Consider the following 55085-nt stretch of genomic DNA (forward strand, 5'->3'; position numbering starts at 1 on the left):
TAATCGAGTCGGTATCGGTGCGTGCCAATGTCGTCGTTACCATGCTTGAACACTCCCGACCTTCGCTGAACGGTGCGAGCTCCGCTCGCCGGCGGAGCGGTGACGAAAGAAGGGCGACAAGCCAGGCGAAAGGGCCGCGGCGCTCTTCCGCGGTCTGCAGAGGGGAGAAGCTCGCCCGAACGTAATCGCCGGCTCGATCGCGTCGTCTCTCCGAGGCTAGAGACAGTGTGGAGAGGCAAGTGCCCCAGAACGAAGCGCCCCGCGGAAATCGGCCTCCGTCCGTGAGACGCCCCGCTGCCAAGGCGCGACCGCCCGCTTGCGGGCATCCGGTCGCTCCGATATAATGAGCGCGGGTCGAGTCAGGATCGGCTCCAAGGCTTCGGGGAATGAATCGCCAACGAGGGGAACTTCCAAACTCCGGAGTGCTTGCCTAACCAACGCGCAATTGTAGGAGGACGCGGCCGTCCTTGTCAAGGCGGCCTCCTCGCGAATGCGGGTGTAACTCAGCTGGCAGAGTGCTTGCTTCCCAAGCAAGATGTCGTGGGTTCGAATCCCATCACCCGCTCCCCCCGCCCGGTCGCTCTGGCCGGGCGGCTCCGTTTCGTGATCCCCTTGGTTCGTCGCCCGCACAGCGGGCGACGCCCTGCCAGCGCGCAGACACAAGCGCGTGAGAGCTGCTGACATGGCTCCAGATGGTCCGGCACTGCCCGGGGCGGCTTCGCGCTTCACTCCTTGCCCTGCGCGCGTTCCCCGGTCGACGTGAGCGGCTGGCGGCGCAAGCGTCCGATGGCGAGCGCGCCGAGCGTGCCAAGCGCAAGCACAACCGTCGCGCCGCTGATCGCGAGGCCGACTTTCACGGTCAACGGGTCGAACACCAGCTCGAGGGAGTGCGTTCCGGCGGGGAGCGCCACGCCGCGCAGCGTATGGTGGGCGCGCAGGATCTCGACCGGTTGGCCGTTCACGGTTGCCCGCCAGCCGGGGTAGTACACCTCTGACAAGATGAGCACGCCCGGCTCGCTCAGCGTTGTCTCGACATGCAGCCGATCGGGGGCAAGGTCGCGCACTGTCGCCGGAGAGCGCGCCTTGCGTCCGCTCGGCGCAATCGCCGGCGGCCGGTCCAGCACCGCGGTCGTGCCCGGGTCGAACTGGGGTGAAAGCACAGTGCGCAGCGCGCGCGCGTCGTCGGGGATCACCATCGCGTCGTGCACCACATAGGCGCGCGGCAGCGGGTCAGGCAGGACATAGAGGTTCACCTCGCGGTCGCCGGTCCGCTCAACGCTCACCTTCTCGCCGTTGGGGAACCCGCCTTGCCAAGTGACGAAGTGCTTGACGTTCAGCAATTGCCAGACGCGCTCGCGCGGCTCGGCGTTCAGCAGTTGACGGTAGCGCTCGACAACGAGGGGGCTAGCGCCGTTGATATCGCGGATCCGGAAGACATCTCCATAGTTGAGGGGATACTGCCAATCGTTGTGCGTTCGCCCGTTGGCGTCGTTGCGCTGAAGATAGCGCTGAATCTCAGTCGGCCGGTAGTACTCATCGGGCTGCGTCTTCGCAAAGTTGGTGTTGAAGCTGACGCTGATCAAATCGAAGGCGACGATCGCGAGGGAGAGCGCGATGAATACGCCCGCCGGCAGCCCGCGCACGCGAAAGAGAAGGAGCAGGCCGACGAGCAGAGTGACTACGACGGTGAAGGCGGCAGCGTTCTGCGTTTTGATCGCGTCGTCAGCGTTCTGGCCGGCGACGTAGAGGAGGAGAAAGAGCGCAATCGCCGCAAGAACTGCGCGAAGCCACAGTGCGCCCAGCCGGGCAACCTGCGCGCGGTCGGCGGTGAACAGCGTCCGTGCCCCCATCGCGCCGAGCACCGCCATCGCCACGGCGAAAAGGACAATGCCCCGCTCCTGGTGGCGGAACATCCCTGCGCCGGGGACAGCGTTGTACAGCACGCTGTGGATGATGGTATTGCCGCCGAAGGAGATGAGCAGGCCGACGGCGGCCAGCCCGACCCAAAACCACAGCTCGCGCGCGCGCGTCCAGACCACTGCCCCGATGGCAAGCGCGAGCGGCAGAATGCCGACGTACATCGGGGAGTAGTAGCTGACCGCGCCGGGCAGGATCAGCTGGATAATGTCGCGGAGAGGGAAGGCCCACGCCGACATCTCAAACGGCATGCGCGCCCGCGAGGAGATCCCCATGAACTCGACCGTCGGCACCAACTGCGCTGCCGCTGTTCCAAGACCGACGGCCACCAGCAGCGCGCCCAGCCCGAGACGAGGCACGGCGGCGCGCCAAGCAGACAGCCCGGTTTCAGCGAAGACCCGAAAGGTGAAATAGGCGATCGCAGCGTAGAGGGTGTAGAGGCTCGCCTGCGGATGGCCGCCGAGGAGCGCGACCCCGAGCGTCAGCCCGCCGAGCAGGGTGAAGGAAAGGGCGCGCCGGAGGGAAAACGGGCCGCGGGTAGCGAGCGCGATCCAGAGCAGGAGGAGCGGCAGCCAGGTGTGGACTTCCAGCACCGAGAGCTGCTGGCTCGGATAGCCAGAGAGGTAGCCGCCGAAACCATAGACCATTCCGCCGAGGAGGCCGGCAGGCCGGCTGCCGGTGAGGCGGCTCGCCAGTAAATACATCCACAGCCCGGCGAGGAAGATGTGGAAGACAGCCTCATACTCCAGCGCTTGGAGGGGGTAGCCCCGGGGGCCGGCGAGCAGCGTCGTCGGCCAGTGGAGCGGGTAGAACACGGCCGATTGGATGTCGGCGAGAAACGGGTGGCCGGCGTAGACATACGGGTTCCACGTCGGGAGCCGGCCGGCGAGAAGCTCTTGGGTCCGGAAGAAGGCGAAGGAGTAGAACTGCTCGACGAAATCGCCTTTGGGGAAAGCGCCGCGGTTGAGCGGGTCCGGCGTCACGATCCGCCAATAGAAAAGGAGCGTTAGGAGAAAAAGGAGCGCCGCCGACCCGAGATCTGCGAGGACGGGGAGAGGGGAGCGGCGCGCTCGCGGCAGCGCGCTTGCGGTCGTCGTCACGCCCTAGCGAGTAGCGGGGCGCGCCCCTGTCGGCAGGTCGACGCTCGGTCGCCCCGGCGGCGCCTCGTCCATGCCGAACAGCCACCGCGCCCGCGGACCAAGCGGGCCGTTGAACCAGAGCGCTTGCACCGCCTGCAGGAATGTCCGCGACACCGTGATCGCCGAGAACATCGAAATGATCACGCCGATGAACAGGGTCAGGGCGAAGCCGGTGACAAGACTGGCTCCGAAATTCGAGCCGAACCAGTAGAGAATGACGCACGTGATCATGGTCGAGATATTGCTGTCTCGGATCGACAGCCAGGCGCGGCTGAACCCGGCATCGATCGCGCCGGCAAGCGTTCTCCCAATCCGGAGCTCTTCCCGCATACGCTCGAAGATCAGGATATTCGCGTCGACGGCCATCCCGACCGAGAGGATAAAGCCGGCGATCCCGGCGAGGGTGAGGGTCACCGGAATAAGCCGAAAGACGGCCAAGGTCAAGATGGCATAGATCGCGAGCGCCAGCACGGCGATCGCGCCCGGCAGTCGGTAGTAGACGAGCATGAAGGCCGCGACGGCAAGGATGCCGATCTGGCCGGCGACGATGCTTTTCTGGATCGAATCGGCGCCGAGGGTCGCGTCGACATCCTGCTGGAGGATGACCGAGACCGGCACCGGCAGCGCCCCGGCGTTCAGCTGGATCGCGAGCGTCCGGGCGGAGTCCATGGTGAAGTTGCCCCGGATGAAGCCGCGGCCGCCGAGGATCGGCTCGTCGACTTGGGGAGCGGTCAGCAGCTCATTGTCGAGGTAGATCGCGATCTGGCCGCGGATGGGGGCGAGGCGGGTTGTGGCTTCCCCGAAAATCTCAGCGCCGCGGTCGTTGAACTCGAAGTGGACAACCGGCTGGTTCAGCGTCGGCTCAAGCGCTGCGTAGGCCCGCCGAAGGTCGGCCCCCGTCAGGCCGAGCTCCTTATCTTGGGGCAGCCCGTCCGGCCCGATCGTCCGTTCTTTAAAGTTCAGCTGCGCTGTCTGGCCGATCAGCCGCTTCGCCTCTTCGACGTCGCGCACGCCCGCCAGCTGCACCGCAACGCGGTCCTCGCCCTGCTGCATGATCACCGGCTCTGCGACGCCGTAGGCGTTGACCCGCCGCTCGATGTTCCGCACGAGCGAGGTCATCGCTTCCTGCCGCTGATCGGCAGGCACCTTGGACAGGTCGGCTTGGAGGACGATATTCGTGCCGCCCTGCAGGTCGAGCCCGAGTCGCTGGCCGACCCGCTCGAAGGTGGTGTTGCCGATCTGAATGCGCACCCCCTTGCTCTCCGGCCAAGGAATAAACCCGGGCAGGTAGTTCGACGGCTTCTGCGGCCAGATGAACCAGAGCGAAACGCCAGTCAGCAGCACAATGAAGACTAGAAGCGGCCAATTTACTCGTCGCACAGCGTCAACCCGTTTCCGTCTATTCCGGTTCCATCTGTTGTGTGCGCGTCCGGCGGGCCTTCGGGGATGACGGTGCCCGCTTCAGCGCATCGACGCCCATCGTTCTAGACGACCGGCGTAGCTTCCGGCTCCTCCGCCTCCTCTGGCGCGTCGTCGCGCAGCGGCACCTTGTGCAGCGTGTCGGTGCTGACGAGTCGGCCGGGGTCGGTGAAGAGGATCCCATTCAAGTGGTCGACTTCATGCTCCACCGCTTGGGCAAGCAGGTCTGTCGCGCTCATCTTGTACTCTCGGCCGTGCCGGTCGCGGGCGCGAAAGACGATGCTCTCCGATCGCACTACGTCGCCAAACCAGCCGGGGAGGCTGAGACAGCCCTCGGTGACGATCCGCTTGCCACGCCGCTTCACGATCTCGGGGTTGATCAGCACATAGGGCTCGCGGCCATCGCGCAGCTCGATGACCGTCAGCCGGATCGGCACGCCGACTTGCGGCGCTGCGAGGCCGACGCCCCGATTGACGCGCATCGTTTCGATCATGTCGTCGATCAGCCGCTGGATCGGCTCGTCAATCACCGTGATCTTTTTGCAGACCTGCCGGAGAATCGGGTCCCCGAACCGGCGAATCTCAAGGACAGCCATGGTGCGGCTCCGAGGGCGCGGATCGTCTCGCTCGCTCAGAAGTATAGGAGAGCCTTGCGTGTTCCATCATCCATTCCGCGCGCCTGCTACGATAAGGCAGAAGCGTCTGACCAGCCGTCGGACGCTCACGGAGGAGGATGTTCCCCCGCTTCCCTTCGCGCCTCGGCCTGATGCTGAGCGGCCGCCAGCCGATCGACGAACTGATTGCGTCGGCGCGCGCCGCTGAAGCGGCAGGCTTCCACAGCGTGTGGTCCGGCGACGGCGGCGGCGACGTCTTCTCCCTGCTGACCGCCTACGCCCTCGCCACTCAGCGCATTCGTCTTGGCGCAGGCGTTGCCGTCTGGCATCGCCCTCCGATCGTCGCGGCGCAAGCTGCTGGTCAGCTCAGCCGCATTTCCGGCGGTCGCTTCATTCTCGGCCTCGGCGCCGGCCCGCGCGACTGGAACGAAGACTGGTGGGGCATCTCCTTCGACCGGCCGATCACTCGGATGAAGGAGTATGTCGAGATCGTCCGGGGCGCGCTCTCGCTTCAGCACGGCGTCCTGAACTATGCGGGGAAGGTCTTTCAGGTCCGCAACTACCGCCGTCGCGTCGCCGCCCCGGTCGTCCCGCCGATCTATCTTGGCACGGTCGGGCCGCAGATGAACCGCCTCGCGGGCCAAGTGGCCGACGGCGTTCTTTTCGACGTCTGCCTGCCGCCCAGCTACCTGACCGCGGTCGCCATTCCCGCAGTCGATGCTGGGCTCGCTCGGGCAGGGAGGACGCGGGAGCAGGTCTGCCTCGCGGCGATGGTGCCGGCAGCGGTCAGCGCCGACCGGCGCGCGGCGCGGCGCTTCGTCAAGCGCGCGATCGCCGGGCATCTCGAAAACGACTACTTCTACCCGGTCTGGCGAGCCGCCGGGTTCGAGGCGGAGGCGCTCGCCGCTCGCGAGAAGCTGCGCGCGCGCGACATCGAGGGCGCGCTCGACGCGATTAGCGACGACTTCGCGGCGACGGTCGGGATCTGCGGCACGCCCGACGAAGCGCGCCAGCAGGCCGCGCGCTGGCTCGCCCTGCTCGATATCGTCGTCCTGCTCGCTCCTCCCTTCGGCGCAGCCGACGACGAGGTCGCCGGCAACCGACGGGCGCTCATCGACACCTTCGGCGCCTAGGAGGCCAAGATGCTGCATTCCCGCGTCGGGCTGATGATGGCGGGGCGCCCCCTCCGCGACCTCGTCGAGACGGCGCGGCGCGCTGACCGCGCCGGGCTGCACAGTCTCTGGTGCGGCGACGGCGGCGATGCGTTCAGCCCGCTCACCGCCTATGCGCTCGCGACGACCAAGATCCGCCTCGGCACTGCGGTCGCGGTGTGGCACCGCCCGCCAGTGATCACTGCTAACGCCGCGCTCCAGCTGGCCGCAGTGTGTGACGGCCGCTTCACCCTTGGCTTGGGGGCAGGCCCAAAGCAGTGGAATGAAGACTGGTGGGGCATCCCCTTCGACCGCCCGGTCGGCCGGATGCGCGAATATATCGCCGTGATCCGGGGGGTCTTTGAGTCGGGACCTGAGCGGCCGTTCACCTTCGAGGGGCAGCATTTCCGGGTGCGCCGCTATCACCGGAGCAGCCGCCATCCTGCCCCGCCGATCGTCCTCGGCACGGTCGGCCTCCAGATGAACCGCCTCGCCGGCGAGGTTGCCGATGGCGTGATCTTCGATGTCCTGCTCTCGCAGCGCTACCTGCGCGACTGCGCTCTCCCGGCAGTGATGGAAGGCGCGCGACGCGCCGGGCGCGAACGGTCGGCCCTCAGCCTCGGCGCGATGGTCTGCTGCGTTGCCGACCCCGACGAGCGGACGGCGCTCCAGGGGGTCAAGTGGGGCTTGCTCGGCCACCTTGTCGCCGAGTACTTCTACCCGGTCTGGCGCGACGACGGCTTCGAGGCGGAGACGCGCCGCGCGCAGGCGCGGCTGCGTGCCGGCGACCCCGCCGGGGCAGTGGCCGAGCTGTCTGACGAGTTTGCCCGCACCGTCGCCATTGTCGGCCGGCCAGACGACTGCCGCCGTCAGCTTGCTGCCTGGCTCGAGCTCGTCGATTTCGTTGCGCTCTGGGCCCCTCACCGCCCAGAAGCGCCTCACGCCGCTACCCTCGATTTCCTGATCGATCTCGTCGCAGCCTGACCGGCGTCACGCAGGCAGCGGGCCCAGACCCTCGGTCGCAGCGACGAAGGCGGTCACATGGTCCGGATTGCCGGCGAGGATCGAACGCGAGCGGAGCGTGAGCGGCGCGCCGCCCTGCTCGCGCACCACGCCGCCGGCCTCTTCGATCAGCAGCCAGGCCGCCGCGAAATCCCACGGCGCGAGAAAATGATGAAAGTAGAGGTCGAACCGACCAGCCGCTGTATAGGCGAGGCCGAGCGCCGCCGACCCGAGGCAGCGGAACAGTTGGACCTGGCCCCAAAGATGCTGCTCGATCGCGATCGCGCGGCGCGCCCGCTCGTCGTGATAGCCGAGGTCATACCCGATCACGGCGTCGCGGAAGCTGCGTCCGCTCGCGCTGCGGATCGGCTGTCCGTTCAGCGTGGCGCCGCGGCCGGCGGCGGCAGCGAACACCTCCTCATGGCACGGGTCGTAGACCACCCCCACCAACGGCCGGCCGTCAAGCACGAGCGCTACCGAGACGCTGAAGAGCGGGATTCCCAAGGCATAGTTGAAGGTGCCGTCGAGGGGGTCGATCACCCAGCGCAGCCGCCCGGAGCTGCCGAAGGCACCGGCTTCCTCGGAGAGCACGTCATGATCCGGGAATGCTGCCCGGAGCCGATCGAGGATTGCTGCTTCGGCGGCGAGGTCAGCGTCCGTGGTGACGTTTGCGCGGCCGTGCTGGTGCACCGCGACGGCGCGCGGGCGCCGCTCGAGGATGACGCGGCCCGCTGCCCGCGCCGCTCCCACCGCCACCTCCAGGGCGTCTTCCCCGGTTCGGCCGATCGGCAGCGCGGTCACACGACGTACCGCTGGCCGTCTTCGGGCGCCTCGATCGTTGCGCCAAGCTCGGCAGCGAGCGCGGCCAGTTCCCGCACAATCTCGTCGTCGTAATCGGCGTTCCGGTGGATGGCGACCACGCGCGGAAGCGTGCCGTGGATGGCGCGGAACGCTTCGAGCTCCGCGCCGAGCCGACGCGGGGTCAGATGCTTCGCGTTCACGGCAGCGGCATCGAGGCGGTTCGGGAAGGTCACCTCGACGAGCAGCAGGTCCGGCCGGACCCGCTCCCACAAGCCGGGGACGCTCCCGTGAGTATCGCTCGTGTAGAAGAGCGAACGGCCGTCGCGTTCGATCAGCACGCCGACCGTCGGCGCCGAGTGATTTGCCGGGGCTGGCGTCAGGCGATACCCCGCGACCTCGACCGGCTGGTAGGGCGCAAGCTCCCAAAAGCGGACGGCGGGCGCCTCGCTGCTGGGAAGCTCATCCAGCTGCGGCCAGATCACGCCGTTGAAGAATGCCGAGCGCAGCACGGCGCGCACCTCAGGCAGGCAATAGACCGGCAGCGGAGGGTATCCCCAGCGGCTGAACGCGACGGAGGGAAAATCGCGGATATGGTCGTAGTGGTAGTGCGTCAGCACAACCGCCTCAAGGGCGCGCTGCTGCTCGCGGCTCAGCGCCGCCGCGAGACAGCCTGCATCGATCGCGACCCGACCATCGACAAGAAAGGTGGTCGCGCGCCGACCGGCGCTCTCGGTTTGATAGGCGCCGACAATCTGTACGTCCACCCAACCCTCCGCGGGACAGGGTGTCCCCTGAGATGGAGACGGCGGCCAAAGTCTACCAGATGGCCGGGTGCTGACATTCTTGCGGCCGCCGGAAGCGCGCCGCTATGATCCGCCCCATCGCCGAGCGGGAGAGCATGCAGCAATTTGTCGGTCAAGTGGTAGCGGTCGAGCCGTTGGGCTCGGCGGGAACGATCCTCTGGCTGACGGCTCCTGCGCTGGCTACGATGACAAGCGGCCAATTCGTGCTGGCGCGCTGCGGCGACAGCTTCGACCCCTTGCTGCGGCGCGGTCTCTCGCTCCATCACACCGCGCGCTCCGATGGCGCGGTCGGTTTTCTCGTCGGCAGCGGGAAACGCTGGACAGACTGGCTTGCTGCGCGCCGGCCGGGCGATGGCATCGATCTCATCGGTCCGCTCGGAAAAGGGTTCTCTCGGGAGAAAACCGCCCGCCGCCTCTTGATCGTCGCTGAGGGGCTGGGAATCGCGCCGATGGTTGCCCTTGGAGAAGAGGCAGTTGCTGCCGGGTGCGAGGTGCGGGTCGTTGTCGAAGCACCCTCGGCAGCTGCGCTCTATCCCGTCGAGCGGCTCCCCGCCGCGGCCGAGGTCGTGGTGTTTACTCATGATGGAACAGCGGGACGGCGCGGCCGCGCCAGCGAAGGCGTCGCCGATCTGATCGGCTGGGCCGATCAAGCGTTCCTTGCCGGCTCGCGCCGCCTGCTTGCCGATGCGCGCGCAGCCCTAGCGCGCCGGCAGTTGCGGACGCCGGTCCAAGTGATCGTCGAAGAGCGAATGGCCTGCGGCGTCGGCGCTTGTCTCGGCTGTGTCGTCTTCACGACCGAGGGACCTGTTCCCTCCTGTGTTGCTGGACCAGTGTTCGACCTGTGGGCGCTCACATGGTGAACCTTGCGGTCGACCTCACCCCGCGGCTGCGGCTGGCCAACCCGGTCATCGCCGCTTCGGGCACCTTCGGCTACGGCACAGAGTACGAGGACCTGATCGACCGGGAGCGGCTCGGCGCGATCGTGAGCAAGGCGGTTGGGCCGGCGCCGCGCCACGGCAATCCGCTCCCCCGCCTCTTCGAGACCCCAGCGGGGCTGCTCAACTCGATCGGCCTGCAGGGGATCGGGGTTGAGCGCGTTGCCGCCGAGAAAGCACCGCTGTGGGCGCGCTGGCGGGTGCCGGTGATTGTCAACGTCGTCGGCGAGCGGGTGGGCGATTTCTGCGCCGTTGTCGAGCGGCTGGACGGACTGCCAGGCGTTGCGGGCTTCGAGCTGAATATCAGCTGCCCCAATGTCGAGGGCGGGATGCTCTTTGGGCACGACGCGCGGATGGCCGCCGAACTGACCGCAGCCGTGCGCCGACGGACACAGCTTCCCCTGCTTGTCAAGCTGTCGCCGAACGCTCCCGACCCGCTCGCGGTCGCGCAGGCGACCGTGGCGGCAGGAGCGGATTGTCTTGTCGTTGCCAACACTTGGCTCGGCATGGCAATCGACCCGAAGCGGCGCCGCCCGGTCTTTTCGAACGTCTTTGCCGGCCTCTCCGGCCCGGCGATCCGGCCGCTCGCCGTCCGCCTGACCTACCAAGTCGCCCAAGTCGTCAACGTGCCGATCGTCGGCTGCGGCGGCATCGCCAGCGCGGCCGATGCGCTCGAATTTATCATGGCAGGCGCGACGGCGGTGCAGGTTGGAACGATGACCTTCACCGAGCCTGGCACGATGGTCGCCGTGATCGAGGGGCTGCGCGACTTCTGCGAGCGCGAAGGGGTGACAACCCTGACCGAGCTTGTGGGAGCCGCGAACGACCGTTGCACTCCCGAAGGAGCCGCATGACCGTCTCTCTCCGACTTGGTCTCGCACTCGCCCTCCTGATCGCTGGCTCCGGCTGCCAGTATCTCGCGCGGCTGACGCCCGGGCGGACAGGCGCGCCCGGCACGCCGCTCCCCCAGATCGTTGTTGATACGCGGGGAACGGAGATCAAGGTGCCGGGGAAGATCGCCTTCGCACGCGAGGGCAACCTCTGGATCCTCGCCGACGGCGTAACGACGCAGCTGACAAAAGGCGGCAAGGATATGCAGCCGGCGTGGTCGCCGGATGGCACCGTGATCGCCTACGTCAAGAAGGAGCAGGATTATTCGGACATCCTGCTCTATGTCGTCGGGACCGGCGATTTCAAGCCGCTCACCAACAACCGCTTGAACCGCTCGACGTGGGTCTTTCGCCCGACGTGGTCGCCGGACGGGAAGCAGATCGCCTATGTCAGCGACCAGTACAGTTGGGATATGGGCCTGTTCTTGATGAACGCGACCGGCACCGGTGCGCGACGGCTGACCCAAAGCGAAGGCGCCGGCGGGGTGGACAACCCGACGTGGTCTCCCGACGGCAAGACGATCGCGCTGGCCGCCTTTCGCGGCGGTGTTCAGCAGATCTGGCTCTACACTTTGGCCACCGGCCGCTGGACACAGGTGACCGCGCATCCAGAAGGCGCCTACGATCCGCGCTGGTCGCCCGTTGACGACAAGATCGCCTATACCGCGCGCGAGGACAAGAAGCACGATATCTGGGTGACCGACCTCGAAGGCAAGAACAAGAAGCGCCTTACTACTCTCGGCGCGGCCCGCGCCCCTGCTTGGTCGCCCGACGGCAAGTTTCTCGCCTGGATTGCCGAGCAGCACGGCTCGTTTGATATCTGGGCTGCGACCGTCGACCGCGTCGACGGCGAGATCGTCCTCGGCACGCCCAGCAAGCTGACCAACGGCCTCCAAGTCGATCCCGTCAGCGGTCTCAGTTGGCTCTATTGAGCGCCGCGCCTTTCTAGGAGCGTCGCCGTTCCAGCTCACGCTCCTCTTCGATGGTGAAGCGCGCCCAGGGAATAGCGCGCAGCCGCTCGACCGGGATCGGTTTGCCGCTCTGCTCCGAAAAGCCGTAGGTGCCCTGCTCGATCTTCCAGAGAGCGTGGTTCACCTCATGAAGACGCTGCTCGAAGTCGTGCTCGAGCGAAAGCGCCTGCTCGCGGTCGTACAGGTCGGTGGCGATATCAGCGTAGTGCGCGGCGACCCCTCCGCCCTGGTTGTACACTTCGCTGGTGTCTTCGACGATGTCGCGCCGCGCGCCGGCGATCAGCATTTCGAGCCGCTTTCGCTCTGCGAGCAGCAATTGGCGGAATTCTTCAAGTTGACTCTGGTCCATCGTTGACCCCCGTACTGCGCTCTTCTCCAAGCGTACACGCTCTGTCGGCGAGAGGCGAGCACACTGGCGGGCGAGGAGCGACCTAGCGTAGAGTTACTGGGCGGGAACCCGGGGAACGATTGCCTCAACAGCGAGGTGCGATGAGCAACGAGGGCGACCTAGTTCTCCGACTGCACGGCGCAGAGATGCAGGAGCTGCCCGGCCGGGTCGTTGCCGTCACCCTCCATACCTCCCGCGGCGACATTCAGGCGCTCCTCCATCCTGGCGAGAATGGGCGCGCCGCCGTCATCTGGGCCGGCGGCGCAAATGGCGACATGAACGGGCCGGCTGGGGGGCTGTTCGCTGACCTCGCGGGCGACCTTGCTCCTCTTGGCGTCTCTTCGCTCCGGCTGCGGTATCGCAAGCCGCACTACTTCTACGAGTGCGTGCTCGATGTGCTGGCAGGGGTCTCCTTCCTCCGCGGCTTGGGTTCCGACGGCGTCGTGCTCGTCGGCCACGCGCAGGGCGGCGCAGCAGCGATCATGGCGGGGGTCCTCAGCGACCAGGTGAAGGCAGTGGCGGCGCTCGCCCCCCACGGCTTCGGAACCCATCTCGTTCATCAGTTGGCGCCGCGGCCGCTCCTCCTCATTCACGGCGAGAACGACGAGGTCTGCCGCCCTGAGATCTCGCTTGCGATCTTTCGCGACGCAGTTGAGCCAAAGCAGCTGATCCGCCTGCCCGGCGCGAGCCACTCGTTCATTGAACGCCGACAGGATCTCACGCTCATCCTCTCCGATTGGATCATCCATCAGCTCGGTACGCGCCCGCTCGACCGAACTAACGGCGCGCCGACCATCATCCATCCCTTCGTCGTCGATGAGGACGGCCGACCGCGCATCAAAGAGCTCGTTCTCTACCAAGGGGATATCACCTCGCTCGAATGCGACGCGATCGTCTGTCCGAACAATGACCAGCTCTGGGTCACCGACGGCGTTGCCGGTGCCGTGCTGCGCCGCGCGGGCGAAAGCGTCTTGCGCGAAGCGGTAGCGGCCGGCCCGGCCCGCGTTGGGTCATGCGTCGTGACCAGCGCGGGCAAGCTCCCCGCCAAGCATGTCTTCCATGCCATCACGAGCGGCATAGCGAACGGCCTCATTCCTCCCTCGGTCGCGACGATCCAAGCAGCCACCCGCAGCTGCTTCGCCCGCGCCAATGAGCTCGGCCTGCGGAGCATCGCCTTTCCCGCCCTCGGCACTGGCGGCGCCGGGCTCCCGTTCGAGGCGGCGGCGGCGGCACTGCTGCCAGTCATTGAGGAGGAGCTGCGCAAACCGGGCACGGTCGAGAAGGTCGTGATTGCGCTGTTTGGCCCCGGCGCATTCCAAGCGTTTGCCAGCCGGCTGAACAGCAGGCGCTAGCCGCCGCGTCTCTCCCGCTCGATCGCGCAACTTCCGATATGATTGCTTCGCGGCAACCGGAATGGGCCTCGTGCGGGCGCTTCTCTCGAGGCGAGGAGGGGACGGTGACCGAGCGCTATGCCGTCGACTATCTGGCGGTTGTCCTCGCGATCGGCGTGCCGGTCGTCTTGCTCGGCGCGGCGCTCGCTGCTGCTTCCCTTCTCGCGCCGCGCGTCCGCACTGCCCGGATGGGAACCGCCTATGAGTGCGGCATGCCTCCCGCCCCCGGCTTCTCCCGCCAGATCAATGCCCGCTATTTCCTCTTCGCCATCCTGTTCATGATCTTCGACGTGGAGGCGATCTTTCTCTTCCCGTGGGCAGTCATCTTCCCCGGCGCTGGACTGCTGATCTTTCTCGAGATGCTGCTCTTTGTCGCCATCCTGCTGTTCGGCTTGCTCTACACCATTCGCAAAGGGGTGCTGCGATGGAGCTGATGCGCGACGGTCCGCCCCGGCCGATTGACCAGATTGCGGGCCCCCTGCTTGGGCGGCTGCCGCCCGGCATCATCACGACCACCCTCGACGCGATCGTCGCGTGGGCGCGGAAGTCGTCACTCTGGCCGATGCAGTTCGGCCTCGCCTGCTGCGCCATCGAGATGATCTCGACCTACATGGCGCACCACGACTTCGACCGCTTCGGCGTCGTCACTTGGCCGTCGCCCCGCCAGTCGGATGTCATGATCGTCTCGGGAACGGTCGTCGCCAAGATGGCGCCGGCGATCGAAACCCTCTATGAGCAGATGCCGTACCCGAAGTGGGTGATCGCGATGGGCGCCTGCGCCGTTGATGGCGGGCCGTACGTCCGCTCCTACTCCGTCGTGATGGGGGTGGACAAGATCATCCCCGTCGATGTCTACGTCTCCGGCTGTCCGCCCCGGCCGGAAGCACTGCTCCACGGCGTGCTCAAGCTCCAAGAGAAGATCGCCCGCGAGGCGCGCTTCGCGAGGCAGCGCGCGTGAGCGTGCGGCTCGTCACTGTCGCGCCGTCGCCGCTTCGGCCGGCTGCCGAGGTGGCGCTGCTGCTGCGCGAGCGGCTTGGCGTCGAGGCGGCGGTCATCCTCGACGAGGCCGTCTTCTTCGTGCCGCCCGACGAGGTCGCCGCAACGGCCCGCCGCCTGCGCGACGACCCGGCGCTCGCCTTTGACTACCTGCGCTGCCTGTCGGCGGTGGACTACATCGACTATCTTGAGGTCGTCTACCACCTGCTGTCGCTCCGCGAGCGCCAGAAGGCGGTAATGAAGGCGCGGCTGGTCGAGCCAGACCTGACAGTCGACTCGGTGGTCGGCATCTGGCGCGGGGCCGACTGGCACGAGCGCGAGGCGGCCGACCTGTTCGGCATCACCTTCCGCGGCCATCCGAACCTGCGCCGGCTGCTTCTGCCCGACGAGTTCGAAGGCTTTCCGCTCCGCAAGAGCTACCCTCTCGCGCCGCTGCCGAGCGAAGAGGTCGAGGAGGGCGAGGAGTGATCGAGCCCGGCCTGCAGATCGTCGCCCACGACACTGCCGACGGCGTCGACGTCGCCGTCAACATGGGGCCGCAGCACCCGAGCACCCACGGCGTCTTCCGGATGCTGCTGCGCGTCGACGGCGAGCGGATCACGGGCGTCGAGCCGTTCATCGGCTATCTCCACCGCGGCAGCGAAAAGCTGTGCGAGGTCGAGACCTACCGCCAGATTATTCCTCTCTTCGACCGGCTGGACTACCTCTCAGCGTTTAACAACGAACTGGCCTTCGTGATGGCGGTCGAAAAGCTGCTCGGCACGACGGTCCCGGAGCGCGCCGAGTACGTCCGCATCATCCTCTGCGAACTGAACCGGATCGCCTCGCACTTTATGTTCTTCGGGGCGTTCGGCATCGACGCCGGCGCGATGACCCCCTTCATGTTCGGCTTCCGCGAGCGCGAGCGCATCCAGCAGCTGTTTGAGAGCGTCTCCGGCGCCCGGATGATGCACAACTATTTCCGTCCGGGCGGGCTGAACATGGATGTGCCGGACGATTTCGTCGACAATGTGCGCGCGCTGCTCCCCGTGCTCAAGCGCGGCCTCGACGACGCCAACCGCCTGCTCACCGGCAACGAGATCTTTATCGCCCGCACCAAGGGCATCGGCATCATCAGCGCCGAGGACGCGATCGCCTGGAGCCTCTCCGGTCCGATGCTGCGCGCTTCGGGCGTGGCGGTCGATGTCCGGCGCGACGAGCCCTACTCGCTCTACGACCGGTTTGACTTCGCCATCCCTGTTGGCGATGTCGGCGACTGCTACGACCGCTACCTCGTTCGAATGGCCGAAATCGAGCAGTCAATCCGTATCGTTGAGCAGGCAATCGCTGACTTTCCGGGCGGTCCCTATCTGGGCAGCGTCCCGAAGCTGATCCGGCCGCCGGCTGGCGAGTGCTATGTCCGCACCGAAAACCCGCGCGGCGAACTCGGCGTCTATCTTGTCTCAACCGGCGAGCGCCGTCCCTACCGCGTCAAGGTGCGCGGTCCTTCCTTCGTCAACTTGAGCGCGATCCAGCAGCTGCTGGTCGGCAGCTACCTTGCCGATGCCGTGCTCATCCTCGGCTCGATCGACATCGTTCTCGGCGAGGTCGACCGGTGATTGGAGAGGTGGTCCGAGCGGCGATCGGCGTCTTCGTCGTCTTCAATGTCGTAGCGATCTCGGTGCTCGTGCTGGTCCTCCTCGAGCGCAAGTTCCTCGGCCGGCTGCAGCAGCGCTTCGGCCCGACGCGCGTTGGTCCGCACGGCATTCTCCAGACCGTCGCCGATGCGCTGAAGCTGCTCTTGAAAGAAGACTTCACTCCGGCGCGCGCCGACCGCCTCCTGTTTCAAGCGGCGCCGTTCCTTGTCATCGTCCCGATCTTTCTCCCGTTCGTCGCGATCCCCTTCGCGCCCGGCCTTGTCGTTCGCAGTCTCGAGTTCGGCCTGCTCTATGTCGTCGCGATGCCGGTTGTGAGCGCGCTCGGCTTCTTCCTGGCCGGCTGGGCCTCCGACAACAAGTACGCGCTCATCGGCGCGGTGCGCTACGCGGCGGTGCTCGTCTCCTACGAGCTGCCGATGCTGATTGGTGTCATCGGCGTCGTGATGGTGACGGGCACGCTCAACCTCGTCGAGATTGTCGAACAGCAGGCGGCGTGGCCGCTCCTCTTCGCGCAGCTGCCCGCCTTTCTCCTCTTCCTGATCGGCGGCATGACCGAGGGGAACCGGACCCCGTTCGACATCGCGATCGCGGAGTCGGAGGTGGTTGGCGGGCCGTTCGTCGAGTACAGCGGGATGCGCTGGTCGATCTTCTACCTCGCCGAGTACGCCAGCATCTTCGCGACTGCCGCCCTGACGACGCTCCTCTTTCTCGGCGGCTGGCACGGGCCGCTGCTGCCGCCGCTCGCCTGGTTCCTCATCAAGACCTCTGCCGTCGTCATCATCATCTTCTGGATGCGGGGCACGATGCCGCGCCTGCGCATTGATCAGCTGATGAGCCTCGCTTGGAAAGGCTTGATCCCGGTCGCGTTCCTGAACCTCGTGGTGACCGGGGTCGCCGTGCTTGTCGGCGGTCCCGGCCCCGGTTCGCCGCTCGTCATCCTCGGCGGTCTCGCGACCACTGCGGTCGCGCTCGCCGCGTTCACCGCCGCGCTCCGCCCACAAAGGAGGTCCGATGTTCGGCTCGGGACTGCTGCTTGGCCTCGCGACGACCTTGCGAACCGCCCTCCGGCGGCCCGTCACTATTCAATACCCTGAGGAACGGCGGGAACTGTCGCCGCGCACGCACGGCGCGCCCGGCCTGATCTGGGACAACGAGGCGGATGAGCCGAAATGCACCGGCTGCGGCCTCTGCATGCGCGAATGCCCGGTCGGCGTCATCCATCTCACCTCGGTCAACAACCCGAAGTTCAAGCGGGGCAGCACGCGCAAGCGCATCGTCGAAGATTTCACGATCGACCTCTACCGCTGCATCTACTGCGCCATCTGCGTCGATGTCTGCCCGTTCGAGGCGATCGAGATGACCCCGGTCTTCGAACTGGCGCGCTACAACAAAGGCCAAGTGGTCGCCTCGTTCGACGACCTAGTCGAATTCACCGGCACGCGCCGTCCGGATAGCACGTGGTCGCCCCATGCCGCGCCGGCCCCCGTCGGAGCGAAGGAGTGAGCGCGCCCGTTCCTGCGCTGCGGCCGCGGGCATGGACGGGATGAGGGACGATGAGGGGGTGACGGCGTGACCACCGACGGGGTGCTTGTCGCCTTCGGCATTGTGGCGGCGGTGGCGATCGTCGCCAGTCTCGGCGTTGTCCTTGCCCGCAATGTCGTCCACGCCGCCGTCAGTCTGATCGTCTCGCTGATGGCGGTGGCGGGCGTCTACGTGCTGCTGCTGGCGGACTTTCTCGCGCTGGCGCAGGTGCTGATCTACGGCGGGGCGGTGACGATCCTGCTGCTGTTCGCGCTGATGCTCTACCGCACGGGCCGCGACCCCGGGCTGGACAACCGCCAGCGGCCACTGGCGGCCGTCGCCGCGCTGGCGGTGGCGGCGTTCCTCGGCTGGGCGATCGTCGCGACGGGCTGGCCCGCTATCCCCGACGCAGGGCTGCAGCGCATCGACCTGCCCGTTCTCGGGACGGCCTTGTTCACCACCTGGGCGCTGCCGTTCGAGGTCGTCTCGCTTGTCCTGCTGGTGGCGCTCATCGGCGCGGCGATCCTTTCGCGGTCAGGAGACGCCCCGTGATCCCGGTCGAGGCGGTCGCGGGCCTGAGCGCCGTCCTTTTCGCGATCGGCCTGTACGGCGTCCTCGCCCGCCGGAATGCGGTGCTCATCCTCCTTGCCGTCGAGGTGATGCTCAACGCCGTCGCGCTCAACTTTGTCGCCTTCGGCGCCTTCCGCGGCGACCTGACCGGCCAAGTGGTGGCGATCTTCATCATCTGCGTCGCCGCCGCCGAGATCGGGCTGGCGCTCGGCATCCTCCTTCGGCTCCACCGCAACCGCCAGACAGTCGATGTCGACCAGTTGGACGAACTGAAATGGTGACCACCGCGTGGGCCTGGCTGCTGCCGGCGCTGCCGCTGCTCGCCTTCGCCCTGATTGCGGCGGCGGGCCGGCGGCTGCCCGGCCAAGGCGCGGGGGGCGCCATCCTGCTCACCGGGGGGGGGGCAGCGCTCTGGCTCCCGCTGCTCGGCGCGCTCTTTGCCGACGGTCCCCGCCTCTATCGCCCGGTCTGGTTTTCCATCGGCGACGATGCCTTTCACGTCCCCTATATCGTCGACCCGCTCGCGGCGCTCGTTCTCGGCGTCGTCCTGCTCTGCTCGACGCTGATCCAAGTCTACTCGCTCGGCTACATGGCGGGCGAGGCGCGCTTCGGCTGGTTCTTCGCTGTCGTCGCCCTCTTCACCGCCGCCATGCTCGGCCTCGTGCTCTCGGCGAGCCTGCTGACGCTCTACGTCTGCTGGGAACTGGTCGGGCTCTGCTCCTACCTCTTGATCGGCTTCTGGTTCGACCGCCCAGCGGCAGTTGAGGCGGCGAAAAAGGCGTTCATCACGACCCGCGTCGGCGATGTCGGCCTCTTGATCGGCATCCTCCTCCTCTTCCGGGCGACCGGCACCTTCGACATCCCGGAGATCATCGCGGCGGCGCAGCGGGGAGCGATCGACGACGGCCTCCTGACTGCGGCAGTGCTGCTGATGCTGCTCGGCGCGTTCGGCAAGTCCGGCCAGTTTCCACTCCACGTTTGGCTGCCGGACGCGATGGAAGGTCCGACGCCGGTCTCGGCACTTATCCACGCCGCGACGATGGTGACCGCCGGCGTCTATCTCGTCGCCCGCCTCTTCCCGCTGTTCGAGGCCGCGCCAGCGGCACTCGCCGTCGTCGCCACGGTCGGTCTTCTCAGCGCCGCCGGCGCCGCCCTGCTCGCGCTCGTCCAGACCGATATCAAGCGCATCCTCGCCTACTCGACGATCTCACAGCTCGGGCTGATGTTCCTCGCGCTGGGGGTCGGCGCGCTTCCTGCCGCGATCTTCCACCTAACGACCCACGCCGCCTTCAAGGCGCTGCTGTTTCTCGCCGCCGGGTCAGTTATCCACGGCACGGGGCGCCAGAGCCTCGACCAAGTGGGCGGGCTGCGGCGCCTCCTGCCGGTAACGGCGCTGACAATGCTCGTCGGCGCGGCGGCGCTCGCCGGCATCCCCCTCACCAGCGGCTACTTTTCGAAGGACGAGATCCTGCTCGGCCTCCTCGACCGCAGCGCGCTTCTCTTCCTCGCCGCTCTCGCCGTCTCGCTGCTCACCGCCTTCTACACCTTCCGTCTCTGGTTCCGTGTCTTTCTTGGCCCCGACCGAAGCCATGGCCACGCCCACGAGTCGCCTGCCGTGATGCTCGTGCCGCTCGCCGCCTTCGCCGTGCCGGCGCTGCTGCTCGGCGGGCTGCTCTACGTTCCCTTCGGTCCCGCGGCGAACGTGATTGCCTTCCTCAGCGGCGAGACCGGCCATCCGCCGGCGCAGTACGCCGCTGTCGGCAGCTACTATCACGCCCACCATAAAGAGGCGCCGAATGTGCTGGTGCTCGGCGCGTCGGCGGCGGCTGCCCTTGCCGGGCTTGGCGCGGCCTGGGCGCTCTACCGGCGCGGCGCCCCGCTCGGCCGCCGGCTGCCGGGCGCGGCGCTGCTCGAGCGCGGTTTCTACGTCGACGCGTTCTACGGCTGGCTGACGTCGCAGGTCGTGCTGCCGCTTTCGGCTTTCCTTGCCTGGTTCGACCGGCGCTGGGTGAACGACGCCGGAGTGAACGGCACGGGCCGCCTGCCGGCGGTTGTCGGCGGCGCGCTGCGGCTCCTCCAGACCGGCAACCTCTCGAACTACGCCCTCGCAATCGTCGCCGGCCTCGCGCTCCTCGCGGCGGTCGCGCTCGGGACGGGGCGCTGACGTGGCCATTCCGCTGCTCTCGCTGATGACGCTGACGCCGCTCGCCGGTGCGCTCGTCCTGTTCGCGGTGCCCAGGGAGCGTCACGGCCTGATCCGCGCCGTCGCGCTCGTTGCCGCCGGCATCTCCGCTGCCGCCGCCGCCGCGGTCTTTCTCGGCTACGACAGCAGCCGGGCCGGGTTCCAGTTCGTCGAGCGGCTGCCGTGGCTGCCGCAGCTCGGCATCGACTACGCTCTCGCCGTCGACGGATCGTCGGCCGTGATGGTGCTCCTGACCGGCGTCGTCATTGTCACCGGCGTTCTCGTCTCCTGGCGGATCGACTACCGGCCGAAGGACTTCTTCGCTCTCCTCCTGATCCTTGTCGCCGGTGTCTACGGCGTCTTCTGCTCGACCGACCTGTTCTTCTTTTTCTTCTGGTACGAGGTGGCGGTGCTGCCGATGTACCTGCTGATCGCCGTCTGGGGCAGCACGAACAAGGAGTACGGCGCGCTCAAGCTGACGCTGATGCTCGTCGCCGGCTCGATCCTGATCTGGGTCGGACTGCTGATCGTCTACGCCGCCAGCGGGATCAATTCGTTTGACCTCTTCCGGCTGCAGCAGGTTGCTTTCGACCCGACGACGCAGTCGATCGCCTTTCTGCTGTTCATGATCGGCTTTGGCGTGCTTGCCGGCATGTGGCCGCTCCATACCTGGTCGCCGGACGGCCATGTCGCCGCGCCGACGGCGGTCAGTATGCTCCACGCCGGCGTCCTGATGAAGCTGGGCGCGTTCGGCATCCTGCGCATCGCGATGACGCTGCTGCCCGAGGGCGCGCGGGTCTGGCTGCCGGCACTGCTCGTGCTGGCGACGGTGAACGTGATCTACGGGGCGCTCAGCGCGATGGCCCAGCGCGACCTCAAGTACGTCGTCGGCTACTCCTCGGTGTCGCACATGGGCTACGTCCTGATGGGCCTCGCCTCGCTCTCGCTTGTCGGCACGACCGGCGCCGTGCTCCAGATGTTCTCGCACGGCATCATGACGGCGCTCTTCTTCGCAATGGTCGGCGTCATCTACGACCAAGCGCACACCCGCGATATCCGCGCCTTCGGCGGGCTGATCCGGACGATGCCGGCGGTGAGCATCCTGTTCATCCTCGCCGGGCTTGCCTCGCTCGGGCTGCCGGGGCTGTCCGGGTTTGTTGCCGAGGTCCTCGTCTTCAGCGGCCTCGCCCAAGCGCAGGGCTGGCTGTTCGTCGCCCTCGCTGTCGTCGGCGTCGCCATCACCGCGACCTACATCTTGCGGCTGATCGCCCGCGTCTTCTTCGGCCCGCCGCGCGGCACGTCGCCGGCCCTCCAGGAGGGCTCGCGCCTCGATGTGGCCGCCGGCGCCGCCCTCGCCTTCTTCCTGATTGCGGTCGGACTTTATCCGGCGCCGCTGCTGACCCCGATCGTCAGCAGCGTCCTGCCGATCGTGCGGCGCTTGGGCGGCGTCGAATGAACGGGCTGCTCCTCCTGCTTCCCGAGCTGCTGATCGGCGCGCTCGCGTTCCTCGTCTTCAGCGCCGATCTCCTGCTTCCCTCCCGGCGCGCTCCGCTCGTCGGCTGGATCGCTGCGGTCGGGATGCTTGCGCTCGCGCTCTTCTGCGCCGCTTGGTGGGGCGTCAGCGGGAGGGTCGGCGACCTCTACGTCGTCGACCGCTTCGCTGTGCTCTTCAAAGTGCTGGCGCTGCTGATGGGCGCGGCGGTCGTCCTGATGTCGGTCGACTATGCCCGCCGGCGGCTGCCGGGGGCGGGGGAGTATTACGGGCTGATCGTCTTCGCCGTGCTCGGCATCGTCATCATGACCGGCGCGACCGAGCTGCTGACAGCCTATATCGGCCTCGAACTGCTGAACTTCAGCCTCTACGTGCTTGTCAGCTACCGCAAGTGGAACCCGAAGTCGAACGAGGCGGGCACGAAGTACATCCTGCTTGGCGCCCTCTCGTCGGCGGTGCTGCTCTACGGGCTGAGCCTGCTCTATGGGATTGCGGGCACGACCAGCTACGGCGGGATCGCCGCCGCTCTTGCCGGCAGTTCGCCCTCGCCGGCGCTGAACGCCGCGCTCGTGCTGACGTTGGGCGGGCTCGGCTTCAAGGTCGCCGCTGTCCCCTTCCACATGTGGGCGCCGGACGCCTACGAGGGCGCGCCGACGCCGATCACGGCGTTCCTCGCTGTTGCCGCCAAGGCCGCCGGGTTCGGACTGCTCCTCCGGCTGGTTGCGGAAGCGCTGCTGCCGGCGCTGCCGCTCGTCGTCGCGCCGCTCGCCGCGATCGCAACCGCGACGATGATCCTCGGCAACACGGTCGCGATCCGCCAGCGCAACATCAAGCGGCTGCTCGCCTACTCGTCCATCGGCCAAGTCGGCTATCTGCTGGTCGGGCTGGCGGCGTTCGGCGCCGGCGCAGCCGAGGCGATCGTCGTTCATCTCGTCGGCTATGCGGCTGCCTCTTTCGCCGCCTTTCTCGTCGTCGTCATCGTCGAGAACCGGACGGGCGACGAAGAGATCGCGGACTACGCCGGTCTCGCCGAGCGCGCGCCGTTCGCCGCCTTTGCCCTCACCGCCGCCTTCTTCTCGCTGACGGGCCTGCCGCTGCTGGCCGGCTTCGTGACCAAATTCGCCCTCTTTCTTGCTGCCGCCCAAGCGGGCTGGACGTGGCTGGTCGCGATCGGCATCACGACGAGCGTTGTCTCGCTCTACTACTACCTGATGGTGATCCGGCAACTGTATGTCGTTCCGCCGGCTAAGGTGGGCGCGCTCGGCATGACCGCCGCCGAGCGGGGTCTGCTCGCTGTCCTTCTCGCTGCCACGATCGCGATCGGCGTCGTCCCCGCGCCGCTCTTCGCCGTCATCCAGAGCGCGGTCGCGCCGCTCTTCAGCTAGCCGCGCGCATCACAACTGTCCTTTCGATCAGGGGAAAACTGGCCAGAATGCCTTGCTCGCATGCGCATACCGATCCGATACTTTATAACGACGGCGGCAGAGCAGCGCCCGCCACGGAGGAGGGACGACGATGTCCGAGAAGTTGATCTGCCCGAAATGCCATCGGCCGGTGATGATCCGCTTCGATTGGCGAGCCATTCCCTACGTTCAGTGCGTGTGCGGCTACGCACGCTATAACGCGCGCGATCTCGCGGAACGGGAGAAAGTCGCCGTCTAGCTGAGTGTTCTCATCAGACTGAAGGGTGGAGCAGCACGCTGCACCCTTTTCTTTTTGGCCACCGGGATCCCTGCTGCGTAGGGATTTCCTCTAGGACCGCTTTGCCAGCGTCGGCCGAATCCCGGGACAGCCGGGACCTCGCTCCGGCCAATTTCCCGACGATCGGCTCTACTGAGTCTCCTGCGCCGCCGACCATACTGAGCGGCGTGAATGGACCCGGCTCTCCCGACCTCATGACGCAGCTGCGCCGCCGCTGGGAACGGCTTTCGCCCCTCCAGCGCGCTCTGGTCGGCGGCGGCGCGATCCTCCTTGCCTGCGGCTATGTCCTGTTCTGGACCGCCGAAGGGGTGGCTGACGGACCGGGCGTGCTGACCGCTGTCGACCTCGGAGCGAAGCTGCTGATCGTCCTCGTCCTGATCGGGCTGAGCGCCCAGCTGCTCCGCGCCGTCCACGGCCGCTCAATGGCGCCGGGGCGCGCCCGCCAAGTGGATGTTCTCGAGGTGACGCATCTTGCCAGCAACCGCACCCTCTATCTCGTCCAAGTCGGCGACCAGACGCTCCTTCTCGGCGTGACGCCGCATCAGATCACGACCCTCAGCCGCCTCGACGGCGGCCGGGAGCGGCGGCCGTTTGCGGCAGCGCTCGAGCGGGCTGCCCGCGAGGAGGGCGAATGAGCTCGCGTCCCCGGCCGGCCTCCCGCCGCTGCGCCCGGGCGGCGGCCGGCGCCCTCCTCTTCCTCAGCGTCGCCCTCACCCTGTCGGGGTGCATCAGCGCGCCGGTCGAGGGCGTGCCGGCGCCGCGCGTGACCGTCGAGGTGGGGCAGGCGACCCGCCCGGCTGATGCCGCGCTCGGGCTGCAGATCGTCCTTCTTCTCACCGTGCTGGCGCTTGCGCCGGCCCTTTTGATCATGGTCACCTCGTTCACCCGGACGATTGTCGTTCTTGGTTTCGTCCGCAGCGCGATCGGCGTGCCGCAGCTGCCGCCGAACCAAGTCCTGATCGGCCTCGCGCTGTTCCTGACCTTCTTTACGATGGCCCCCGTCTGGGCGGAGGTGAACGCGGTCGCGATCGAGCCCTATCTGAAAGGGGCGATCAGTCAGAGCGAGGCGATTAACCGCGCCATCGTGCCGATCCGAACGTTTATGGTGAAGCAGACGCGCGAGAAAGACCTCGCGCTCTTCATCCAGCTCTCCAAGAGCGAGCGGCCGCGCACGCCGGACGACTTGAGCCTGCACGTGGTCATTCCCGCCTTCATTATCAGCGAGCTGCGCACCGCGTTTCAGATGGGCTTTTTCATCTTTATCCCGTTTCTGATCATCGACCTTGTCGTTTCGAGCAGCTTGATGTCGATGGGCATGATGATGCTGCCCCCCTCGCTGATTTCGCTGCCGTTCAAGGTGCTGCTCTTCGTGCTGGCCGACGGCTGGTACCTGATCACCCGCTCGCTGGTGGCAAGCTTCGCCTAGGAGCCGCAATGAGCGACCTGCTGGTCCTGCAAGCCGGACGCGACGCCCTAACCCTGACGCTGATGCTCACCGGCCCGATCCTGATCGTCGCGCTGGTCGTCGGGCTGGTCATTTCGGTCTTCCAAGCGGCCACGCAGGTGAACGAAATGACCCTCGCCTACGTGCCGAAGATCCTCGCCGTCTTCGCGACGGTGGGCATCCTCGGCCCGTGGATGCTCGGGATGCTGGTCGGCTACACGAGCCGGCTGCTCGAGCGGCTGCCGGAGCTGATCCGGTGATCCTCGCCGAGAGCGTCGCCGCCTACGTGACGGCCTTCGCGCTGGCGCTGGCGCGGGTGAGCGGGATGGTCGCCGCGTCGCCGATCTACAGCAGCCGCGCCCTTCCCGGGTCGGTCAAGATCGGCCTCGCGGTCGCCCTCACCATCGTTCTCGTTCCGCCCGGCAGCGCTCTGCCTCCAGGACTGCCGCGCGAACTGCTGCCGTTCCTCGGCCTGCTCGCGCTCAACACCGTCATCGGGCTGGCGATCGGGTTCGCCGCCTCGCTCGTCTTCGGCGCGATCCAGACGGGGGCAGGATTGATCGGCACGCAGATCGGCTTCGGTCTCTCGCAAGTGATCGACCCGATGTTCGAAGGGGCGTCGAACACGCTCGACACGTTCTACACCCTCTTCGCGACGATGGTGTTCCTGACGCTCTCCGGCCACCACTGGCTGATCGCGGCCCTCCAGCGCGCCTTCGAGACGATCCCGCTCACGGGCGCCGGCCTCTCTGCCGAACTGGCGGCCGGCCGCGTGCTGGCGCTGGCGGGCGAGCTGTGGGTGATCGCCTTTCAGATCGCCTTGCCGGTCGTCGGCGCGCTGCTGCTGACCGATGTCGCGCTCGGCATCCTGACCCGCACCGTTCCCCAGATGAATGTCTTTGTCGTCTCGCTGCCGCTCAAAGTGACGGTCGGTTTGGTTGTCGTCCTGCTCACCTTGCCGGTAGTCGCCGCCTACCTTGACGGCGTCTTCCGGACGATGACCGCCCAAGCCGGAATGGTGGTGCGCTAGTGGCCGGCGAGCGGACCGAAGCTGCAACCCCGAAGCGACGCCAAGAGGCGCGGCGTGAAGGCCGGGTTGGCAAGAGTGTCGACCTGACGGTTGCGCCTGCGTTGCTCGGCGGCCTGCTCATCCTGCAGGCCACAGCCGGCGGCTTCCTGCCGAGCATGAGCGCTATCCTGCGCGAGTCGCTCGCCCTCGCCGGAAGCCGCGACCTGACGGCCGCCCAGCTGCAGCCGTTCGGCTGGTCGGTCGGGACGCAAGCGTTCGCGCTCGTCGCGCCGCTCATGCTCGGCGTCGTCGCTCTCACCCTGATCGCGGGGGGCGGTCAAGTCGGTGCGCTCTTCTCTGCCAAGGCGGTCGCGCCGCAGTTCTCGCGGCTGAACCCTCTCAGCGGCCTGCAGCGGCTTGTCTCGCCGCGCGGCCTTGTCGAACTCCTGAAGGCCATCGTCAAGGTGGTGCTGATCGGGGCGGTTGGCTCCAGCGTCCTCGCGGCCAATCAGGCGCAGCTCGTCTCGCTGATCGCGCTGCCGCCGGCGGCCGCTGCCGGCGCGATCGCCGCCATCGGCGCCGAGATCGCGCTCAAGTGCGGGGTCGTCTACCTCCTCCTCGCGGCGCTCGACTACTTCTACCAGCGGTTCGAGTTCGAGAAGAGCATCCGCATGAGCAAGGAGGAGGTCAAGCAGGAGATCAGGCAGCAGGAAGGGAACCCCGAGATTAAGGCGCGGATCAAGCGCATCCAGCGCGAGATGGCGACGCGCCGGATGATGGCGAAAGTGCCGAAGGCGGCCGTCGTCGTCACCAACCCGACGCACTACGCGGTGGCGCTCGCGTACGACGCGGTCACCGACGCCGCGCCGCGCGTGGTCGCGAAAGGGGTCGACCTGATCGCGCTCCAGATCAAGCGGGTCGCCGCCGAGCACAATGTGCCGTGCGTCGAGAACGTCGCGCTTGCGCGCGCCCTCTACGCGACGGTCGACCTCGACCAGGAGATCCCGTCCGAGCTGTACCAGGCGGTCGCGGAAGTGCTTGCCTATATCTACCGCCAGCGAGGCGCCCGATGACCGCCACCTCCTTGCCGAGCGGCCTGCGGCGGCTGACGGCCAACAGCGACGTTGTTCTCGCCGTTGCGGTCGTCTTCATCGTCGCGATGCTGATCGTCCCGCTGCCGGACGTCCTCCTCGACCTGCTGATCATCGTCAACATCGCGACCGCCCTCACGATCCTGATGGTCGCGATGTACATCACGCAGCCGCTCCAGTTCTCGGTCTTCCCGAGCATCCTGCTGGTCGCGACGCTCTTTCGGCTCGGCCTCAACGTCTCGGCGACGCGGCTGATCCTGCTCCAAGGCGAAGCCGGCCGCGTCATCGAGGCGTTCGGGTCCTTCGTGGTCGGCGGCAACTACGTCGTCGGCGCGGTCGTCTTCATCATTCTGATCATCGTCCAGTTCGTCGTCATCACTCGCGGCGCTGAGCGCGTCGCCGAGGTTGCCGCCCGCTTCACCCTCGACGCGATGCCGGGCAAGCAGATGGCGATCGATGCCGACCTGAACGCCGGCCTGATCACGCAGGACGAGGCGCGCCGCCGCCGCCGCGAGATCGAGCGCGAGGCCGACTTCTACGGCGCGATGGATGGCGCGAGCAAGTTCGTCAAAGGCGATGCCATCGCCGCCATCCTGATCGCCATCGTCAACATCGTCGCCGGGGTCATCATCGGTATCACCCAGCTCGGCATCCCGCCGCTCCAAGCGCTCCAGCGGTTTGCGCTGCTCACGATCGGCGACGGCCTCGTCTCGCAGATCCCGGCGCTGATCATCTCGACCGCCACCGGCATCGTCGTGACGCGCGCTGCCTCCGACGCCAATCTCGGCACCGACGTCGGCGCGCAGCTGTTCAGCAACCCGAAGGCGCTCGCAATCGTTGCCGGGCTCCTCGGCGCGCTGGCCCTCGTTCCGGGCTTGCCGACGGTCTCGCTCGCCACGATCGCGCTGGGGCTGGGCGGCTTCGCCTTTCTGCTCAACCGCAGCCAGCGCCAGCAGCAGGCGCTGGTCGCCGCCCAAGAAGCGGCCGCGCTCGCCGCTCCGCCTGCGCCCGAGAACCCCGTCGCGCTGCTCGCCGTCGACCCGATGGAGGTCGAGATCGGCTACGGTCTGATCAGCCTCGTCGACGCCGGCGAGCGCGGCAATCTGCTCGACCGCATCACCGCCATCCGGCGGCAGACAGCCCTCGAGCTCGGCTTCATCGTCCCGACAATCCGGATTCGCGACAACCTCCAGCTCGGACCGAACACCTATGTGGTCAAACTGCGCGGCGTCGAGATCGCCCGCGGCGAGCTGCTCGCCAACCACTATCTCGCGATGAACAGCGGCGTCGCTTCGGAGGAGATCGAAGGGATCGAAGCGCGCGAGCCGGCGTTCGGGCTGCCGGCGCTCTGGATCACGGGCAGCCAGCGCGAGCGCGCCGAACTGCTCGGCTACACCGTCGTCGACCCGGCCTCAGTGCTCGCGACCCATCTGACCGAGGTGATCCGCTCCCATGCCGCCGACATCTTCAGCCGGCAGGACCTCCAGACGCTGCTGACGTCGCTCAAGAACGACTATCCGGCGGTCGTCGACGACCTCATCCCGGGCATCCTCTCGACGAGCGAGGTCCACCGCGTCCTGCAGAACCTGCTCCGCGAGCGGGTCTCGATCCGGGACTTGGTGACGATCCTTGAAACGTTGGCGGCGCGCGGGCGCCAGACCCGCGACACCGATCTGCTGACCGAGTATGTCCGGCAAGCGCTCTCCCGCGCTATCTGCCAGCAGTACCGCGAGCCGGATGGCCAGCTGTACGTCCTCACCCTCGCGCCGCAGCTCGAGCAGCGGCTGGCCGCCGGCCTGCAGGGGACTGACCAAGGGCTGGTGATCAGCATCGAGCCGACGCTTGCCCAGCGGCTGCTGCAGGACCTCGTGGCCGCGCTCGAGCGGATGGTTGCTCAGGGGCATCAGCCGATTGTCGTCTGTTCGCCGCGGATCCGGCTGCCTTTCAAACGCCTGACCGAGCGCGTTGTTCCCCATCTGACCGTGCTCGCCTACAGCGAACTGAACCCCAAGATCGAGGTGAACGCCGTCGGCATCGTGGGAGGCGACTATGACGACTAGCGCTGCCCCGCTTTCGACCGTCGTCGGCGCGCTGGCGCTCGGCCTTGCCGCTCTCGCGCTCGCCACGAGCGGCGACTTCTTCCGCGCTGCCCTGCTCGGGATTGCTGCCTATCTAGTCTTCAATGTCCTGCTGTGGGTGGCGGTCCAGGCGTGGTCAGCGTCCCCGCCGCCGCCAGCGCCGCGCGTCAGCGCTGCCCCCGATGTCGGGAACGACGAAGCCGAAGACGATCCCGCCGCTTCGCCTCCTGCCGCGGAGGGAGGAGCGTGAACGTCCAGCCTGCTGCGCCATTGTGCCCCTCGCGCCGCCGCCGAACGTCTCGGCAAGGAGATGAGCCATGGTCGTGACCGCTGACACCGCCGCTCTCTGGCCCCGCTATGTCCGCACTCGCGATCCTCGCCTGCGGGAAACGCTCATTCTCGCCTACACGCCGCTCGTCAAATACGTCGTCGACCGGCTCGCAATCAGCCTTCCGGCCGTGCTCGACACCGACGACTTGATCAGCTACGGCATCATCGGCCTGATCGACGCTGTCGAGCGGTTCGATCCCGACCGGGGCTTCAAATTTGAGACGTTCGCCATCCCGCGCATCCGCGGCACGATCATCGACCAGCTGCGGGCGCTCGACTGGCTGCCCCGCTCAGCACGTCAGCGCGCCAAGGAGATCGAGCGCGGCATCCAAGACCTGCGCTCCACGCTTGGCCGGATGCCGACGGACGAAGAGGTCGCCGCTCATCTGAACATGGACCTCGAGCGCTACCACGCCGCGGTCCAGGAGGCGGCGACAGTCACTCTCTCGCTCGACCATGTGCTCTCAACCGATGATGACGACAGCCCCCTCTCGCTTGCCGACCTCGTCGAAGATCGCGAGGCGGTCAGTCTGCCCGGACAGGCCGAGCGCAACGAACTGTTAGGGGCGTTGATCCGCGCAATTGAGGAGCTTCCCGAGCGCGATCGCCTCGTGATTGCGCTGTACTACAACGAAGAATTGACGATGAAAGAGATTAGTAGGGTACTTGAGATCTCGGAGTCGCGTGTGTGCCAACTGCACGCCCGCGCGGTGCTGAAACTGCGTGCCGCGCTCGCCAGCTTCCGCGAGCCGGTGGGGGCGCGCTGATGCTCCGCGGGCTGTATACCGCCGCTTCATCGCTGCTGCGGATGCAGCGGCGCCAAGAAGTGATCGCCGGCAACCTCGCGAACGCGACGACAACCGGCTATCGGGCGGACGTTCCGGAAGCGACAGGCTTTGTCGCCGTCCTCCAAGAGAAATTAGGCGAGAGCCTGCCCGTGCCGCCGGGATGGACCGGCGAGGGGATCGGCCTTGTCGGAACCGGCGTCCAGCCAGACCGCTATCTTGTCGACACCCGGCAGGGGCCCCTCCGCCAGACTGATCATCCCTTCGACCTTGCCCTTGCCGGGCGCGGCTTCTTCGCCGTTGAGACGCCCGAGGGGATCGCCTACACCCGCGACGGCAGCTTCCGCCGCTCGGCGGCGGGACAGCTGGTCACTGCGCACGGCTATCCCGTGCTCGGCGTGGACGGTCCGATCCAGCTCGGTCCCGAGCCGTTCACTGTCGCCCGCGACGGCACGATCGAGCAGAACGGCCAAGCAGTCGGCCGGCTTCAGGTTGTCGACTTCGCTCCCCGCTTCTCGCTGCCCGCCGCCGAGGGCGCGGTGCGGCTCGCCGCTGGCGCATACACGCTCGGCGCGGATGGGCTGCTCACCCGCGACGGCGCAGCGGTCGCTCGGCTCTCCTCGCTCCAGGTGCCCGGTGTCGCGGGGACGATCCAGCTTGCGCCGGGTGCGCTCGTCATCGCTCCAGATGGAAGCGTCACCGTCAACGGTGCGCTGGCGGGACGCCTGCGCGCGGCAGCCGGGCTTGATCCTGCGCAAGCGCGGCGAACGACCGGCACGCTGCTGCGCGTGCCGGAGGGGGGCGAAGCGCCCGCGCCGGTGGATGACCCCCAAATCGCGCAGTATGCCCTTGAAGGGAGCAACGTTGACCTCACGAAGACGATGACCGACATGCTCGCTGTCGCCCGGATCTACGAAGCGAGCCAGCGCGCGCTCAAGCTTGCTGACGAGGCTGCTCAGCGCGCAGTCTCCGAGGTCGGGCGGCTGAGCGCGTGATGAAGGAGAGAGGAACCGCCGATGATCTCTGCACTGCGCGTTGCCGGGTCGGGGCTGACCGCCCAGCAGACAGCCCTTGATGTCATCAGCCACAACCTCGCGAACGTCAACACGCCCGGCTTCAAGCGGTCGCGGGTCAATTTCGAGGATGTTGGTGTCCCGCAAGAGAGCGCCGCGCCGGCAACGGCTCCGATAGGGCGCGGCGTGATGGTGCGCGACATCCAGCGGATCGAGACGGCCGGCGCCTTCGAGTCGACGGGGCTGCCCTTCGACCTTGCAATCGCCGGCGCCGGCTTTTTCGTCGTCACGCGCCCCGACGGCAGCGCCGGCTACACCCATGACGGCTCGTTTCGGCTCACTGCGGCGGGAACGCTTGTCAACAGCAGCGGCGACACGCTCGCCGGGGTGCAGATCCCGGCAGGCGCGAGCTCGGTGAGCATCGCCCGCGACGGCACGGTGATCGCGCAGGTCAACGGCGAGTCGCAGCTCGCTGGCCGGATCGGCGTTGCGGTCTTTCCAAACCCCGCCGGCCTTGAGGCGGCCGGGGGCGGCATCTTCCTGCCGACCCCGGCGTCCGGCGAGCCGGCCGTCGTCGCTCCAGGCACAGGCGGAGCCGGCGAGATCGTCGCCGGCGTGCGCGAAATGGCAAACATCTCGATTGGCGATGAGATGGTCGCGCTGCTGATCGCGCGGCGCGCCTACTCGGCGAGCGCGCGGTCGGTGCAGGCGGTCGACGAAATGCTGCAGCAGGCGACCACACTGAATGCGTAGAGAGGATGGCATGGCGATCGAACGTATGAGCCTCAATCTCACCCGGCTGGCCGCAAGTCATGCGTACGGTGTCCCTGCGCCTGCCGGCGCGCCCTCCAGCACGGTCGAGCGCTCGCCAGCGCCGCGCCGGGATGGCGTCGAGCTTTCGGCAACAGGCCGCGATCTTCAAGCCGCGCGTGCCGCCATCGCCAGCCTTCCGGAGGTGCGCGAGGACCGCGTTGCCCAGATCAAAGCTGCTCTCGCTGCCGGGACGTATCACGTCTCCAGCGCGGCTCTCGCTCAGAAGCTGCTCGGGTTGGCGTGATGACCACCGCCGAGTCGGCCGACCCGCCCATCGCCGCCCTTGCCGCCATCCTCGACGAGGAGATGGCCCTCTACCGCCGGCTCGAGGCGCTTGCTGCCGCCCAAGCCGAGGCGCTGCGCGAGGATGCGCTCGACCGGCTTGGCGCGATCAGCGCCGAGCAGCTGGCGCTGATCGCCGAGCTCCATGAGCAGGAGCGCAGACGGCGTGACCTAGTCGAGCCGGGAGCGACCCTCACCGACCTGATTGCCGCGTGGGGCGCGCCGGCAGACGTCCTTGCCGCGCGTCGGGATGCGCTTCTTGCGCAGATCGAGCGCGTCCGCGAGGCGAACGCGCGCAACCGAGCGCTTATCGCGACCTTGCTCGACTATCAGCGCGAGCGCCTTCAGCTTGCGCTCCACGAGCAAGCGCTCTACGACGCGGACGGGCAGGTTCGGCCGGCGCCGCTGCGTGGCCTCGTCGATCGGCGCGCTTGAGGAGGTAGGATGGCAAACGGCTTCAGCGCGATCGAGAACGGGCTCAGCGCCTTGCGCGCCTTCCGCGCCGCGACTGAGACGATCAGCCACAACCTCGCGAACGCGGCGACGGAGGGCTACTCGCGCCAAGAGGTGATGCTCGCTGCCCGTCCTGCGGTGACCTATCTTGGCTACGGCGCGATCAGCGGCCCGATGCCGGGCAATGGCGTCGAGGTGGAGAGCATCCGCCGCCACCGCGATGCGTTCCTCGACCGCCGCTACCGCGCCGCCTTCGCCGAGTATGGCCGGCTGGACATCACTGCCGACACCCTCGCCCGCCTTGAACTGCTCTTTAACGAACCGACCGACAGCGGCATCGCGGCCCATCTGAACCGCTTCTTCCATGCGTGGCAAGAGGTTGCCAACGCCCCTGAGGCGCGAAGCAGCCGGACAGTGCTGCTCCAGCGTGCCCAGAGCCTTGCTCTGCGGTTCAATCAAGCAGCAGGCGCCATCCGTGAGGAACAGACTACTCTCGACCTGATCGTGGGCGAGCGGGTCCGCGAAGTGAACGAGCTTGCCGCCCAGATCGCTACGCTCAACGGCAAGATCATCATCGCTCGCGGCCTTGGGCAGTCGCCGAACGACTTGATGGACCAGCGCGACCGTCTCCTCGACGCGCTCAGTAAGCTTGTCGGGATCACGACGACCGAGCAGGCGAACGGGGCGGTCGATGTCGAGGTCGGCGGACGGGCGCTCGTTGCCGGCACTGCCGCGAACGCTATCGCAGCGGTGCCGCCGGCGCCCGGCGCCTTTCGTCAAGTCGTCTGGGTGGCGGACAATGCCGCCGTTGCCGTTACTACCGGCGAGATTGCCGGGGCTGTCGCCCTGCGCGATGCCGACCTGCCGGGACGATTGGCAACGCTCAACGCGCTTGCCGGCGCGATTATCGCCCAAGTCAACGCGCTCCATACCACCGGAACGGACCTGACCGGCGCGGCTGGGCTGCCGTTTTTCACGGGCACCGATGCGGCGACGATGGCGCTCAACCCCGCTCTCGCGAGCGCGCCGGAGCGGGTTGCGGCGGCCGATCTTGTCGGCGCGCCCGGACCGCCGCCCCTGCCGCCAGAGTCGCTGCCCGGAGGCAACCGGGTCGCCCTCCGCTTGGCCGCGCTCGCCGAAGCGGCGACCATGCCCGGAGGAGCGACGTTCAACGGCTACTGGAACACCGCGCTCGCCCAGCTCGGCGTTGCGGTGAACGCCGCCAAGACCGATGCCGCCAGCCAAGAGGCGCTTCACGCCCAACTGACACGGGAGCGGCAGTCGAAGTCGGGGGTCTCGCTCGACGAGGAGGCAGCGAACTTGGTCCGCTTTCAGCGTGCGTTTGAGGCGGTCTCCCATGTCATCTCGGTCGTCGACTCGATGCTCGCGACCATCATCAACGAGATGGGCCGGACTGGCCGCTAAGAGGAGAAGCCGATGCGCGTCACCCAAAGCATGCTGATCGGCTCGGTCATCCGCAACTTGAGCCAATCGCGCACGAAGCTGGACGACCTGAACGATCAGATCACGTCTGGCAAGCGCATCCGCAAGCCGTCGGACGACCCGACCGGAGCGGCAGTCGCGCTTTCCCTGCGGGCGCGACAGGCACAGCTCGAGGCACAAGCGCGCGGGCGCAGCGCCGCGGTTGCTTGGCTGAATGCGACCGAAACCGCGCTGGCCGATGTCTCCGCAGCGCTGATCCGGGTCAAGGAGTTGTCGGTGCAAGCGTCGAACGCGACCCTCGACCAAGCGGCCCGGCAGCATATCGCCAGCGAACTCGACCAGATCCTCAACCATCTCGTCCAGGTCGGCAATGCCCGGCTCGGCGACCGGTTCCTCTTCGCTGGCGACCGCACCGACACCGCACCGTTCACGCGGGACTTCTCGCCGGCCGGCGCGACCTACAGCGGCACGACCAACGCTGTGACGATGCGCGTCGACGTCGGCGTTGAGATGGAGGTGGGGATCCCCGGCAACCAGCTGCTTCCTGTCTTCGCTGCGGTTGCGGGCGTGATCGCCGATCTGCAGACCCCGGGGGCGACGATCGAGCCGGCGCGGCTTCAAGCGGTGGAAGATGCGCACGACGCTGTGCTGACCTTGCTGGCGACGGTTGGGGCGAAAACGAACCGGCTTCAGGCGATGGAAGAGCGGGCCGGGCTTGACAACGTCACGCTCGCGGCCCAGCTGTCGACCCTCGAGGATACCGACTTCGTCGAGGCAGTGCTCGACTTCCGCACCCGCCAGACGGTGTATGAAGCAGCGATGGCCGCCGGCGCCAAAATCATTCAGCCCTCGCTGCTGGACTTTCTCCGCTGAGCGCCGGGAGGAACGGTGAACATCGTAACGACTCGTTTCGGGCAGCCGGAGATCGTTGATGTCGATGAGCGCCATCTTGTCGCGCTGTCGATCGTCGGCTATGGCGAAGGACGTCTTTTTGCCCGGATCGACAACGAGGACAACCCAGCCCTCGGCTGGCTCCAATCGCTCGACGATCCCGCCACCTGCTTTGTTGTCGCCGACCCGGCAGCATTCTTCTCTGACTATGCGTTCGACGTCACCGAGGACGTTGTCGTCGCCTTAGACTTACAGACGGCCGAGGAGGTGGATGTCCTCGTCATCTTACGCTTGGGGGCGACGCCGTTCGAGACCACGGCCAACCTCGCAGCGCCAATCGTCGTGAACCGCCGCACAGGTCGGGGGAGGCAAATTATTCTCACCGCCCCGCTTCAAAGCGGCTGGTCGGTGCGAACGCCGCTCCTTCCTGCTGACAGCACCGCCCCGGCCGGGGTATAACGATGCTGGTCTTAACGAGAAAGGCCGGCGAGTCCATAGTCATCGGCGGCGAGATCGAACTGACCGTTCTGGAGATCGACGGCGATCACATTCGACTTGGCATTCGGGCTCCGCGTTCGGTCCCGGTCTACCGTACCGAACTGTGGGCGGAGATCCAGCGGGAGAACGCGCTTGCCGCGAGTTCGGCGACCCAGAGCCGCCTTCCGCTCGCTGCGCTACCGGCGGCTCGCGCTGACCGTCGGCCGCGTGTCCGCCTGCCGCGTCCCGCGCCCGAGCCGCTTTCGTAGCGTCGCGGCTGCGCTCCGCGCTGCGCAATCACGCAGGCGCCGAGCGGGCACGAGCGCGTGCTCCTGCTGGCAATGCCGGGAGCGCCGGGCATGATGCCCGATCTCTCCTTCCTCGCTCCCGGGCAGGCCGCTCGGCTTCGCTGGACCGCCGGGCAAGGGCCGGAGCACACCCTGCGCGTGCGCATCGCTGCCGTCCAGCGTACCCATGTCGTTGTGACGCCGATCGCAAGCGGTCCGAGCCCGCGGCTCGGCCAGACGCTCGATCTCGAAGTCGGGCTGCCGACCGGCTTCTTTGTCCTTCGCAGCGAGGTGATCGGCCACACCGTCGGCGCGTCCGACCTCGTGCTTGAGGTCGCGCGCGTTGAGCGCATTCAGCGCCGCGCCTTTGTGCGCGCGCCGGTCGACCTGAACACGATGCCAGCCTATCTCCTCGGGGCGGACGGCGAGCCGACGACCCGGTTCGCCGTCCGCCTGCTCGACCTGAGCGGCGGCGGGGTTGGCTTCGAATGCCTCGAGCCGCTCCTGCCGGGGCAGCTGTTCACGATCGTCCTGCAGCTCGACGGCAGCAGCCCGATCCGCCCAGTCGTCCGCGTGCTTGAGGTCTCGGCCCGGGAGCGGGGCGACCCGGCAATTCGGCGCGTGCGCGCTGTCTTCGAGGCGATCGCCGAGCGCGACCGACAGCGCATTATTCAGTTTGTCTATCGCCTTCTTGCTGATGAGCGACGCAGGAACAATGACTGACGCCTCGCCGCTGCAGATCGACATCATTACGATCTTCCCGGGGATGTTCCGTGGCCCCTTCGACGAAAGCATCATCCGCCGGGCGATTGCGCGCGGCAGCGTGCGAATTACGGTCCACGATCTTCGCGACTGGGCGACCGACCGCCATCGCACCGTAGACGACTACCCCTTCGGGGGGGGGCCGGGGATGGTGATGAAGCCCGAACCGATCTTTGCCGCCGTCGAGTCGATCCTCGCCGGCGAGCGGGGACGGATCATTCTCCTCTCCCCCGCGGGGCGGCGCTTCACGCAGGCGGTCGCCGAAGAACTGGCGCGTGAGCGGCGGCTGCTCTTGATCTGCGGTCATTACGAAGGCGTTGACGACCGCGTGCGCGAACATCTGGCGACCGACGAGATTTCGATCGGCGATTTCGTGCTGACCGGCGGTGAACTGGCGGCGATGGTGATCGTCGATGCTGTCGTGCGGCTCCTGCCGGGGGTTATCGCCGGCGAGTCGCTCGCCGCCGAGTCGCACAGCAGCGGCCTGCTCGAATATCCGCAGTACACGCGCCCTGCCGAATTTCGCGGCTGGCGCGTTCCCGAGGTGCTGCTCTCGGGCAATCATGCGGCGATCGCGGCGTGGCGGCGTCAGCAAGCGATCCTTCGCACTGCGCGCCAGCGTCCGGATCTCCTCGCTCAGGCGGACCTGAGCCCGACCGAGCGCGCCTGGCTTGCTGAGCAGCTCGCCGGCGGCGACCAGCCGGCGCCTACTCGAGAAGAAACGCCGTGATCAGCGCGCAGCTTGCCGCCGGCTGAGTGACAAGGGGAAACTTCTCGCTCTCCTCGATCACGGCGGTGCGGACAGTCCGAAACAGCCGCGCCAATTCGGGCTGAACATGAGCGAAGGCGTCATCGCGCGAGCAGAAGAGCAGCGTCGGGGCGGCGATCAGCGGGATGCGCTCGCGGATGCGCTGCTCGTACACGGCACGGTGGCCCCAGTGGGTGTTCGGCATCGCCTTCAGAAAATCGATGCCGTAGCGGTGACCATAGTCGGTCCCCCAGTAGCGGCTGGCGTATGAGGCGAGGCCGGCGGCAAGCTCGTTGAGATAGCGAAATTCAGGGTCCGGGAACGTCGGGCGGAGCGCGGCCAGCTTCCGCTCGCGCTCCTCCTCGGCGACATCGGGCAGACCGCAGAGGACCAGTTTGTCGACCCGGTCGGGGAAGGCGGCGGCGACCTCGGCGGCAACGGCTGCGCCGGTGTGAAAGCCGAGCAGATGCGTCCGCGCGAGGCCGACTGCGTCGAAGAAGTCGACCACTGCGCGCGCGTAGCCCGGCATGCCCGGGTAGTCCGCAGGATGGTAGGAGTCGCCGTACCCCGGCAGGTCCATCGCAAGGCAGCGGAAGCGCGCGGCAAGGCACGGCAGCACTTCCGAGAAGCCGTCCGAAGAGCGTGCCACCTCATGCAGGAGGACGAGCGGCGGCCCCGCGCCAAGCTCGCGGTAGTGGATCGGACCGGCAGGAGTGGCAGCAAACGCGCGGCGGGGCGAGGATGCCATAGCCCATCTCCAAGGAGAGGATGGCGCATCGTAGCACGCGGGCGCCGCGGCCACAGCGCCTGCGGAGAGGGCTGCTAGAATCCGCGGCGATGGTCACCCTCGTCTGTCCGGACTGCCGGACACCCCTCGACCGCCGGACCGACGTCCTCTGGTGCGCCCCCTGCGGACAGGAGTACCCGATCGTCAACGGCATCCCTCGCTTCGAGCCGGAGGACCCGTTCTACCGCAACGAGGAGCGGTGGTCGCACCCCGACCGCGCGACCGGCGGACTGCGCATTTGGCTCGTCCGCAAACAGCGCTTCTTCGTGCGGCGGCTTGCCGGGCGCGGCGGAACGCTGCTCGATCTCGGCTGCGGCGGCGGCTGGGCGCTGTTTGCCCAGGGACGCGAGGCGGTCGGGGTCGATATCGCCCAGCGCTCGCTCGAAGCTGCGCGGACGCTCTATCCGCTGACTGTTGCGGCCCACTGGACAAAGCTGCCTTTCCCCGACAACAGCTTTGACCTTGTTGTCTCCTCGGATGTGCTCGGCCACGTGCCTTTCGAGGAGAAAGACCGTGTGTTCAGCGAGCTCTATCGTGTCCTCAAGCCGGGCGGGCGGACCCTGCACTACATTGAGGCAGAAGGTGTCGACCCCCTGACGCGGTTTGCGCGCCGCTGGCCGGCGGCGTATCGGAAGCATTTCATCGAGCCCGAAGGGCATATCGGGATGGAGCGGCCGACAGCGATCTTCGCGCGCTTCCGCCGGCATGGCTTCAAGCCCTGCCACGAGGAGGGCGCCTACAAAGTTCTCGTCTACGTCAACCGAACGGTCCAGCTGTACGACGGCGACTACGCCCGGCGCTCGCGGCTGCTCGCGCTCTGGGTCTGGGCCGCGAAGGCGGCGTTGCGCACCCGGGCGACAGAGACGCTGGGCAATCTTGCCGTTGCTGCCGCGCTCGAGATTGGCGATCGCCTTCTGCCTGTCGACTGGGGGAGCGGCGTGCTTGTCGAGTACGAGAAATAGGAGGACGGATGGAACTGCGGCAATACTGGGCGATCTTCCGTCGTTGGTTCTGGATCCCCCTTGGGCTTACCTTGCTCGCCGGCGGACTGAGCATTCTGCTCGCGCCGAAGCCGCAAACGACCTACACCGCCACCCTGCGCGCCATCGTCTCCGTTCCTCCCGAGCCCCGGCATCCCGGCACCTTCGCGTATGAGGGCTATTACGCCTGGGTCGCCTCCGAATATCTCGTCGATGATCTCGCGGAACTGGTGAAGAGCCAGATGTTCGCCCAAGATGTGGCGCGCGAGCTGAACGACCCGACGATCACCAGCGCCCAGATCTCCGGACAGCAGTCGACGCGGCGCACCCACCGCCTGCTCTCGATCACGGTCACCGGCAGCGACGCGGCGCAAGTCGAGAAGATCGCGAAGGCCACCGCGACGGTGCTCGACCGGAACAGTGCCCGCTACATCGCTCAGCTCTCGCTCGGTCCCGCGAAGATCGAAGTCGTCGACCCGCCAGTCGTGACGGCGCAGGTTGCAGGAGTGCGCGGCAACCTCGACATTCTCGTCCGTGCCGCGCTCGGCTTCGCGGCCGGCTTTGCGATCATGGTGCTCCTTGCCTATCTGGACAACCGCGTGCACGACGCAGCGGAGGTCGAAAAGCTGCTCGGGCTGCCGGTGCTGGGCGAGATCCCGCGCGAAAAGCGGGCCCTGTTTAAGCGGCAGGCGAAGGCATAGTCAGCACCGCTGCTCCCTTCACCTGCCCGGCGGCCAGCCGAGCGAGCGCCTCGTTCGCTGCCTCCAGCGGAAACACGTCGACCGCTGTTCGGAGAGGAATGGTCGCGGCGAGGGCGAGAAACTCTTCTGCGTCGGCGCGGGTGAAATTCGCGACGCTCCGGATGCTGCGTTCCAGCCAGAGCAGGTCATAGGAAAACTCGGGCATCCGGTCGAGGTGGATGGCGTTGATGGCGACGGTGCCGCCGCGATCGAGTGCGCGCAGCGCCGCAACGACGACCGCGCCGGCGGGGGCAAACGTGATCGCCGCATCGAGCGGGAAGGGCGGCTGCTCATCGTAATTTCCTGCCCAGACTGCGCCGAGCGCGGCGGCACGCGCCCGCTCCTCCGGCGAGCGCGTGGCAACGGCGACCTCGCAGCCCCAAAAGCGGGCGACTTGGATCGTCAGGAGCGCTGATGCGCCGAAGCCATACAGGCCCAACCGTCCTCCGGGCTGGATCCCCGCGATCTTCAGCGAACGGTATCCGATGACGCCGCCGCACAGCAGCGGTGCGGCGGCGAGGTCATCGAAGCCGGGAGGAAGGCGAAGGGCGAAGTCAGCGCGGACGGTCATCCGGGTGGCGTAGCCGCCATCGCGATCCCAGCCGGTGAAGCGCGCGTCGGGACAGAGGTTCTCCCGGCCGGAGCGGCAAAAGCGGCAGGTACCGTCGGTGCCGCCGAGCCAGGCAACCCCAGCGCGCTCGCCCACCTGCCAGCCCGTGACCTCAGCCCCAACCGCAATCACCCGGCCAACCGCTTGGTGCCCCGGTATGATTGGCAGCCGCCGAGCGGTGAGGTCTCCCTGCGCAAGCTGAAGGTCGGTCCGGCAGACAGCGCAGGCGGCGACCTCGAGCAGGATCTCGTCTGCTGCCGGCGTTGGGTCGGGGCGCTCTATCCTGACAAGCGGCTCGCCCGGCCGCTCCAACACCATTCCGCGCATCGCTCACCTCTCTTGATGGTTTGCCCAAGCGCGCCGCTGCCCGGCACGCGAACTGGCGCTGCTCGGCGGGCGTCTCGTCGGCGCAGTTCGATCGTCTCCGGCTCGGAGAAGACGGCCATCCCTGTGGTACGGGCCGCGGCGAGCGTGGCCGCGCGGCGCAGCACGGCGAAGCTCATCGCGAGCAAGCCGATAGTCGGGACGATCGCCCGAGGGACGCGGTCGGGGGGTGGAGTTGAGCGGCCGGCTGACGACTGCTTTGCCGAACTCGTGCGCGCCTTGGGCGGAGATGACGCGCGTCTGCCTCGCCGCCAGGCAGAGCAAACAGGTCGTCTCGGGCGCGTTGAGCTCCTCGTCGATCACGGGGGCGTGCCCGAGCGCTGCGCGGGAGAAGCGCGCCGCTGCCGCCCCGCCGCGGACGATCGCGGCAGAGGCAGCGTCGGCGAAGCCGGTTCGCGTTGGACCGTGCTCCTCGACAAAGCGGCGCATCCGACCGGCCACCGTCTCTGGCACGCCATCGAGCTGAACGAGATGGATCGGCGTGCCGGCGGGGCCAGCGGCGACGACCCTAGCGGCAGCGCCGACCGTCGTTCCAAATTCATGGAGCGTCGGCGCAGCCCGCGCCGGAGAGCCGCGCGCGGCGATCGTGTCCATGGCTGCGGCTATGTCGATAGGGGAGAGCACGCGGCGGCAATTGCTGGAGTAGCGCCCTTCTGCTGGCCGGCGCCCCATTCGCCGCTGCGTCCCCGCAAACTCGAGCAGCAGCACACGGCCGACCCCGCTTCGTCCCCCGAGCGGCACGGCGGCGCCACGATCGGCAAGGAGCTTCGTGGCGGTGGTGCCGACGGGGGACATCAGGTCGAGGACGCGAAGCCGCGACAATCCCGGACGCATCTTCTCCCCTGCAGGTCCGCCGAGCATCAGCTGAGCGTCATCCTACAGCCAAACCGGCCACCGTGCGCTACGATTCGGACGGCGGCGACGGGGTAAGGAGGATCATGGCGACCAAGCGAGCAATGATCACCGGGATCACCGGCCAAGACGGCTCGTACTTGGCGGAGTTACTGCTCTCCAAGGGCTACGAAGTGATCGGCATGCTGCGCCGGAGCAGCACGGTCAACTTCGAGCGCATCAGTCACATCCAAGATCGGATCACGCTCGCCACCTTTGACCTGCTGGATTTCTATTCCATCGTCCATGCGCTGCGCGAGTACCGGCCCCACGAGGTGTACAACCTTGCTGCGCAGTCGTTCGTCCAAACCTCGTTTACGCAGCCGGTGCTGACCGGCGAGACCACGGCGCTCGGCGTCACGCGCGTGCTGGATGCGATCCGGGTGGTCGACCCCTCGATCCGCTTCTACCAAGCGAGCAGCAGCGAGATGTTCGGCAAGGTGGTCGAGACGCCGCAGCGGGAGACGACCCCGTTCTATCCGCGCAGTCCCTATGGCGTTGCCAAGGTGTACGGCCACTGGATCACGGTCAACTATCGCGAGAGCTACGGCCTGCATGCCACCTCGGGCATCCTGTTCAATCATGAGTCGGAGCGCCGCGGCCTCGAATTTGTGACTCGCAAGATCAGCTACGGCGTGGCGCGGATCAAGCTCGGGCTCGACCGCACTCTTGCGCTAGGGAACCTTGAGGCGCGGCGCGACTGGGGCTATGCGCCGGACTATGTCGAAGCGATGTGGCTGATGCTGCAGCAGGACGAGCCGGACGACTATGTCATTGCGACGGGGGAGACCCATTCCGTGCGCGAGTTCGCCGAGCTCGCCTTCAGCCATGTCGGGCTGGACTACCGCGACCATGTCGTGATCGACGAGCGCCTCATGCGCCCTGCCGAAGTGGACCTGCTTGTTGGCGATGCGAGCAAGGCGCGGCGGGTTCTTGGCTGGCGGCCGCGGACGAATTTCGAGACCTTAGTGCGGCGCATGGTCGATGCCGACCTCGCGCTGCTCCGGCGCCAGATCGAAGGGCCGGTGTACCGCTGAGATGCAGCGCGTCGGCGTTATCGACGACCCCATTTTCGATAGCCACCGCACGGGCTCGCATCCGGAAAATGCCGGCCGGCTTGCCGCCATTCGGATGGCGATCGCGAACAGCGAAGCGCGCCGGGCGATTGTCCCGCTCGCCTTCCGCCCTGCCACAGAGGAGGAGCTGGCGCTCGCCCACGCCGAGCGGCATATCGCTCGGATCCGCCAGATTGCCGATCGCGGCGGCGCATGGATAGATGGGGATACGATCGTGACGGAGGCGTCGTACGACGTTGCGGTCCACGCCGCGGGCGCGGCGGCCCGCGCGGTTGAAGCGGTGCTCTCCGGCGAGCTGCCGACGGCATTCGCGCTCGTTCGCCCGCCTGGGCACCACGCCACGCCCGACCGCGCGATGGGCTTCTGCCTCTTCAACAACGCCGCCATCGCCGCTCTGGTCGCCCGCGAACGGTTCGGCATCGAGCGCACTCTCCTGATCGACTTCGACGTTCACCACGGCAACGGCACGCAAGACATCTTCTATCGCGACCCGTCGGTCTTCTACTTCTCGGTGCACCAATGGCCGCTCTTCCCCGGCACTGGGCGCGTCGACGAGGTCGGCGAAGGCGCAGGCTATCGGACGACGGCGAATGTGCCGCTTCCGCCGAACTGCGGCGACGATGTCTACCGCGCCGTCTTCGACGACGTTCTTGTCCCTCTCGCGCGGCGCTATCATCCCCAGCTGGTGATTGTCTCGGCAGGGTACGACGCCTACTGGGCCGATCCGCTCGCGAGCGAGCGCTTGACGATCGAGGGGTTTGCGCACCTTGTCCGGGTCTGTCGTGCCATCGCCGAGGAGCACTGCGGCGGCCGGCTTGCCGTCACCCTCGAAGGCGGCTACAACCCGAAAGGCCTAGGCGCTGGGGTGGTGGCGACGATCGCCGAGCTTGCCGGCTGCCGCGAAGTCAACGAGCCGATCCCGCCGCCTGACCTGCGCGGCGCTCCTGACGTCCGCGGCCTCATCGACCGCGTCCGTGCCCTCCACGGCGTGTAGCGTTTGCCTTCCCTCCGGTGTCCGGCGCGGGCAGAGCGCGCCCGCTGGCAGCATCCCCAGCGCTGGGCGCCGCGCCGAGAGCATGATGGGGAGGATGCCGCCGCGCAGCGAGAGAGACACGCCTGCGCAAGCGCTATGCTGGCGCAGCGAGCGAGAGGAAGAGACCATGCTGCCCGTTCGCCACTACGCCTCCACCAGCAGAGGGCGCCGCATCCACTACCGCCGCCTTGGCGAGGGGCCGCCCCTCGTCATGCTCCATTCCTCGCCCAGCAGCTCGCAGGGGCTCGTCCCCCGCATGCTCCAGCTTGCTCGCGGCCACACCTGCATCGCGATCGACACCCCGGGGTACGGCGAGTCGGAAGGGCTGGCTGCTGACCAGCCGACGATTGCTGACTACGCCGACGCCCTCTGCGAGACGCTCGACGCGCTCGGCTTGCCGGTCGTCGACCTCTACGGAACGCACACCGGCGCGACAATCGCGCTCGATTTCGCAGTGCGCCACCGCAAGCGTGTCCGCCGTCTCGTCCTTGATGGCGTGGCGGTGTACAGTGAGGAAGAGAAAGCGCGCCATCGTGCGCACTACACTCCCTCGCTTGCCCCGCAGGACTACGGCGAGCACCTGCTGCGCTACTGGAATATGCGGCGCGACATGGCGATGTTCAGCCCGTGGTATGCGCGCCGGCCGGAGAACCGTCTCCGGAGGCCGCTGCCGACGCCGGAGCAGCTGCACCAGAGCGTTGTCGACTTTCTGCGCGCCGGCGAGGAGTATTGGAAGGGCTATCACGCCGTCTTTCGCTACGACACCGCTGCCGCGCTCGCGCAGCTCGCCGTTCCCACGCTCATCACGGCCGCGCCGACCGACACCCTCAGTCGTCACATCGAGCGCGCCGTCGGCCTCTCGGAAAGGATCGTGACCGTTCCAGCCAGCGAGGATTCCCAGGAGCGGATCCTAGAGTTCCTCGCGGGCGAGCCGCTGCCCGACGCGCCGCCGCCCGTTGTCTCCAGCTCCCCTCCGGGTGTTCCCCGGCGCGAGTACGTCGCGACCTCAATCGGCCAACTGCTCCTTCGGCGTGCTGAGGGCGGCCCTCGCCGGCCGCTTGTGCTGCTCCATGCGATGCCGGGGTCAAGCGCGTACCATGAGCGGCTGATGCCTGACCTCGCGAAGGACCGCCCTGTTCTTACCTTCGACCTCCCCGGCAACGGCGACTCGGCGCCGCTGCCGGGCGAGCCGGAAATTGGGGACTTTGCGCGCGTGATGTGGGAGGCGCTCGACGCGCTCGGGGTCGACGCGTGTGACCTCTACGGCGCGCATACCGGCGCCCTGATCGGGATGGAGATGGCGATCGCGCGGCCGCAGCGGGTGCGCCATCTCCTCCTTGATGGGATCACGCTCTTCACGCCGGAGCAGACGGCCGAGTATCTCGCGCGCTACTGCCCGCCGCTGGTCCCGACGGCAGAGGGCACCCATCTCATCTGGGCGTGGAACTTCCGGCGCGACATGCTGCTCTGGTGGCCCTGGTACGACCACAGCGTGGAAGGGCTGCGTCTAGAAGGCAGCGTCCCGTCCGCAGCGGCGCTTCATTCCGGGTTCGTCGAGTTCATCAAAGGCGGCTTGACATACCATCTTGCCTATCGTGCGGCCTTCGCCTACCCGACGCGCGAGCGGCTGCCGCTCGTTCCTGTCCCCATGCTCCACCTCTGCAGCGAGGTCGACCCGCTGCGCGCCTGCGTACCGGAAGCGCGCCGCCTGACACCGCAGACAACGTCCCGCATCCACCGGGGGACGGGGACGCCCGAGGCCATGGCGGAGACGCTCGCGCTCTGGCGCGCCTTCCTCGACGATGAGCCGCTGCCGCCCGGCCCGGAATTCTGACGGCGGGCAATCGCCGGCACGCCGGCGCGCCCGGGCGGCCCGGTCCAAGACCGCGCGGAACTGCAGCGTGCACCCCGCTTGCAGGCAGGGGAACAGATCGATCTCGCGCAGGAATTCCGCCAAGGAGGTGACCACCGCTTCAGCTGGTCGCGCCGGGCGGCGCTCGCGTTCAGGGAGCTCCCCCCTACGGCAGGATGCCGACAGCGCCGCGGGCGGCGGCCGACTGTCGGCGCTCAGCGCGGCGAGCGAGCGGAGCGCTCCGCGCAGCTCCTGCTTGGTGATCACGCGCCTGCTGCGCCCGGCTCGCAATGACGGCCGAACGAGAGGCGCGTGGCCGGCGCCGTCGACCACTGGCGCAGGCTGCGCAAGCGGTACTCGCAATGACAGTCAACGGGAAGTCGCGCGGCTGAGGCGTTTGTCTTGGCGAGGGGAGCGCTCCGTTGTTGGCGGTGACCGCGCGCTCCGCCGCACCGTCGTTGCGAGCGAGGCGAAAGCGAGGCGAAGCCGAGCGCGGCACCCTCGATCGAGCGAGAACGCTGCCCGCCGGGCGTAGCCTCGGTCCGTCGGCGGCTGGGGCACCGCGCCGCCCTGATGGTGCGGGCGGCGCCCCCTTCCTCAGCGAGAAGACCCCTAGCGCGCGATCGGCGTATCTGGGCGATTGCCGTACTCGGCCCACGAGCCGTCGTAGGTGCGGACGTTCTTGTAACCGAGGAGGCGCAGCGTGAAGAGGGTATGCGCGGCGCGCACCGCCGTCTGGCAGTAGGTGATCACTTCCTTCTCTGGGGTCACGCCCGCCGCTTCGTACAGCTGGCGCAGTTCGGCAGCCGGCTTCCAGACCCGAACATCATCGTTGGTGACGGTGCGCTGCCAGTCGATATTGACGGCGTTCGGGATGTGGCCGCCGCGAGCGGCGCGCACGTCGGTGCCGTTGTACTCGGCAGCAGTTCGGGCATCGACGATGACAACATCCGACCGCTTGGTCGCGTTCAAGACATAATCGAGTGCGCAGACGACGGTGTCATTCAGCTTCGGCGTGAACGTCGCCGGGGCGACGGAGGGGACCTCCGTCTCGATTGGCCGGCCTTCTTTCGCCCACTTGTTCCAGCCGCCGTTGAGCACTTGGGCGTTGGAGTGGCCGTAATAGTCGAGCACCCACCAGAGGCGAGCAGCCCACAGACCGCCTTGATCGTCGTAGGCGACGACATGCGTCTCGTTCGCGATCCCATGCTCGCCCATGATCTTGGCGACGTTGGCGGGCGATGGCGCGTACAGCTTATCGACAGGGTCTTTGAGGAGCGCCGTGTCGAACCAAACAGCGCCGGGGATGTGGCCGGCGTGATACTTCTCCTTGCTCCGGAGGTCAACGATGCGGAGGCGGGGGTGCTGGAGCCGGCTTGCCAGCTGGTCGGTTTCGATCAGCAGGTCAGGGTTGGCGTAGCGGGTTCGATCCTCCGCGGCAACGCTAGGGCCGCCTGTCGGCGTAGCGGGGGCGCAGCCGGTCACGACGAGGGTGACGGCGAGGAACGAGAGGACCAGTCCTTTCATTCTTACTCCTGTCCAAGCTCGCGCAGCCGGTTGGCGACCTGCGCCATCGCGCGGCGCGCGTCGAATGCCCCGTGCTGGCGCACAAGGGTGATCTTCCACTCCCCAGGGCCGGCCACTTCGATCTCGGCGGCAAAGCCGGCCTTCGCGCCTTCCCAGGGGACCGTTGAGAGCGCAGGGGGGTGATCGGTCAGGACGACCAGCGTCTCGCCCGTGAGCCGTTTCAGCGCCTCTTTGGTCTTCAGCGCGGGGTAGGGACACATCTCTCCGCGAACATCCAGTTCCATCGCTCCTCCTGTTGGTGTTGGTGAAGGGGAATTAGGGCAAGCGCCGGATGATGAGCGTGCCGAGAAAGGCGCCAGCAGCGAGGGAGACCCCGAAGACCCACCCGTTGAGCGCGAGCGAAGGGATCGCTGAGAAGAACGCGCCGATCGTGCAGCCGACCGCGATGCCAGCGCCGTAGCCCATCAGCACTCCGCCGCCGATCGCTTGGAGATAGCGGGCAGGACGGCGCGGCGTCCGCAGCTTGAATTCTGACGAAGCGAGCGCGGCAAGGAAGGCGCCAACGATCAGCCCGGCGTCGAGCGTGAACGCGGAGGTCAGCCAGCCGCCATCGCCGACTGCGAGATTGCAGCCTGCGAAAAGGTCGACGCCGAGCAAGGGGCCGGCGCTCAGGCCGACAAGGCCGGTCAGCCGCTCCGCCCACGCCGACAGCTCGCCGGTAACGCCCAGCGGGTGGTCGTAGATGAAGGCGAAGACGTTCAGCATCGCGAGCGCGACGGCGCCGGCCCACGCCGGCCATCCGCGCACAACGATCCGGTGAGAGAGCGCGCGGAGATGGTCGCCGACGCTGAAGGCGGGAGGGAGCGGCTGGTCTGGAGGCGGTGGCGGCGGAGGCCCTTCCCGCATCTCCCACCAAACGACGACAAGGTAAACCGCGGCGAGCGCGAGGATGCTTCCCACCAGCGCCCACCAGTGCCCGACCAGTCCCGGCAGCCAGACGAGCGGCATGGCAGCGATGTGGGTCGTCCACCACCAGTTCCAGGTGTGAGCGGCAAGGGAGAGGCCGCCGAGAATGCCGAGGAGGGCGACCATCGAGGCGACATACCCTTCGCCGATGCGAAAGAGCGTGCCGGAGACGCAGCCGCCCGCCAGCACCATGCCGAGACCGAAGAGTACGCCGCCGACGACGAGATGCAGCCCGACCGGAGTGACGTGCGCGCCCGGGGGGAGCGTGCCGAACGAGGGGTCGGGCACAAGGCGCGCCATCAGCAGCCAGAAGCCGACGGTTGCGCCCATCATTGCGACGATCAGACCGCGCAGGAGGCGGCCGTCGTGGGCCAAGAAGAGATCGCGAAAGGCGCCGGCGAAACAGAGGCGGCTGCGCTGAAGGATGATGCCGAACGCGATACCGATCCCCCAGAACACGCCGAGGTCCGGGTCGACAGCCCAGAACGCGGCAAAAGCGACGAGAACGAGCGCGGCAACGAGGAGAGCGCCAGCCCCAGCCCAACGCGGCCGGGTGGTCGAGGAGGCTGCAGCGACACCGATCATCCCCGCTCCAGATAGTTGACTAAATCAATCTCGTTAGTAATGCAGCAGCATAGCGCAGCGGCGCCTGCGCGTCAAGCCGCGTTTGCGGCCTCGCGCTGGGGAGTGGCCGTGAGGGCAGGCTGCGCAAGAGGAAGGAGCAGCGGCAGGCGAGCAGCGGCTGCCCGCGTGTTCTCTTCGCTGGCAGCGCGCAAAATGGCCGGTTGCACTCGCTTCCTGCGCCGTTTGGCCGTGGCGGCCCTGCTCATCAAGATAGGCGGGCTAGGAAGCGCGGCCGCCAGCGGAGCGCGGATGGAGACAGCGCCGGACGAGTGCCGGGCGCTCGCGCTTTTGCTATATTGACTCAAACGGCGATGGGTCCCGCCGGGGCCAGCGATGGCCCGAACCGCCCTGCTGGGCTGATGGCTCCTAGAGCGAACCGCACCGGTTGCGCCTAGGAGCATTTTCTTCTTCGCCGAGCTTCCACGGCGCAGCCGAGCGAGCAGCGTGGAGGCTGATATGCATTTCGCCGTGATCGCGGGCGGCGCCGCGATCGGCGCCGTCCTTCGCTATCTCGTCGTCACGCACACCGCCGCCTGGCTGGGCGGAGCGTTTCCTTACGGAACGCTCATTGTCAACGCGACAGGCGCCTTCGCTCTCGGCCTCATCGCGGAATGGATCGGAGCGCATGCCTCCGTCGATCCGCACGTTCGCCTCTTCTTCGTCACAGGCGTGCTCGGCGGCTACACCACCTTCAGCAGCTATGCCTGGGAAGCGCTCGAACTGACCCAGTCGGGATTGTGGCTTCGCGCATTGCTCTATGCTGCCGCGAGCAACGTTGCCGGGTTCATCGGGGTCGCACTCGGCGCGCTCATCGCGCGCAGCGCGTCGCTGTAGAAGGGAGAACGCATGAATGGCGCTGCCGTCGGGAAACGAGTTCGGATCTATCTCAGTGAACGCGACCGCGCCCCGGGACGCCACGAGCCGCTCTGGGAAACTGTCCTCGACCTTCTCCGGCGGGAAGGCGCCGCCGGCGCAACCGTCTTCCGCGCTCTTGCCGGGTTCGGCGCGCACGGCGCGCTTCGGCTCGCCCGTCTCGTTGATGTCATTCCCGACCTCCCGGTCGTCATCGAATGGCTCGATGGCCCGCAGCGCGTCGAGCGCCTCCTGCCGAAGGTCCGCGACCTCGTGACAGACGGCACGATCACGGTCGAAGAGATCGCCGTTGTCGCCTTCCCTCACCGCGCGCCGCGCAGCATCCCCGCCATTCCCGTCGCCGAGGTCATGACCCGCCACGTCGAGACGGTGCAGCCCGAGACACCGGCGGCGGAGGTCGTTCGCCTTCTGCTCGGCCGCAGCTTCCGCGCTGTGCCGGTCGTCGACCGCGAAGGACGCCTGCTCGGCATCGTGACCAACCACGATCTCATCGAGCGCGGTGGGCTCGGCGCTCGGATCGAACTGCTTGCGGTGCTTGCGCGCGACGCCCGCGACCGCGAGCTCGCTCGGCTGCAGGCTGCGCCAACCACCGCGATCGATCTGGCCTCCCGCGAGGTGATCACCATCGCCCCTGACGCCTCGCTGGCCGAAGCTGCTCATCTGATGGCAAGCCGCGGGCTGAAGCGTCTTCCTGTCGTCGACCGCGAGCGCCGCCTCCTTGGCCTGCTCAGCCGCGTCGACGTCCTCCGCACGGTTGGGGAGGATTTTCGCTTTCCCGCGCCCGCGCCGCTCTCGGCGGGCGACGGCGGCCGCGCCGTCCGCGACGTGATGCGCCGCGCCGTGCCGGTCGTCCGCGAGAACGCGCCGCTCGGCGAGGTGATCGACGCCGTCACCGCGACCGACCTCCATCGGGCGATCGTCGTCGACCCGGCCGGCCGCGTCGTCGGCATCATCTCCGACGCCGACGTGCTCGCTCGGCTCGACCCGCTGGGACAGCATGAGCTACTCTCCTCCCTGATGCGGCGCGCGCGTCCCGCTGCCGAGGTGACGGCGCAGGCGCGCGATGTCATGCGCTCGCCGGCCTTGACGGTTCCTCCCGACCTCTCGCTTGCCGCTGCCGCCCAGCGCCTGATCGCCGGGAAGCGCAAGGTCGCGGTGGTTGTGGATGAGAACGGGCGATTTCTTGGCGCCCTTGATCGCGCCGAACTCCTCCTCCAGCTCGTTGCGGGCCGTGAGGCGCAAGGAGAAGAGCAATGAACCAAGCGCTTCGCCAGACTCGGCCGGCGGTCATTTTCATCGTGCTGCTCGGCATCGTCAGCCTGCTTGCCGACATGACCTATGAGGGGGCGCGCGGCATTGTCGGCGCGTATCTCGGGCAGCTCGGGGCAACCGCCGTTGCCGTCGGCCTAGTTGCCGGCCTTGCCGAACTGCTCGGCTATGTGCTGCGGCTTGTTTTCGGGCTGCTGACCGACCGGCTGCGCCGTCCTTGGGACCTTGTCATCCTCGGCTACGTGGTCAACCTTGGCGCGGTGCCGCTGCTCGCTCTCGCCGGACGCTGGGAAGCCGCTGTCGTCTTGGTTATCGCCGAGCGGGTGGGCAAGGCGATCCGGACGCCCGGCCGCGACGCGATGCTCGCCCACGCGAGCGCGACAACCGGTCACGGCTGGGGGTTCGGCCTCCACGAAGCGCTTGACCAAATTGGCGCGGTGCTCGGGCCGCTCCTCGTCGCCGCGATTGTGGCGGCGCGGGGCGAAATGCGCCCAGCGCTTGCCGCGCTCGCAATCCCGGCTGCGCTCGCGCTGGCGGTGCTCCTCTTCGCGCGGCTGCGCTACCCGAACCCGAGCCACCTTGGTCTCGCGGCCGCGCTTCCCGAGACAACGGGGTTCTCCCGCCGCTACTGGATCTATCTCGGCGGCGCGGCGCTGTTCGCGGCGGGCTTTGTCGACTTCGCGCTCGTCGCTTACCACGTCGATCGCGCCGCGATTGCTGACCCGAGCGTTATCGCGCTGTTCTACGCCCTCGCGATGGGCGTCGACGCCGCCGCGGCGCTGCTGTGCGGCATGCTGTTTGACCGGATCGGCTTTGCGGTCGTGCCGCTCTCGGCGGCCGTATCCGCGATTGCGGCGCCGCTGCTCTTTCTCGGGGGGGGCGAACTTGTACTCCTCGGCGTGGCGCTTTGGGGGTTCGGCCTCGGGGCGCAGGAGTCGGTGCTGCGCGCAGGGATCGCCGCGCTCGCTCCGCCCAGCCGCCGCGGCGCCGCCTACGGCACGTTCAGCGCCCTCTTCGGCATTGCTTGGTTTGCCGGCAGCGCGCTCTTCGGGCTGCTCTACGGCGCGTCGATCGTTGCGCTCGTTGCTGCTTCGATCGGGCTCCAACTTGCTGCCACTGCCGTCCTCACCCTTGCTGCCCGCGCGAACGGAACGCCTTCTGCGCCGGCAGCAGGCTAGAGCGGCGCGCTCGCCGTCGGGAAGTCGGTCAGCACTTCGACGCCGCGGCTGGTGAAGGCGATCGAGTCCTCGATGAGCAGCGCGCCGCCCAGACCAGGCGCGAGGGTGAACGCCATGTTCGGGCGCACCGCGTCGATCGAGCCGGGCGCGATCGTCGGACGGGCGAGGGGACTGTCGGCGTGGAAGCCGACGCCGTGGCCGGTCCACGGGACATAGGGGGACTCGGCGCGCTCCGCGACGGCGCGGGCGGCGGCGTCGATCTCGCTGCCGAGCGCGCCGTTCTGGATGGCAGCGATGGCCGCGGCGCGGGCCTCGAGGATCAGGTCGAGCTGGCGGGCAAGCGTCGTCGACGGCGGACGCGGGCAGAACACCCGCGTTGCCGCGGCCCACAGGCCATTCACGGCCACTCGGATGCGTACGATCGCTGCCTCCTCCGGGCCTCGGCTGACGTCGCAGAAGGGAAGGACCTCCTCGTCGGCGGTCGCTGAGGCGGCCATCGCGCCGAGCGCCGCCCCCGCGATCACGCCGGGCGGCACCCCCGGCGCCGTCATCTCGCGCGCTGCAGCGAGACCGGCAGCGGCGACCTCCCCGGCGCGGCGCAGCCGGCTCATCTCGCGAGCGGTTTTCCAGAGCGCGCCTGCTTCTGTCAGGTCGGAGCAGTCGTACCAGGTCGCGCCGTGGCCGGCGACCTTCAGCACGTCGCCCGAGCCGCCGTCGGGCAGCCCGAGGTCGGGGCCGTAGGCAGCGAACGGCAGCGGCCCGTGCTCATAGCCCAGTTTGCTGAAGCGATCGTAGCCGCCCAGCAGTTCGCGCAAGTGCGGCAGCGCGCCTTCGCTCGCCGGCTGGAGGATGCCGTCAACGAAGCGGCTGAACGTGCGGAGGTGATCCGCCCAGCCTCGTGATGCGCGCTCCGCTTCGTCCTCCGGGACGATGAGCGTCACCTCGCCCGACTGCTTGAAGAAGCAGAAGGAATCGCCGCGCCGAGGCAGATAGCCGGAGAAGAGCAGCACATTCGCCGGCGCGCGGACGACGACCCCGTCGTAGCCTTGTGCGGCAAGCAGCTGCCGCATCAATCCGACGCGCTGACTATCTCGATCCATTGCTTTCCTCGCCCCCACGAGGGCCTTGCCTAGGAGGGCGCCTCAGGCTCGCGCGGACACCGGCCCGCTTCGGCTGCCGCGCCGAAGCTCCCGCTTGTCTCGCTGGGCCGGGAACAGCGGCCAGCGGCTCCCGCGCGGTCGCGACGGGCATAGTCATCCGCTCTTCCCTTCCAGCCGCGCCAGAAAGCGGCCGATCCGGCGCAGAGCCTCTTCGATCTCGCCGAGCGAGGTGGCGTAGCAGCAGCGGATGTGGCCCTCGCCCTGCTCGCCGAAGGCGGAGCCGGGGACGACCGCGACGCGCTCTTCGTTCAGCAGCCGTTCGGCGAACGCTTCGCTTGAGAGACCGGTTCGGGCGATCGAGGGGAAAACATAAAACGCGCCGCGCGGCTCGGAACAGTCGAGGCCGAGGCGGCGAAAGCCGTCGAGCATCACCCGCCGCCGCCGGTCATATTCCTCTACCATCGCTTGGACATCGCGCTCGCCGTAGCGCAGCGCCTCAATTGCGGCGATCTGCGCGATCACTGGCGCGCACAGCATGGTGTATTGGTGGATCTTCATCATCGCTTCGATCAAGTCGGGCCGAGCGCAGGCGTAGCCGATACGCCAGCCGGTCATCGCGTATGACTTGGAAAAGCCGCCGAGCAGGATTGTCCGGTCACGCGCGCCGGGCAGGCTGCTGAAGCAGGTGTGTTCGACCCCGTAGACGAGCCGGTCGTAGATCTCGTCGGCGACGACGATCAGGTCGTGGCGCTCGGCGACGCGGGCGATCGCGGCGAGCTCGTCGCGGGAGAGCACCGCTCCAGTCGGGTTGCTCGGATAGCCGAGCAGGATTGCCTTCGTCCGCGGCGTGACCCGCTCCTCGATCTCCTCGGCGCGCACCTTGAAGCCGTTGGCGAAGGTGGTCGGCACCGGCACAACCGTTCCGCCGGCGAGCATGATGCACGGCCGGTAGGAGACATAGCCCGGGTCGGGGCAGAGCACTTCGTCGCCGGGGTCGAGGATCGCCCGCATCGCAAGGTCGAGACCTTCGCTCACGCCGACCGTGACGAGGATCTCGCGGGTCGGGTCGTAGCGCACCTGGTACAGCCGTTCGAGATGACGGGCGATCTCGACGCGCAGCTCAATTAGGCCGTAGTTCGAGGTATACGACGTTTCGCCGCGCTCGAGGCCGTACATCGCGGCTTCGCGGATGTGCCACGGCGTGACGAAGTCCGGCTCGCCGACGCCGAGCGAGATGACGTTGTCGAGCGAGGCGAGCAGGTCAAAGAACTTGCGAATGCCCGAGGGCGGAATGCTGCTGACCAGCTTGGCGACCTGGTTTCGGTTGGCGATGCTCTCTAGGCGAGTCGCCATCGGCGGTCCTCCCCCTCGCCGTCCGCGACGACGCGGCCCTCACGGGCGAGTTTGGTCAAGATTGACGTTACCTGACGGCAGGCCAGCTCGACCAGCTTCTCCTCGAGCGCCGGATAGACCCGCGCCACGATCGCGGCCGGCTGGTCGTCTCCCGCGCCGAGCGCGGCCAGCACCTGCTCCTCGCGCGCGCGCCGGTGGGCGATCACCCCGGCCACAGCCGCCCTGGGGTCGCGGACGAGCGGACCGTGCGCCGGCACGATCAGCGTCATTGGAAAGTCGAGCAGCCGGGTGAGCGAGCGCAGCAGGTCGGCCATGTCGCCGTGCGGCGGGCTGACGGAGGTTGTCGCGTTGCCGAGGACGAGGTCGCCGGTCAGCATCAGCCCGCTCTCCGGCAGGAAAAAGCAGCAATGGCCCGG

Annotated in this window: 59 protein-coding genes, 1 tRNA gene, 1 pseudogene and 1 riboswitch (2 of these 62 only partly in view); of the genes and pseudogenes, 45 read left to right on the forward strand and 16 right to left on the reverse strand. The window is 67.8% G+C overall.

Annotation, left to right across the window (positions count from 1 at the left end; translation table 11 throughout):
* Positions 1 to 43: the 5' end (the start) of a DNA-directed RNA polymerase subunit beta gene (locus NZ773_10695; protein MCS6802392.1), read on the reverse strand. It extends 3674 nt beyond the left edge of the window; 43 of the gene's 3717 nt are visible here — the first part of the coding sequence; the start codon lies at positions 41 to 43; its stop codon lies beyond the left edge, outside the window.
* Positions 44 to 492: 449 nt separating this feature from the next.
* On the opposite strand from NZ773_10695, the gene NZ773_10700 reads away from it, so the two are divergent.
* Positions 493 to 565, forward strand: a tRNA-Gly gene (locus tag NZ773_10700).
* Between the two features lie 160 nt (positions 566 to 725).
* Here NZ773_10700 and NZ773_10705 read toward each other — a convergent pair.
* From NZ773_10705 to def, 3 genes are all read right to left on the reverse strand, one after another.
* Complete coding sequence (locus NZ773_10705; protein MCS6802393.1) at positions 726 to 3017, reverse strand: YfhO family protein; 2292 nt, start codon at positions 3015 to 3017, stop codon at positions 726 to 728.
* 3 nt (positions 3018 to 3020) lie between these two features.
* Entirely contained in the window at positions 3021 to 4436 is a 1416-nt protein-coding gene (secD, locus tag NZ773_10710; GenBank protein ID MCS6802394.1) for a protein translocase subunit SecD, read from the reverse strand.
* Positions 4437 to 4540: 104 nt separating this feature from the next.
* Positions 4541 to 5071, reverse strand: a complete 531-nt coding sequence (def, locus tag NZ773_10715; protein ID MCS6802395.1) for a peptide deformylase — start codon at positions 5069 to 5071, stop codon at positions 4541 to 4543.
* Between the two features lie 137 nt (positions 5072 to 5208).
* On the opposite strand from def, the gene NZ773_10720 reads away from it, so the two are divergent.
* Both NZ773_10720 and NZ773_10725 read left to right on the forward strand, forming a co-directional pair.
* The gene (locus tag NZ773_10720; protein MCS6802396.1) at positions 5209 to 6222 is read left to right on the forward strand and encodes an LLM class flavin-dependent oxidoreductase; all 1014 of its coding nucleotides are present in this window, start codon (positions 5209 to 5211) and stop codon (positions 6220 to 6222) included.
* 9 nt (positions 6223 to 6231) lie between these two features.
* Positions 6232 to 7224: an LLM class flavin-dependent oxidoreductase gene (locus tag NZ773_10725; GenBank protein ID MCS6802397.1), complete on the forward strand. Its 993-nt coding sequence runs from the start codon at positions 6232 to 6234 to the stop codon at positions 7222 to 7224.
* A 6-nt stretch (positions 7225 to 7230) separates the two neighbouring features.
* Here the strand turns inward: NZ773_10725 and NZ773_10730 are convergent, their stop codons facing one another.
* Both NZ773_10730 and NZ773_10735 read right to left on the reverse strand, forming a co-directional pair.
* Positions 7231 to 8043: an inositol monophosphatase gene (locus NZ773_10730; protein ID MCS6802398.1), complete on the reverse strand. Its 813-nt coding sequence runs from the start codon at positions 8041 to 8043 to the stop codon at positions 7231 to 7233.
* A complete protein-coding gene (locus NZ773_10735; protein MCS6802399.1) occupies positions 8040 to 8807 on the reverse strand; it encodes an MBL fold metallo-hydrolase in 768 nt (255 codons plus the stop codon). The genes NZ773_10730 and NZ773_10735 overlap by 4 nt, the downstream gene beginning before the upstream one ends.
* 104 nt (positions 8808 to 8911) lie before the next feature.
* Here NZ773_10735 and NZ773_10740 point away from each other — a divergent pair, with 104 nt between their 5' ends.
* The 3 genes from NZ773_10740 to NZ773_10750 are packed head-to-tail and all read left to right on the forward strand — an operon-like array spanning position 8912 to position 11603.
* Positions 8912 to 9706 carry a hypothetical protein gene (locus tag NZ773_10740; protein MCS6802400.1) on the forward strand — a complete coding sequence of 265 codons (795 nt, stop codon included), beginning with the start codon at positions 8912 to 8914 and terminating at the stop codon, positions 9704 to 9706.
* Positions 9700 to 10635, forward strand: coding sequence for a dihydroorotate dehydrogenase (locus NZ773_10745; GenBank protein ID MCS6802401.1), 936 nt, complete (start codon positions 9700 to 9702; stop codon positions 10633 to 10635). Before NZ773_10740 ends, NZ773_10745 begins: the two co-directional genes overlap by 7 nt.
* Positions 10632 to 11603, forward strand: coding sequence for a DPP IV N-terminal domain-containing protein (locus tag NZ773_10750; GenBank protein ID MCS6802402.1), 972 nt, complete (start codon positions 10632 to 10634; stop codon positions 11601 to 11603). Before NZ773_10745 ends, NZ773_10750 begins: the two co-directional genes overlap by 4 nt.
* A gap of 13 nt (positions 11604 to 11616) precedes the next feature.
* Here NZ773_10750 and NZ773_10755 read toward each other — a convergent pair whose 3' ends face one another.
* Complete coding sequence (locus NZ773_10755) at positions 11617 to 11991, reverse strand: hypothetical protein (protein ID MCS6802403.1); 375 nt, start codon at positions 11989 to 11991, stop codon at positions 11617 to 11619.
* 140 nt (positions 11992 to 12131) lie between these two features.
* Between NZ773_10755 and NZ773_10760 the strand changes: the two genes are divergently transcribed.
* From NZ773_10760 to trmD, 31 genes and pseudogenes are all read left to right on the forward strand, one after another.
* A complete protein-coding gene (locus tag NZ773_10760) occupies positions 12132 to 13382 on the forward strand; it encodes a macro domain-containing protein (protein MCS6802404.1) in 1251 nt (416 codons plus the stop codon).
* Positions 13383 to 13486: 104 nt separating this feature from the next.
* Positions 13487 to 13855, forward strand: a complete 369-nt coding sequence (locus NZ773_10765) for an NADH-quinone oxidoreductase subunit A (GenBank protein MCS6802405.1) — start codon at positions 13487 to 13489, stop codon at positions 13853 to 13855.
* Positions 13846 to 14379 carry an NADH-quinone oxidoreductase subunit B gene (locus NZ773_10770; GenBank protein MCS6802406.1) on the forward strand — a complete coding sequence of 178 codons (534 nt, stop codon included), beginning with the start codon at positions 13846 to 13848 and terminating at the stop codon, positions 14377 to 14379. The genes NZ773_10765 and NZ773_10770 overlap by 10 nt, the downstream gene beginning before the upstream one ends.
* Positions 14376 to 14885 (forward strand): NADH-quinone oxidoreductase subunit C, encoded by a 510-nt coding sequence (locus NZ773_10775; protein MCS6802407.1) that lies wholly within the window; start codon positions 14376 to 14378, stop codon positions 14883 to 14885. Before NZ773_10770 ends, NZ773_10775 begins: the two co-directional genes overlap by 4 nt.
* Positions 14886 to 14947: 62 nt before the next feature.
* Positions 14948 to 16015 (forward strand): NADH-quinone oxidoreductase subunit D, encoded by a 1068-nt coding sequence (locus NZ773_10780; protein ID MCS6802408.1) that lies wholly within the window; start codon positions 14948 to 14950, stop codon positions 16013 to 16015.
* Positions 16012 to 17148 (forward strand): NADH-quinone oxidoreductase subunit NuoH, encoded by a 1137-nt coding sequence (gene nuoH, locus NZ773_10785; GenBank protein ID MCS6802409.1) that lies wholly within the window; start codon positions 16012 to 16014, stop codon positions 17146 to 17148. Before NZ773_10780 ends, nuoH begins: the two co-directional genes overlap by 4 nt.
* Entirely contained in the window at positions 17066 to 17557 is a 492-nt protein-coding gene (locus tag NZ773_10790) for a 4Fe-4S dicluster domain-containing protein (protein ID MCS6802410.1), read from the forward strand. The genes nuoH and NZ773_10790 overlap by 83 nt, the downstream gene beginning before the upstream one ends.
* 66 nt (positions 17558 to 17623) lie before the next feature.
* A complete protein-coding gene (locus NZ773_10795) occupies positions 17624 to 18127 on the forward strand; it encodes an NADH-quinone oxidoreductase subunit J (protein MCS6802411.1) in 504 nt (167 codons plus the stop codon).
* Positions 18124 to 18426: an NADH-quinone oxidoreductase subunit NuoK gene (gene nuoK, locus NZ773_10800; GenBank protein MCS6802412.1), complete on the forward strand. Its 303-nt coding sequence runs from the start codon at positions 18124 to 18126 to the stop codon at positions 18424 to 18426. The genes NZ773_10795 and nuoK overlap by 4 nt, the downstream gene beginning before the upstream one ends.
* Positions 18420 to 20309: an NADH-quinone oxidoreductase subunit L gene (gene nuoL / locus NZ773_10805; protein ID MCS6802413.1), complete on the forward strand. Its 1890-nt coding sequence runs from the start codon at positions 18420 to 18422 to the stop codon at positions 20307 to 20309. Before nuoK ends, nuoL begins: the two co-directional genes overlap by 7 nt.
* Position 20310: 1 nt before the next feature.
* Complete coding sequence (locus NZ773_10810) at positions 20311 to 21783, forward strand: NADH-quinone oxidoreductase subunit M (protein ID MCS6802414.1); 1473 nt, start codon at positions 20311 to 20313, stop codon at positions 21781 to 21783.
* The gene (locus tag NZ773_10815; GenBank protein MCS6802415.1) at positions 21780 to 23204 is read left to right on the forward strand and encodes an NADH-quinone oxidoreductase subunit N; all 1425 of its coding nucleotides are present in this window, start codon (positions 21780 to 21782) and stop codon (positions 23202 to 23204) included. Before NZ773_10810 ends, NZ773_10815 begins: the two co-directional genes overlap by 4 nt.
* A gap of 130 nt (positions 23205 to 23334) precedes the next feature.
* Positions 23335 to 23481: a hypothetical protein gene (locus tag NZ773_10820; GenBank protein MCS6802416.1), complete on the forward strand. Its 147-nt coding sequence runs from the start codon at positions 23335 to 23337 to the stop codon at positions 23479 to 23481.
* A 206-nt stretch (positions 23482 to 23687) separates the two neighbouring features.
* Positions 23688 to 24155, forward strand: coding sequence for a flagellar biosynthetic protein FliO (locus NZ773_10825; GenBank protein MCS6802417.1), 468 nt, complete (start codon positions 23688 to 23690; stop codon positions 24153 to 24155).
* A complete protein-coding gene (gene fliP / locus NZ773_10830; protein MCS6802418.1) occupies positions 24152 to 24946 on the forward strand; it encodes a flagellar type III secretion system pore protein FliP in 795 nt (264 codons plus the stop codon). The genes NZ773_10825 and fliP overlap by 4 nt, the downstream gene beginning before the upstream one ends.
* A gap of 8 nt (positions 24947 to 24954) precedes the next feature.
* Complete coding sequence (fliQ, locus tag NZ773_10835; GenBank protein MCS6802419.1) at positions 24955 to 25224, forward strand: flagellar biosynthesis protein FliQ; 270 nt, start codon at positions 24955 to 24957, stop codon at positions 25222 to 25224.
* Entirely contained in the window at positions 25221 to 25994 is a 774-nt protein-coding gene (gene fliR / locus NZ773_10840; GenBank protein ID MCS6802420.1) for a flagellar biosynthetic protein FliR, read from the forward strand. The genes fliQ and fliR overlap by 4 nt, the downstream gene beginning before the upstream one ends.
* Positions 25994 to 27046 carry a flagellar biosynthesis protein FlhB gene (flhB, locus tag NZ773_10845; protein ID MCS6802421.1) on the forward strand — a complete coding sequence of 351 codons (1053 nt, stop codon included), beginning with the start codon at positions 25994 to 25996 and terminating at the stop codon, positions 27044 to 27046. The genes fliR and flhB overlap by 1 nt, the downstream gene beginning before the upstream one ends.
* Positions 27043 to 29124 (forward strand): flagellar biosynthesis protein FlhA, encoded by a 2082-nt coding sequence (gene flhA / locus NZ773_10850; protein ID MCS6802422.1) that lies wholly within the window; start codon positions 27043 to 27045, stop codon positions 29122 to 29124. The genes flhB and flhA overlap by 4 nt, the downstream gene beginning before the upstream one ends.
* Positions 29114 to 29392 carry a hypothetical protein gene (locus NZ773_10855; protein MCS6802423.1) on the forward strand — a complete coding sequence of 93 codons (279 nt, stop codon included), beginning with the start codon at positions 29114 to 29116 and terminating at the stop codon, positions 29390 to 29392. Before flhA ends, NZ773_10855 begins: the two co-directional genes overlap by 11 nt.
* A 67-nt stretch (positions 29393 to 29459) precedes the next feature.
* Positions 29460 to 30239, forward strand: coding sequence for a FliA/WhiG family RNA polymerase sigma factor (locus NZ773_10860; protein ID MCS6802424.1), 780 nt, complete (start codon positions 29460 to 29462; stop codon positions 30237 to 30239).
* Positions 30239 to 31252, forward strand: a complete 1014-nt coding sequence (locus NZ773_10865; protein MCS6802425.1) for a flagellar hook-basal body protein — start codon at positions 30239 to 30241, stop codon at positions 31250 to 31252. Before NZ773_10860 ends, NZ773_10865 begins: the two co-directional genes overlap by 1 nt.
* Before the next feature lie 21 nt (positions 31253 to 31273).
* Entirely contained in the window at positions 31274 to 32023 is a 750-nt protein-coding gene (locus NZ773_10870; protein MCS6802426.1) for a flagellar hook-basal body complex protein, read from the forward strand.
* Between the two features lie 10 nt (positions 32024 to 32033).
* Positions 32034 to 32327 carry a flagellar biosynthesis anti-sigma factor FlgM gene (gene flgM / locus NZ773_10875; GenBank protein MCS6802427.1) on the forward strand — a complete coding sequence of 98 codons (294 nt, stop codon included), beginning with the start codon at positions 32034 to 32036 and terminating at the stop codon, positions 32325 to 32327.
* The gene (locus NZ773_10880) at positions 32327 to 32800 is read left to right on the forward strand and encodes a flagellar protein FlgN (GenBank protein ID MCS6802428.1); all 474 of its coding nucleotides are present in this window, start codon (positions 32327 to 32329) and stop codon (positions 32798 to 32800) included. Before flgM ends, NZ773_10880 begins: the two co-directional genes overlap by 1 nt.
* Positions 32801 to 32809: 9 nt before the next feature.
* A complete protein-coding gene (gene flgK / locus NZ773_10885; protein MCS6802429.1) occupies positions 32810 to 34243 on the forward strand; it encodes a flagellar hook-associated protein FlgK in 1434 nt (477 codons plus the stop codon).
* Between the two features lie 12 nt (positions 34244 to 34255).
* Positions 34256 to 35134, forward strand: coding sequence for a flagellar hook-associated protein FlgL (gene flgL, locus NZ773_10890; protein ID MCS6802430.1), 879 nt, complete (start codon positions 34256 to 34258; stop codon positions 35132 to 35134).
* Positions 35135 to 35149: 15 nt separating this feature from the next.
* Complete coding sequence (gene fliW, locus NZ773_10895) at positions 35150 to 35611, forward strand: flagellar assembly protein FliW (GenBank protein ID MCS6802431.1); 462 nt, start codon at positions 35150 to 35152, stop codon at positions 35609 to 35611.
* Positions 35612 to 35613: 2 nt separating this feature from the next.
* Positions 35614 to 35796: pseudogene (gene csrA, locus NZ773_10900) on the forward strand (carbon storage regulator CsrA).
* Positions 35797 to 35988: 192 nt separating this feature from the next.
* Positions 35989 to 36639 (forward strand): PilZ domain-containing protein, encoded by a 651-nt coding sequence (locus tag NZ773_10905; GenBank protein ID MCS6802432.1) that lies wholly within the window; start codon positions 35989 to 35991, stop codon positions 36637 to 36639.
* A 10-nt stretch (positions 36640 to 36649) separates the two neighbouring features.
* Positions 36650 to 37408 (forward strand): tRNA (guanosine(37)-N1)-methyltransferase TrmD, encoded by a 759-nt coding sequence (gene trmD, locus NZ773_10910; GenBank protein MCS6802433.1) that lies wholly within the window; start codon positions 36650 to 36652, stop codon positions 37406 to 37408.
* On the opposite strand, the gene NZ773_10915 is transcribed toward trmD, so the two are convergent.
* Positions 37386 to 38174, reverse strand: a complete 789-nt coding sequence (locus NZ773_10915; GenBank protein MCS6802434.1) for an alpha/beta hydrolase — start codon at positions 38172 to 38174, stop codon at positions 37386 to 37388. The genes trmD and NZ773_10915 overlap by 23 nt on opposite strands.
* An 89-nt stretch (positions 38175 to 38263) precedes the next feature.
* On the opposite strand from NZ773_10915, the gene NZ773_10920 reads away from it, so the two are divergent.
* Both NZ773_10920 and NZ773_10925 read left to right on the forward strand, forming a co-directional pair.
* Complete coding sequence (locus NZ773_10920; protein MCS6802435.1) at positions 38264 to 39175, forward strand: methyltransferase domain-containing protein; 912 nt, start codon at positions 38264 to 38266, stop codon at positions 39173 to 39175.
* 8 nt (positions 39176 to 39183) lie between these two features.
* A complete protein-coding gene (locus tag NZ773_10925; GenBank protein MCS6802436.1) occupies positions 39184 to 39894 on the forward strand; it encodes a hypothetical protein in 711 nt (236 codons plus the stop codon).
* On the opposite strand, the gene NZ773_10930 is transcribed toward NZ773_10925, so the two are convergent.
* Together NZ773_10930 and NZ773_10935 are read right to left on the reverse strand one after the other, a co-directional pair.
* On the reverse strand, positions 39872 to 40870 hold the full coding sequence (locus tag NZ773_10930; protein ID MCS6802437.1) for a zinc-dependent alcohol dehydrogenase family protein: 999 nt from the start codon (positions 40868 to 40870) through the stop codon (positions 39872 to 39874). The two genes, NZ773_10925 and NZ773_10930, sit on opposite strands and share 23 nt — an antisense overlap.
* Positions 40871 to 40873: 3 nt before the next feature.
* Positions 40874 to 41788 (reverse strand): hypothetical protein, encoded by a 915-nt coding sequence (locus NZ773_10935; protein ID MCS6802438.1) that lies wholly within the window; start codon positions 41786 to 41788, stop codon positions 40874 to 40876.
* A 77-nt stretch (positions 41789 to 41865) separates the two neighbouring features.
* Here NZ773_10935 and gmd point away from each other — a divergent pair, with 77 nt between their 5' ends.
* The 3 genes from gmd to NZ773_10950 all read left to right on the forward strand — a co-directional run bounded on the left by gmd (position 41866) and on the right by NZ773_10950 (position 45761).
* Positions 41866 to 42855, forward strand: coding sequence for a GDP-mannose 4,6-dehydratase (gene gmd / locus NZ773_10940; GenBank protein ID MCS6802439.1), 990 nt, complete (start codon positions 41866 to 41868; stop codon positions 42853 to 42855).
* 1 nt (position 42856) lies between these two features.
* Positions 42857 to 43888 (forward strand): histone deacetylase, encoded by a 1032-nt coding sequence (locus NZ773_10945; protein ID MCS6802440.1) that lies wholly within the window; start codon positions 42857 to 42859, stop codon positions 43886 to 43888.
* A 166-nt stretch (positions 43889 to 44054) separates the two neighbouring features.
* Positions 44055 to 45761, forward strand: coding sequence for an alpha/beta fold hydrolase (locus NZ773_10950; protein ID MCS6802441.1), 1707 nt, complete (start codon positions 44055 to 44057; stop codon positions 45759 to 45761).
* 630 nt (positions 45762 to 46391) lie between these two features.
* Here the strand turns inward: NZ773_10950 and NZ773_10955 are convergent.
* The 3 genes from NZ773_10955 to NZ773_10965 are packed head-to-tail and all read right to left on the reverse strand — an operon-like array spanning position 46392 to position 48857.
* The gene (locus NZ773_10955; protein ID MCS6802442.1) at positions 46392 to 47306 is read right to left on the reverse strand and encodes a sulfurtransferase; all 915 of its coding nucleotides are present in this window, start codon (positions 47304 to 47306) and stop codon (positions 46392 to 46394) included.
* A gap of 2 nt (positions 47307 to 47308) precedes the next feature.
* Positions 47309 to 47590 carry a sulfurtransferase TusA family protein gene (locus NZ773_10960; protein MCS6802443.1) on the reverse strand — a complete coding sequence of 94 codons (282 nt, stop codon included), beginning with the start codon at positions 47588 to 47590 and terminating at the stop codon, positions 47309 to 47311.
* A 31-nt stretch (positions 47591 to 47621) separates the two neighbouring features.
* Entirely contained in the window at positions 47622 to 48857 is a 1236-nt protein-coding gene (locus NZ773_10965; GenBank protein MCS6802444.1) for a YeeE/YedE family protein, read from the reverse strand.
* A gap of 337 nt (positions 48858 to 49194) precedes the next feature.
* A riboswitch (Fluoride riboswitch) is annotated at positions 49195 to 49272 on the forward strand.
* A gap of 80 nt (positions 49273 to 49352) precedes the next feature.
* On the opposite strand from NZ773_10965, the gene crcB reads away from it, so the two are divergent.
* Genes crcB through NZ773_10980 form a run of 3 tightly spaced genes read left to right on the forward strand, consistent with a single transcriptional unit; the run spans position 49353 to position 52216 of the window.
* On the forward strand, positions 49353 to 49730 hold the full coding sequence (gene crcB / locus NZ773_10970; GenBank protein ID MCS6802445.1) for a fluoride efflux transporter CrcB: 378 nt from the start codon (positions 49353 to 49355) through the stop codon (positions 49728 to 49730).
* A gap of 12 nt (positions 49731 to 49742) precedes the next feature.
* Positions 49743 to 51026, forward strand: coding sequence for a DUF190 domain-containing protein (locus NZ773_10975; GenBank protein MCS6802446.1), 1284 nt, complete (start codon positions 49743 to 49745; stop codon positions 51024 to 51026).
* Positions 51023 to 52216 carry an MFS transporter gene (locus tag NZ773_10980; protein MCS6802447.1) on the forward strand — a complete coding sequence of 398 codons (1194 nt, stop codon included), beginning with the start codon at positions 51023 to 51025 and terminating at the stop codon, positions 52214 to 52216. Before NZ773_10975 ends, NZ773_10980 begins: the two co-directional genes overlap by 4 nt.
* Here NZ773_10980 and NZ773_10985 read toward each other — a convergent pair.
* The 3 genes from NZ773_10985 to NZ773_10995 form a co-directional block, all read right to left on the reverse strand.
* Positions 52213 to 53316, reverse strand: coding sequence for a M24 family metallopeptidase (locus NZ773_10985; protein ID MCS6802448.1), 1104 nt, complete (start codon positions 53314 to 53316; stop codon positions 52213 to 52215). The two genes, NZ773_10980 and NZ773_10985, sit on opposite strands and share 4 nt — an antisense overlap.
* Positions 53317 to 53469: 153 nt before the next feature.
* On the reverse strand, positions 53470 to 54669 hold the full coding sequence (locus NZ773_10990) for an aminotransferase class I/II-fold pyridoxal phosphate-dependent enzyme (GenBank protein ID MCS6802449.1): 1200 nt from the start codon (positions 54667 to 54669) through the stop codon (positions 53470 to 53472).
* A protein-coding gene (locus tag NZ773_10995; protein MCS6802450.1) for an MBL fold metallo-hydrolase crosses the window boundary here: on the reverse strand, positions 54654 to 55085 show its end. It continues 468 nt past the right edge of the window; 432 of the gene's 900 nt are visible here — the last part of the coding sequence; the start codon falls outside the window, past its right edge; it ends in the stop codon at positions 54654 to 54656. The genes NZ773_10990 and NZ773_10995 overlap by 16 nt, the downstream gene beginning before the upstream one ends.

Source organism: Dehalococcoidia bacterium (assembly GCA_025054935.1).
In the GTDB taxonomy this organism is placed as follows: domain Bacteria; phylum Chloroflexota; class Dehalococcoidia; order SpSt-223; family SpSt-223; genus JANWZD01.

Bases quoted from the DNA above. Each gene is read 5' to 3' on its own strand.
- NZ773_10950 (MCS6802441.1), top strand. From the start codon at position 44,055: ATGCTGCCCGTTCGCCACTACGCCTCCACCAGCAGAGGGCGCCGCATC.
- flgL (MCS6802430.1), top strand. From the start codon at position 34,256: ATGCGCGTCACCCAAAGCATGCTGATCGGCTCGGTCATCCGCAACTTG.
- NZ773_10915 (MCS6802434.1), bottom strand. From the start codon at position 38,174: ATGGCATCCTCGCCCCGCCGCGCGTTTGCTGCCACTCCTGCCGGTCCG.
- NZ773_10965 (MCS6802444.1), bottom strand. From the start codon at position 48,857: ATGATCGGTGTCGCTGCAGCCTCCTCGACCACCCGGCCGCGTTGGGCT.
- nuoL (MCS6802413.1), top strand. From the start codon at position 18,420: ATGGTGACCACCGCGTGGGCCTGGCTGCTGCCGGCGCTGCCGCTGCTC.
- NZ773_10935 (MCS6802438.1), bottom strand. From the start codon at position 41,788: ATGCTCGGCGGACCTGCAGGGGAGAAGATGCGTCCGGGATTGTCGCGG.
- NZ773_10925 (MCS6802436.1), top strand. From the start codon at position 39,184: ATGGAACTGCGGCAATACTGGGCGATCTTCCGTCGTTGGTTCTGGATC.
- NZ773_10985 (MCS6802448.1), bottom strand. From the start codon at position 53,316: ATGGATCGAGATAGTCAGCGCGTCGGATTGATGCGGCAGCTGCTTGCC.
- NZ773_10930 (MCS6802437.1), bottom strand. From the start codon at position 40,870: ATGCGCGGAATGGTGTTGGAGCGGCCGGGCGAGCCGCTTGTCAGGATA.
- NZ773_10770 (MCS6802406.1), top strand. From the start codon at position 13,846: ATGGAGCTGATGCGCGACGGTCCGCCCCGGCCGATTGACCAGATTGCG.
- NZ773_10945 (MCS6802440.1), top strand. From the start codon at position 42,857: ATGCAGCGCGTCGGCGTTATCGACGACCCCATTTTCGATAGCCACCGC.
- NZ773_10905 (MCS6802432.1), top strand. From the start codon at position 35,989: ATGATGCCCGATCTCTCCTTCCTCGCTCCCGGGCAGGCCGCTCGGCTT.
- fliQ (MCS6802419.1), top strand. From the start codon at position 24,955: ATGAGCGACCTGCTGGTCCTGCAAGCCGGACGCGACGCCCTAACCCTG.
- NZ773_10780 (MCS6802408.1), top strand. From the start codon at position 14,948: ATGGGGCCGCAGCACCCGAGCACCCACGGCGTCTTCCGGATGCTGCTG.
- NZ773_10870 (MCS6802426.1), top strand. From the start codon at position 31,274: ATGATCTCTGCACTGCGCGTTGCCGGGTCGGGGCTGACCGCCCAGCAG.
- NZ773_10960 (MCS6802443.1), bottom strand. From the start codon at position 47,590: ATGGAACTGGATGTTCGCGGAGAGATGTGTCCCTACCCCGCGCTGAAG.
- NZ773_10720 (MCS6802396.1), top strand. From the start codon at position 5,209: ATGTTCCCCCGCTTCCCTTCGCGCCTCGGCCTGATGCTGAGCGGCCGC.
- flgK (MCS6802429.1), top strand. From the start codon at position 32,810: ATGGCAAACGGCTTCAGCGCGATCGAGAACGGGCTCAGCGCCTTGCGC.
- NZ773_10865 (MCS6802425.1), top strand. From the start codon at position 30,239: ATGCTCCGCGGGCTGTATACCGCCGCTTCATCGCTGCTGCGGATGCAG.
- NZ773_10980 (MCS6802447.1), top strand. From the start codon at position 51,023: ATGAACCAAGCGCTTCGCCAGACTCGGCCGGCGGTCATTTTCATCGTG.
- NZ773_10815 (MCS6802415.1), top strand. From the start codon at position 21,780: ATGAACGGGCTGCTCCTCCTGCTTCCCGAGCTGCTGATCGGCGCGCTC.
- flhA (MCS6802422.1), top strand. From the start codon at position 27,043: ATGACCGCCACCTCCTTGCCGAGCGGCCTGCGGCGGCTGACGGCCAAC.
- NZ773_10760 (MCS6802404.1), top strand. From the start codon at position 12,132: ATGAGCAACGAGGGCGACCTAGTTCTCCGACTGCACGGCGCAGAGATG.
- NZ773_10820 (MCS6802416.1), top strand. From the start codon at position 23,335: ATGTCCGAGAAGTTGATCTGCCCGAAATGCCATCGGCCGGTGATGATC.
- NZ773_10745 (MCS6802401.1), top strand. From the start codon at position 9,700: ATGGTGAACCTTGCGGTCGACCTCACCCCGCGGCTGCGGCTGGCCAAC.
- flgM (MCS6802427.1), top strand. From the start codon at position 32,034: ATGGCGATCGAACGTATGAGCCTCAATCTCACCCGGCTGGCCGCAAGT.
- NZ773_10955 (MCS6802442.1), bottom strand. From the start codon at position 47,306: ATGAAAGGACTGGTCCTCTCGTTCCTCGCCGTCACCCTCGTCGTGACC.
- fliP (MCS6802418.1), top strand. From the start codon at position 24,152: ATGAGCTCGCGTCCCCGGCCGGCCTCCCGCCGCTGCGCCCGGGCGGCG.
- NZ773_10855 (MCS6802423.1), top strand. From the start codon at position 29,114: ATGACGACTAGCGCTGCCCCGCTTTCGACCGTCGTCGGCGCGCTGGCG.
- NZ773_10750 (MCS6802402.1), top strand. From the start codon at position 10,632: ATGACCGTCTCTCTCCGACTTGGTCTCGCACTCGCCCTCCTGATCGCT.
- NZ773_10920 (MCS6802435.1), top strand. From the start codon at position 38,264: ATGGTCACCCTCGTCTGTCCGGACTGCCGGACACCCCTCGACCGCCGG.
- def (MCS6802395.1), bottom strand. From the start codon at position 5,071: ATGGCTGTCCTTGAGATTCGCCGGTTCGGGGACCCGATTCTCCGGCAG.
- NZ773_10990 (MCS6802449.1), bottom strand. From the start codon at position 54,669: ATGGCGACTCGCCTAGAGAGCATCGCCAACCGAAACCAGGTCGCCAAG.
- gmd (MCS6802439.1), top strand. From the start codon at position 41,866: ATGGCGACCAAGCGAGCAATGATCACCGGGATCACCGGCCAAGACGGC.
- NZ773_10860 (MCS6802424.1), top strand. From the start codon at position 29,460: ATGGTCGTGACCGCTGACACCGCCGCTCTCTGGCCCCGCTATGTCCGC.
- NZ773_10975 (MCS6802446.1), top strand. From the start codon at position 49,743: ATGAATGGCGCTGCCGTCGGGAAACGAGTTCGGATCTATCTCAGTGAA.
- NZ773_10725 (MCS6802397.1), top strand. From the start codon at position 6,232: ATGCTGCATTCCCGCGTCGGGCTGATGATGGCGGGGCGCCCCCTCCGC.
- crcB (MCS6802445.1), top strand. From the start codon at position 49,353: ATGCATTTCGCCGTGATCGCGGGCGGCGCCGCGATCGGCGCCGTCCTT.
- NZ773_10790 (MCS6802410.1), top strand. From the start codon at position 17,066: ATGTTCGGCTCGGGACTGCTGCTTGGCCTCGCGACGACCTTGCGAACC.
- NZ773_10740 (MCS6802400.1), top strand. From the start codon at position 8,912: ATGATCCGCCCCATCGCCGAGCGGGAGAGCATGCAGCAATTTGTCGGT.
- NZ773_10880 (MCS6802428.1), top strand. From the start codon at position 32,327: ATGACCACCGCCGAGTCGGCCGACCCGCCCATCGCCGCCCTTGCCGCC.
- NZ773_10755 (MCS6802403.1), bottom strand. From the start codon at position 11,991: ATGGACCAGAGTCAACTTGAAGAATTCCGCCAATTGCTGCTCGCAGAG.